Annotated in this window: 55 protein-coding genes, 1 tRNA gene and 1 pseudogene (2 of these 57 only partly in view); 12 read left to right on the forward strand and 45 right to left on the reverse strand. The window is 64.5% G+C overall.

Translation table 11 applies throughout. The annotated features are described in order from the left end of the window. Both VA599_RS06930 and VA599_RS06935 read left to right on the forward strand, forming a co-directional pair. Positions 1 to 1,280, forward strand: the 3' portion of a protein-coding gene (locus tag VA599_RS06930; RefSeq protein ID WP_346788062.1) for an MFS transporter. 142 nt of this gene lie to the left of the window's left edge; the window shows 1,280 of its 1,422 coding nt (coding positions 143-1,422); the start codon falls outside the window, past its left edge; it ends in the stop codon at positions 1,278 to 1,280. After that, a complete protein-coding gene (locus VA599_RS06935) occupies positions 1,277 to 1,681 on the forward strand; it encodes a nuclear transport factor 2 family protein (RefSeq protein WP_199776204.1) in 405 nt (134 codons plus the stop codon). The genes VA599_RS06930 and VA599_RS06935 overlap by 4 nt, the downstream gene beginning before the upstream one ends. A gap of 18 nt (positions 1,682 to 1,699) precedes the next feature. Here VA599_RS06935 and VA599_RS06940 read toward each other — a convergent pair whose 3' ends face one another. Continuing rightward, a complete protein-coding gene (locus VA599_RS06940) occupies positions 1,700 to 2,338 on the reverse strand; it encodes an NAD(P)-dependent oxidoreductase (RefSeq protein ID WP_346788063.1) in 639 nt (212 codons plus the stop codon). 132 nt (positions 2,339 to 2,470) lie between these two features. On the opposite strand from VA599_RS06940, the gene VA599_RS06945 reads away from it, so the two are divergent. After that, complete coding sequence (locus tag VA599_RS06945) at positions 2,471 to 3,379, forward strand: LysR family transcriptional regulator (protein WP_346788064.1); 909 nt, start codon at positions 2,471 to 2,473, stop codon at positions 3,377 to 3,379. On the opposite strand, the gene VA599_RS06950 is transcribed toward VA599_RS06945, so the two are convergent. Next, positions 3,349 to 4,299, reverse strand: coding sequence for a LysR family transcriptional regulator (locus VA599_RS06950; RefSeq protein WP_158677407.1), 951 nt, complete (start codon positions 4,297 to 4,299; stop codon positions 3,349 to 3,351). The genes VA599_RS06945 and VA599_RS06950 overlap by 31 nt on opposite strands. Positions 4,300 to 4,518: 219 nt before the next feature. Beyond that, positions 4,519 to 5,898, reverse strand: a complete 1,380-nt coding sequence (locus VA599_RS06955) for an MFS transporter (RefSeq protein WP_346788065.1) — start codon at positions 5,896 to 5,898, stop codon at positions 4,519 to 4,521. A gap of 121 nt (positions 5,899 to 6,019) precedes the next feature. Here VA599_RS06955 and VA599_RS06960 point away from each other — a divergent pair, with 121 nt between their 5' ends. After that, a complete protein-coding gene (locus tag VA599_RS06960; RefSeq protein WP_104947987.1) occupies positions 6,020 to 6,922 on the forward strand; it encodes a LysR family transcriptional regulator in 903 nt (300 codons plus the stop codon). 14 nt (positions 6,923 to 6,936) lie between these two features. On the opposite strand, the gene VA599_RS06965 is transcribed toward VA599_RS06960, so the two are convergent. From VA599_RS06965 to VA599_RS07015, 11 genes are all read right to left on the reverse strand, one after another. Then, positions 6,937 to 7,245: a RebB family R body protein gene (locus VA599_RS06965; protein WP_021476926.1), complete on the reverse strand. Its 309-nt coding sequence runs from the start codon at positions 7,243 to 7,245 to the stop codon at positions 6,937 to 6,939. 28 nt (positions 7,246 to 7,273) lie between these two features. Then, the gene (locus tag VA599_RS06970; protein ID WP_021476925.1) at positions 7,274 to 7,591 is read right to left on the reverse strand and encodes a RebB family R body protein; all 318 of its coding nucleotides are present in this window, start codon (positions 7,589 to 7,591) and stop codon (positions 7,274 to 7,276) included. A 32-nt stretch (positions 7,592 to 7,623) separates the two neighbouring features. Then, positions 7,624 to 7,941: a RebB family R body protein gene (locus tag VA599_RS06975; protein ID WP_021476924.1), complete on the reverse strand. Its 318-nt coding sequence runs from the start codon at positions 7,939 to 7,941 to the stop codon at positions 7,624 to 7,626. Between the two features lie 92 nt (positions 7,942 to 8,033). Then, the gene (locus tag VA599_RS06980; RefSeq protein ID WP_021476923.1) at positions 8,034 to 8,651 is read right to left on the reverse strand and encodes a hypothetical protein; all 618 of its coding nucleotides are present in this window, start codon (positions 8,649 to 8,651) and stop codon (positions 8,034 to 8,036) included. Between the two features lie 271 nt (positions 8,652 to 8,922). After that, positions 8,923 to 9,450 (reverse strand): hypothetical protein, encoded by a 528-nt coding sequence (locus tag VA599_RS06985; protein ID WP_346788066.1) that lies wholly within the window; start codon positions 9,448 to 9,450, stop codon positions 8,923 to 8,925. A gap of 14 nt (positions 9,451 to 9,464) precedes the next feature. Continuing rightward, the gene (locus tag VA599_RS06990) at positions 9,465 to 10,556 is read right to left on the reverse strand and encodes an extracellular catalytic domain type 2 short-chain-length polyhydroxyalkanoate depolymerase (RefSeq protein ID WP_021476921.1); all 1,092 of its coding nucleotides are present in this window, start codon (positions 10,554 to 10,556) and stop codon (positions 9,465 to 9,467) included. Positions 10,557 to 10,585: 29 nt separating this feature from the next. Further along, positions 10,586 to 10,903, reverse strand: a complete 318-nt coding sequence (locus tag VA599_RS06995; RefSeq protein WP_346788067.1) for a hypothetical protein — start codon at positions 10,901 to 10,903, stop codon at positions 10,586 to 10,588. A gap of 223 nt (positions 10,904 to 11,126) precedes the next feature. Further along, on the reverse strand, positions 11,127 to 11,810 hold the full coding sequence (locus VA599_RS07000) for a hypothetical protein (protein ID WP_346788068.1): 684 nt from the start codon (positions 11,808 to 11,810) through the stop codon (positions 11,127 to 11,129). A 26-nt stretch (positions 11,811 to 11,836) separates the two neighbouring features. Continuing rightward, positions 11,837 to 12,070, reverse strand: a complete 234-nt coding sequence (locus tag VA599_RS07005) for a RebB family R body protein (RefSeq protein WP_021476918.1) — start codon at positions 12,068 to 12,070, stop codon at positions 11,837 to 11,839. A 191-nt stretch (positions 12,071 to 12,261) separates the two neighbouring features. After that, on the reverse strand, positions 12,262 to 12,813 hold the full coding sequence (locus VA599_RS07010) for an RNA polymerase sigma factor (RefSeq protein ID WP_021476917.1): 552 nt from the start codon (positions 12,811 to 12,813) through the stop codon (positions 12,262 to 12,264). A gap of 88 nt (positions 12,814 to 12,901) precedes the next feature. Beyond that, positions 12,902 to 13,639: a Crp/Fnr family transcriptional regulator gene (locus VA599_RS07015; protein ID WP_021476916.1), complete on the reverse strand. Its 738-nt coding sequence runs from the start codon at positions 13,637 to 13,639 to the stop codon at positions 12,902 to 12,904. A 350-nt stretch (positions 13,640 to 13,989) separates the two neighbouring features. Between VA599_RS07015 and VA599_RS07020 the strand changes: the two genes are divergently transcribed. Beyond that, positions 13,990 to 14,075: transfer RNA gene (locus tag VA599_RS07020), tRNA-Tyr, on the forward strand. Between the two features lie 57 nt (positions 14,076 to 14,132). On the opposite strand, the gene fghA is transcribed toward VA599_RS07020, so the two are convergent. Both fghA and VA599_RS07030 read right to left on the reverse strand, forming a co-directional pair. Continuing rightward, on the reverse strand, positions 14,133 to 14,963 hold the full coding sequence (fghA, locus tag VA599_RS07025) for an S-formylglutathione hydrolase (RefSeq protein ID WP_429838573.1): 831 nt from the start codon (positions 14,961 to 14,963) through the stop codon (positions 14,133 to 14,135). A 5-nt stretch (positions 14,964 to 14,968) separates the two neighbouring features. Continuing rightward, positions 14,969 to 16,108 (reverse strand): S-(hydroxymethyl)glutathione dehydrogenase/class III alcohol dehydrogenase, encoded by a 1,140-nt coding sequence (locus VA599_RS07030; protein ID WP_429838556.1) that lies wholly within the window; start codon positions 16,106 to 16,108, stop codon positions 14,969 to 14,971. A 111-nt stretch (positions 16,109 to 16,219) separates the two neighbouring features. On the opposite strand from VA599_RS07030, the gene VA599_RS07035 reads away from it, so the two are divergent. Further along, a complete protein-coding gene (locus VA599_RS07035; RefSeq protein ID WP_021476913.1) occupies positions 16,220 to 17,122 on the forward strand; it encodes a LysR substrate-binding domain-containing protein in 903 nt (300 codons plus the stop codon). A 28-nt stretch (positions 17,123 to 17,150) separates the two neighbouring features. Then, a complete protein-coding gene (locus VA599_RS07040) occupies positions 17,151 to 18,164 on the forward strand; it encodes a nucleoid-associated protein (protein ID WP_021476912.1) in 1,014 nt (337 codons plus the stop codon). 73 nt (positions 18,165 to 18,237) lie between these two features. On the opposite strand, the gene VA599_RS07045 is transcribed toward VA599_RS07040, so the two are convergent. The 16 genes and pseudogenes from VA599_RS07045 to VA599_RS07125 form a co-directional block, all read right to left on the reverse strand. Then, the gene (locus tag VA599_RS07045; protein WP_346788070.1) at positions 18,238 to 18,696 is read right to left on the reverse strand and encodes a hypothetical protein; all 459 of its coding nucleotides are present in this window, start codon (positions 18,694 to 18,696) and stop codon (positions 18,238 to 18,240) included. A gap of 19 nt (positions 18,697 to 18,715) precedes the next feature. Beyond that, entirely contained in the window at positions 18,716 to 19,450 is a 735-nt protein-coding gene (locus VA599_RS07050; RefSeq protein WP_346788071.1) for a hypothetical protein, read from the reverse strand. Between the two features lie 383 nt (positions 19,451 to 19,833). Then, the gene (locus VA599_RS07055; RefSeq protein WP_260454688.1) at positions 19,834 to 20,079 is read right to left on the reverse strand and encodes a DUF6868 family protein; all 246 of its coding nucleotides are present in this window, start codon (positions 20,077 to 20,079) and stop codon (positions 19,834 to 19,836) included. A gap of 84 nt (positions 20,080 to 20,163) precedes the next feature. Next, positions 20,164 to 21,063, reverse strand: coding sequence for a 4-deoxy-4-formamido-L-arabinose-phosphoundecaprenol deformylase (locus VA599_RS07060; RefSeq protein ID WP_104945449.1), 900 nt, complete (start codon positions 21,061 to 21,063; stop codon positions 20,164 to 20,166). Between the two features lie 39 nt (positions 21,064 to 21,102). Next, positions 21,103 to 21,646 (reverse strand): annotated as a pseudogene (locus tag VA599_RS24140) (GrpB family protein). A 377-nt stretch (positions 21,647 to 22,023) separates the two neighbouring features. Then, positions 22,024 to 23,067: a bifunctional UDP-4-keto-pentose/UDP-xylose synthase gene (locus tag VA599_RS07075; protein ID WP_021476904.1), complete on the reverse strand. Its 1,044-nt coding sequence runs from the start codon at positions 23,065 to 23,067 to the stop codon at positions 22,024 to 22,026. A 49-nt stretch (positions 23,068 to 23,116) separates the two neighbouring features. Further along, on the reverse strand, positions 23,117 to 24,034 hold the full coding sequence (locus VA599_RS07080) for a formyltransferase (RefSeq protein ID WP_346788074.1): 918 nt from the start codon (positions 24,032 to 24,034) through the stop codon (positions 23,117 to 23,119). Then, positions 24,031 to 24,981 (reverse strand): glycosyltransferase, encoded by a 951-nt coding sequence (locus VA599_RS07085; protein WP_346788075.1) that lies wholly within the window; start codon positions 24,979 to 24,981, stop codon positions 24,031 to 24,033. Before VA599_RS07085 ends, VA599_RS07080 begins: the two co-directional genes overlap by 4 nt. A gap of 5 nt (positions 24,982 to 24,986) precedes the next feature. Then, positions 24,987 to 26,111 carry a DegT/DnrJ/EryC1/StrS family aminotransferase gene (locus VA599_RS07090; RefSeq protein WP_346788076.1) on the reverse strand — a complete coding sequence of 375 codons (1,125 nt, stop codon included), beginning with the start codon at positions 26,109 to 26,111 and terminating at the stop codon, positions 24,987 to 24,989. Between the two features lie 18 nt (positions 26,112 to 26,129). After that, entirely contained in the window at positions 26,130 to 26,501 is a 372-nt protein-coding gene (locus VA599_RS07095; RefSeq protein ID WP_104945443.1) for an SMR family transporter, read from the reverse strand. Between the two features lie 102 nt (positions 26,502 to 26,603). Beyond that, positions 26,604 to 28,256: a phospholipid carrier-dependent glycosyltransferase gene (locus VA599_RS07100; RefSeq protein WP_346788077.1), complete on the reverse strand. Its 1,653-nt coding sequence runs from the start codon at positions 28,254 to 28,256 to the stop codon at positions 26,604 to 26,606. A 103-nt stretch (positions 28,257 to 28,359) separates the two neighbouring features. Beyond that, positions 28,360 to 29,268 carry an oxygen-dependent coproporphyrinogen oxidase gene (gene hemF / locus VA599_RS07105; protein ID WP_104945441.1) on the reverse strand — a complete coding sequence of 303 codons (909 nt, stop codon included), beginning with the start codon at positions 29,266 to 29,268 and terminating at the stop codon, positions 28,360 to 28,362. 118 nt (positions 29,269 to 29,386) lie between these two features. Then, positions 29,387 to 29,989, reverse strand: coding sequence for an outer membrane beta-barrel protein (locus VA599_RS07110; RefSeq protein WP_346788078.1), 603 nt, complete (start codon positions 29,987 to 29,989; stop codon positions 29,387 to 29,389). A 226-nt stretch (positions 29,990 to 30,215) separates the two neighbouring features. Next, positions 30,216 to 31,037, reverse strand: coding sequence for an alpha/beta hydrolase (locus VA599_RS07115; RefSeq protein WP_031296297.1), 822 nt, complete (start codon positions 31,035 to 31,037; stop codon positions 30,216 to 30,218). Between the two features lie 97 nt (positions 31,038 to 31,134). Then, entirely contained in the window at positions 31,135 to 32,487 is a 1,353-nt protein-coding gene (locus VA599_RS07120; protein ID WP_346788079.1) for an ATP-binding protein, read from the reverse strand. Positions 32,488 to 32,490: 3 nt separating this feature from the next. Then, positions 32,491 to 33,204 (reverse strand): winged helix-turn-helix domain-containing protein, encoded by a 714-nt coding sequence (locus tag VA599_RS07125; protein WP_021476894.1) that lies wholly within the window; start codon positions 33,202 to 33,204, stop codon positions 32,491 to 32,493. A gap of 179 nt (positions 33,205 to 33,383) precedes the next feature. Between VA599_RS07125 and VA599_RS07130 the strand changes: the two genes are divergently transcribed. Next, entirely contained in the window at positions 33,384 to 35,450 is a 2,067-nt protein-coding gene (locus VA599_RS07130; protein WP_346788080.1) for a carbon starvation CstA family protein, read from the forward strand. Further along, positions 35,443 to 35,631: a YbdD/YjiX family protein gene (locus tag VA599_RS07135; RefSeq protein WP_346788081.1), complete on the forward strand. Its 189-nt coding sequence runs from the start codon at positions 35,443 to 35,445 to the stop codon at positions 35,629 to 35,631. Before VA599_RS07130 ends, VA599_RS07135 begins: the two co-directional genes overlap by 8 nt. Positions 35,632 to 35,707: 76 nt before the next feature. On the opposite strand, the gene VA599_RS07140 is transcribed toward VA599_RS07135, so the two are convergent. Then, the gene (locus tag VA599_RS07140) at positions 35,708 to 36,733 is read right to left on the reverse strand and encodes a YeiH family protein (RefSeq protein WP_346788082.1); all 1,026 of its coding nucleotides are present in this window, start codon (positions 36,731 to 36,733) and stop codon (positions 35,708 to 35,710) included. A 104-nt stretch (positions 36,734 to 36,837) separates the two neighbouring features. Between VA599_RS07140 and VA599_RS07145 the strand changes: the two genes are divergently transcribed. Then, entirely contained in the window at positions 36,838 to 37,707 is an 870-nt protein-coding gene (locus tag VA599_RS07145) for a LysR family transcriptional regulator (RefSeq protein WP_021476890.1), read from the forward strand. Positions 37,708 to 37,796: 89 nt separating this feature from the next. On the opposite strand, the gene VA599_RS07150 is transcribed toward VA599_RS07145, so the two are convergent. The 5 genes from VA599_RS07150 to arsC form a co-directional block, all read right to left on the reverse strand. After that, on the reverse strand, positions 37,797 to 39,329 hold the full coding sequence (locus VA599_RS07150; RefSeq protein WP_021476889.1) for a DHA2 family efflux MFS transporter permease subunit: 1,533 nt from the start codon (positions 39,327 to 39,329) through the stop codon (positions 37,797 to 37,799). 12 nt (positions 39,330 to 39,341) lie between these two features. Beyond that, complete coding sequence (locus VA599_RS07155) at positions 39,342 to 40,490, reverse strand: EmrA/EmrK family multidrug efflux transporter periplasmic adaptor subunit (RefSeq protein ID WP_021476888.1); 1,149 nt, start codon at positions 40,488 to 40,490, stop codon at positions 39,342 to 39,344. Between the two features lie 13 nt (positions 40,491 to 40,503). Next, positions 40,504 to 41,919, reverse strand: a complete 1,416-nt coding sequence (locus VA599_RS07160; protein ID WP_346788083.1) for an efflux transporter outer membrane subunit — start codon at positions 41,917 to 41,919, stop codon at positions 40,504 to 40,506. Between the two features lie 94 nt (positions 41,920 to 42,013). Further along, positions 42,014 to 42,514, reverse strand: coding sequence for a MarR family transcriptional regulator (locus tag VA599_RS07165; protein WP_021476886.1), 501 nt, complete (start codon positions 42,512 to 42,514; stop codon positions 42,014 to 42,016). Between the two features lie 196 nt (positions 42,515 to 42,710). Continuing rightward, the gene (gene arsC, locus VA599_RS07170) at positions 42,711 to 43,061 is read right to left on the reverse strand and encodes an arsenate reductase (glutaredoxin) (protein ID WP_021476885.1); all 351 of its coding nucleotides are present in this window, start codon (positions 43,059 to 43,061) and stop codon (positions 42,711 to 42,713) included. A 186-nt stretch (positions 43,062 to 43,247) separates the two neighbouring features. On the opposite strand from arsC, the gene VA599_RS07175 reads away from it, so the two are divergent. Next, positions 43,248 to 44,456, forward strand: a complete 1,209-nt coding sequence (locus VA599_RS07175; protein WP_346788084.1) for a multidrug effflux MFS transporter — start codon at positions 43,248 to 43,250, stop codon at positions 44,454 to 44,456. A 26-nt stretch (positions 44,457 to 44,482) separates the two neighbouring features. Here VA599_RS07175 and VA599_RS07180 read toward each other — a convergent pair whose 3' ends face one another. The 7 genes from VA599_RS07180 to VA599_RS07210 all read right to left on the reverse strand — a co-directional run bounded on the left by VA599_RS07180 (position 44,483) and on the right by VA599_RS07210 (position 53,508). Continuing rightward, on the reverse strand, positions 44,483 to 45,670 hold the full coding sequence (locus VA599_RS07180) for a GumC family protein (RefSeq protein ID WP_346788085.1): 1,188 nt from the start codon (positions 45,668 to 45,670) through the stop codon (positions 44,483 to 44,485). A gap of 29 nt (positions 45,671 to 45,699) precedes the next feature. Then, the gene (locus tag VA599_RS07185) at positions 45,700 to 47,655 is read right to left on the reverse strand and encodes an SLBB domain-containing protein (RefSeq protein WP_346788086.1); all 1,956 of its coding nucleotides are present in this window, start codon (positions 47,653 to 47,655) and stop codon (positions 45,700 to 45,702) included. Between the two features lie 24 nt (positions 47,656 to 47,679). After that, positions 47,680 to 50,535, reverse strand: a complete 2,856-nt coding sequence (locus VA599_RS07190) for a YjbH domain-containing protein (protein ID WP_346788087.1) — start codon at positions 50,533 to 50,535, stop codon at positions 47,680 to 47,682. A gap of 261 nt (positions 50,536 to 50,796) precedes the next feature. Beyond that, the gene (locus tag VA599_RS07195) at positions 50,797 to 51,087 is read right to left on the reverse strand and encodes a hypothetical protein (protein ID WP_346788088.1); all 291 of its coding nucleotides are present in this window, start codon (positions 51,085 to 51,087) and stop codon (positions 50,797 to 50,799) included. A gap of 139 nt (positions 51,088 to 51,226) precedes the next feature. After that, positions 51,227 to 52,168 carry a homoserine kinase gene (locus tag VA599_RS07200; protein WP_104945434.1) on the reverse strand — a complete coding sequence of 314 codons (942 nt, stop codon included), beginning with the start codon at positions 52,166 to 52,168 and terminating at the stop codon, positions 51,227 to 51,229. A 10-nt stretch (positions 52,169 to 52,178) separates the two neighbouring features. Continuing rightward, entirely contained in the window at positions 52,179 to 52,511 is a 333-nt protein-coding gene (locus tag VA599_RS07205) for a DUF2782 domain-containing protein (protein ID WP_104945433.1), read from the reverse strand. Positions 52,512 to 52,779: 268 nt separating this feature from the next. Next, positions 52,780 to 53,508, reverse strand: coding sequence for an LOG family protein (locus VA599_RS07210; RefSeq protein ID WP_346788089.1), 729 nt, complete (start codon positions 53,506 to 53,508; stop codon positions 52,780 to 52,782). 14 nt (positions 53,509 to 53,522) lie between these two features. On the opposite strand from VA599_RS07210, the gene polA reads away from it, so the two are divergent. Further along, positions 53,523 to 55,176, forward strand: the 5' portion of a protein-coding gene (polA, locus tag VA599_RS07215; RefSeq protein WP_346788090.1) for a DNA polymerase I. It continues 1,145 nt past the right edge of the window; only the first 1,654 of its 2,799 coding nucleotides appear in the window; the start codon lies at positions 53,523 to 53,525; the stop codon falls past the right edge of the window.

The raw sequence follows: 55,176 nt of genomic DNA on the forward strand, positions 1-55,176 counted from the left end.
CCGCCTACATCCTGGGGCTGACCGCGGTGATTCCGCTAGGCAACTGGCTGGCGGCGCGCTGGGGAGGCAAGCGGGTGTTCGTCGCCTCGCTGCTGCTGTTCATGGCGGGCTCGGCCGGCGCGGCGCAGGCCGGATCGCTCGGCGCGTTGATCGCCTGGCGCGCGCTGCAGGGCCTGGGCGGCGGCTTGCTGATCCCGCTGGGCCAGACCATGACCTATCGCTTGTACCGGCCGGCGGAGCGGCCGGGCCTGACCGCGCTGATCCTGCTGGTGGGCCAGCTGGCGCCGGCCTTGTCGCCGACGCTGGGCGGTTTGGCGCTGGATGCGCTGGGCTGGCGCTGGATTTTCTGGCTCAACCTGCCGCTGGCCGCCGTGCCGCTGGTGCTGGCGCTGCGCTGGCTGCGGGACGAGCGCGAGCCGGAGCCGTCCGCCGGCCTGGATTGGCTTGGCCTGCTGTTGGGCAGCCTGACATTGCTGCTGGTCTTGCAAGGGCTGGGCGATCTGGCGCAGCCGTCCACTTGGGCGCGCGGCGGCGCGTTGCTGGCGGCGGGCCTGGCGCTGGGCGCGGCTTATGCGCGGCACAGCCGCCGGCATCCGCGGCCCATTCTGCGGCTGGAATTGCTGCGCGATCCGCTGCTGCGGATGTCGATGCTGATGTATCTGCTGGTGCCGGGCGCCTTCATGGGCGTCAGCCTGGTGGCGATGCTGTATCTGCAGCAGGTGCTGGGCGTGCCGGCTTCCATCGCCGGCTTGTTGATGCTGCCGTGGTCGCTGGGCTCATTCGCCGCGATCGCGCTGACCGGGCGCGGCTACCGCCGGCTGGGGCCCAGGCCGCTGCTGATGGCCGGCGCGCTGGCGCAGGGGATCGGCTTTCTGAGCCTGCTGGCGATAGACCGGTCCGGGCAGCTGCCCTGGCTGGCCGGCAGTTACGCGCTGATGGGCCTGGGCGGCACCTTGTGCAGCAGCGCCAGCCAGAGCACGGCTTTCCTGAGAGTGGAGCCGGCGCGGATGGGCGAGGCCAGCGCCTTGTGGAACATCAACCGCCAGGTGAGCTTCTGCGTCGGCATGGCGTTGGCCTGCGTGCTGCTGAACCTGCTGTTGGCCGGGCAAGGCATCGCCGATCCGGCGGCGCCTGCGGCGCGGGAATTGTCGGTGCGGGCTTTCCATCTGTGCTTTCTGGCCGCCGCCTTGGCCATGTTGCCGCCCTTGTGGCTGGGCAGCCGGATAGGCAATGCGGAGGTATTGCGTTTATTGAATCGTCCTCGAATGGGAGAAGCATGATGAAGCATGATGAATTGGCGGTATCGGCGCAGGTTCGCGACACTTTGGCGCAGATCGCGCGCTGGCTGGGCGACGGGCCGCATGGCGAGGAGGCGCTGGCAGCGCTGATGGCGGGTTTCGATGCCGACTTCGCCATGGTGGCGCCAAGCGGCGCGCGGCTGGGTTGGCAGGGACTGCGGGCATTTTTCCAGGACGCGGCAGGCAGCCGGCCGGGGCTGGAAATCAAGTTGGAGCGGATGGCGCTGTTGGCAGGCGGCGAAGACGCCGCGACGGTGGCTTACTACGAAACGCAGACCTTGGGCGACGGCAGCGGCAACGGCCGCCATGCGACGGCCGTGCTGCGCCGGGACGGCGCCAACTGGCGCTGGCGCCATCTGCAGGAAACCGGCGACGGCTGGTGACGCCGCCGGGATGGCCTATCAGTAGCCGACGGTGAAGCGGCTGCGCTGGTGCTCGCCTTTTTCCAGCTCGTCGATCATGGCGACGGCGTAGTCTTCCACCGAGATGTGGCTGTTGCCTTCGGCGTCGACCAGCAGCTGGTCCTTGCCCAGGCGGAACTGGCCGGTGCGCTGGCCCGGCTGCAGCATCGCCGACGGGCTCAGCAGCGTCCAGTTCAGCTCGGTTTCGGCGCGCAGCAGGTTCAGCGCTTCGCGGGCGCCCAGCGCCGAGGCCTTCCATTGCTCCGGGAATTCCGGGGTGTCCACCAGCTGCACGCCGGGGGCCACTTCCAGGCTGCCGGCCCCGCCGACCACCAACAGGCGCGGCGCTTGCGCGGCCTTGGCCGCGGCGATGATGGAGCGCACGCCCTTGACGAAGTAGTCGAACTGCTCGGCCTGGGCGTGGCCGCTGAAGGCGCTGACCACGGCGTCGAAGCCCTTCAGTTGTTCGGCTAGCTGGGCGCTGTCCTGCACGTCAACCTTGGCGGCGGCCAGATTGGCCTGGACTTCGATGCGTTCCGGGCGGGAAACCAGCGCGGTGACGTGGTGGCCGCGGGACAGGGCTTCTTTCAACAGGGCGGAACCGACATAGCCGCTGGCGCCGATCAGTGCGATTTTCATGGTGAGACTCCTTGTTTGATATCGGATGGGGCGCCGCGTCGCAGCGCTGATGGAATGCATGATGCGCTTTTCGATTGATTCGATAAACGGCTGAAACCATAATTGATTGTTATTGAAAAATTGACAGTTGATATGGCGAGAGGCGTTGAGGGCAATCTGGAAGGGTTGCAGATATTCGTGGCGGTGGCGGAAGCCGGCGGTTTCACCGCCGCCGCCGAGCGGCTGGGCATGACCAAGGCCAACGTCAGCCTGCAGGTGGGCCGGCTGGAGGCGCAACTGGGCGCGACGCTGTTCACCCGCACCACGCGGCGGGTGAAGCTGACCGAAGCGGGGCAGGCGCTGTATCTGGACGCCCAGCCGGCGCTGGCAGCCTTGCGCGACGCGTTGCTGCAGGCCGGCCACGGCGCGGCGGCGTTGTCCGGCACGCTGCGGCTGACCGCGCCGGTCAGCCATATGGCGGAGTCAGTCGCGCCGGCGGCCACCCAGTTCATCCGCCAGCACCCCGGTTTGCAGCTGGAGCTGCACGCGATAGACCGCATGGTGGACCTGGTGGCCGAGGGCATGGACCTGGCCATCCGCCTGGGCACGCTGCGCGACTCATCGCTGCGGGCGTTGAAGCTGGGGGAGTTCGCCCAGCAGCTGGTGGCGTCGCCGGCCTATCTGCGCGAGCGGGGCATGCCCGGCCACCCTGGCGAGCTGGCCGGGCATGATTGGGTGGCGCTGACCTTGCTGAAGACGCCGCTGACCTGGCGCTTCGCCGGCGGGGGCGGCGAGGAGGAGACGGTGAGGATGCGCGCGCGGATCAAGGTGGATTCCGCCGCCTCGCTGCGTTCGCTGTTGCTGGCGGGGGCGGGGATGTCGGTGCTGGATTCGTTCAGCGTGCAGGAGGATCTGCGCCAGGGCCGGCTGGTCCATCTGTTGCCGCAATGGACCTTGCCCAAGGGCGGCGTCTACGCGGTGTTCCCGCCGGGCCGCCACGCGCCGGCGGCGGCGCGCGCCTTCGTCGAGTTTTACCGGGTGATGCTGGCGCGTCCGGCCTGATCCATCTGGTTTTCCGGCAACGCGGCGGCGACGCGCGGCAGCACGAAATCGATGAAGGTCTGGTATTTGCGCGTCAGCGGCGCGCGGAACGGGTGGACCAGGTAGATCGGCCAATAGTCGCAATGCCATTCCGGCAGCACCCGCGTCAGTTCGCCGTCGCGCAGATGGCTTTGCACCGCGTAATCGGCCAGCATCGTGATGCCGTGCCCTTTCAGCGCCAGGTGGGTTCGCAGCGGATAGTCGTTCAGGTAGAAAAGCGCGCCGACGGGCTGGGAAAGCAGCTGCTCGCCGCGCGTGAGCTTGAGTCCGTCGCGCTGCTCGGACTCCATCACCAGCAGCCGGTGCGCGGCCAGGTCGGCTGGCTGGCGGATGGCCGGGTGGCGGGCCAGGTAGGCCGGCGACGCGTATAGATTCTCGCTGGCGTAGCCGGCCAGCCGCGCCACCAGCCTGTCGTCGTGAATGGCATGGGAGCGCGCCGAGCGCAGGCAGAAGTCCAGCACGTCGGCCACCGGGTCCTGCAGCCGGTTGTTCACTTCCAGCGACAGCTGCAAGCCGGAGTGCGAGGCGGCGAGCTCGCTCAGCGCCGGGCCCAGCACGTGTTGGGCCAGCGACGAGGTGGTGCTGACCGTCAGCGGGCCCTCGACGTCGCTTTGCGTTTCATCCACCGCCATCCGCGCCTGAGCCACGGTCTCCCGCAGCCTGGCCGCGTGCGGACGCAGCCGTTCGCCGGCCTCGGTCAGCGCCACCTTGCGCGTGGTGCGCAGCACCAGCGCCGCGCCCATTTCCCGTTCCAGCTCCTTGATCCGCGCGCTGACCAGGCTTTTGTGGCAATCCAGCAGATCGGCGGCGGCGGTGAAGCTGCCGGCGCGCGCCAGGGCGTCGAAGGCCAATAGGTTGTCTGGCGACGGCATTGTTTTCATATCAGGACAATCTTTCCGAAATTGCGCGTTTATTCGCAAGGATTCGAAAACTATCCTAACACGCATCCCAACCGTACTCAGAAAGCGAGCCGTGCGATGCGTTACCTCTACCGTTTATACCCGTGGCTGTTTCAACGCGAGATCGCCTTGAGTTGCCGTTTCAGCCGGCGTCGGCATTGGGAGGCGGAGGCGAGGCGCGTGATGTTTTGACGCCGGCGGTCAGCGCGTCGCCGCGAGCGGCGACGCCTCCCGTTCCGCGGCGGGAATCCGGCTGGCCGCCCAGGCCGCGCCCAGCGTCGCCAGCGCGGCCAGGCCGAGGCCAAGCGGCAGCGCCTGGCGCGGATCGGCGCTGTGGCCCACCACTAGCGCCGCGCCGGCGGTGCCGACCAGGGCGCCAGTCTGGCGGATGGCGTTCAGCACGGCGGATGCGGTGCCGGACAGCTGCGGCGGCGCGCTTTCCAGCACGGTGGCGGTCATAGGCGCGATGGCGAGCGCGGTGCCCAGCGCCAGCGGCAGCATGGCCAGCAGCGACCAGGCCAGCGCATGGCCGTCGGCGAGGGCCAGCAGCAGATAGCCGGCGGCGGAGAGCAGCAGGCCGCCGCGCATCTGGCGGCGGGCCCCCAACCTAGGCAACAGGCGTCCGGCGGCGACGTTGCCGGCGATCAGGCAGGCGGCTAGCGGCAGCATGGCCAGGCCGGCATGCAGCGAGTCCAGGCCCAGCCCCTGCTGCAGATAGAGGCTGAGCAGCAGCAGGCTGCCGAAATAGGCGACGCCGATGGCGAAGCCCACCCAGTTGGCGGCGGCGAAGGCGGGATGGCGGAACAGCGCCGGCGGCACCATCGCCTGCGGGTTGGCTTGCTCCAGCCGCCAGAACAGCCGGCCGCTCACGGCTACGGCCAGCAACAGGGCGAGCAGGATGGGCGGCGGCAGGCGCGGCCCCTCGATCAGCGCGTAGCTGGCCAGCGACAGCGTCAGCATGCCGGCGGCCTGGCCCGGCAGGTCCGCGCCGCGGGACGGCGACGCCTCCCGGAAGGGCACCACGAAGGGGATGGCCAGCAAGGCGGCGAGGCCGATGGGCACATTGATCAGGAAAGCGCCGCGCCAGCCCAGCGGCCCCAGCAGCAGGCCGCCCAGCACCGGGCCCGCCGCCGCGGCGCTGGCGGACAGGCCGCCGTACAGGCCGACGGCGCGCGCGCGTTCGGCCGGATGGGGGAAAGCGTGGCGCAGCAGGCCGAGCGAGCTGGGGATGAACAGCGCGGCGGCCATCCCTTGCAGCAGCCGGAAGAGGATCAGCGTTTGCGCGCCGGGCGCGAATCCGCACAGCAGCGAGGCCAGCACGAACAGGGCCAGCCCCCAGGCCAGCATTCGTCTGGGGCCGAAGCGGTCGGCCAGCCAGCCGGCGCTGAGCATCAGGCCGGCGAAGCCGAGCGCGTAGGCGTCCACGATCCAGGTGAGCTGGCTGAGGCTGGCGTTCAGGCTGCGTTGCAGCGCGGGCAGCGCCAGGTTGACGATATTGGTGTCCAGCACTGCCATGAACATGCCGGCGCTGAGCGCCAGCAGGGTGGGCAGGCCGGTCTGGACTGGCTTGGAGTGGGACATGGATGAAGTCTGCGGAAGAAACATGCCGGCCATGCTAGGCGAGAATTTGATGCGTAAAAATAGACAAATATGATGAATGGTGATGCAATTTCGCATCCACTCAATGGCAGGCAGGCGCAACATGAACTGGGACAACGCCCGTTTCTTTCTCACCCTCGCCCGCGCGGGCACGCTGCGCGCCGCCGCCCAGCAACTGGGCGTGGACCAGGCCACGGTGGGCCGGCGGCTGCAGGCTTTCGAGGCCGAGATCGGCGGCCGGCTGTTTTTGCGCACGCCGCAGGGCTACCAGCTGAGCGAGTCCGGCGCGATGCTGCTGGCCGACGCCGAGCGGATGGAAGCCGCCGCCGACGCCTTCAGCCGCAAAGCCGCGCACAGCGACCGCCAGCTGGCCGGGCCGGTGCGCATCGCCGCCACCGACACCGTGGCCGAGGCTTTCGTCATCCCGGCGCTGGCCGAGTTGTCGCGACGGCATCCGGAGCTGGAGTTCACGTTGCTGACCGGCTTGTCGCTCAGCGACGTGGCGGCCGGCGAGGTGGATTTCGCCATCCGCAGCCTGCGACCGGACAAGGGCGAGGTGCTGGTGCGCAAGCTGGCCGCCATCGACATGAGCCTGTACGCGTCGCCGGACTACCTGGCGCGGCGTGGACGGCCGCTGCCCGGCGACGGCTTCGCCGGCCACGAGCTGCTGATGTTTCCGCGCGACACCGTGCCGCGCCACTGGCAGCGGCTGTGCGGCGAAAGCGTGGACCAGGCCCGCATCGCGCTGCAGGCCAATTCGCAGCTGACCCTGCGGCAGGCGGCGCTGGCCGGCATGGGCATCGCCATGCTGTCCTGCTTCATCGCCGATCAGGACGCCGGGCTGGAGCGGGTGTGGCCGGATCGGGTAGATCCGGTGGACATGTGGCTGGTGCTGCATCCGGATCTGCAGCGGGTGGCGCGGGTGAGGGCGGCGATAGAGGCGGTGGCCGGCTGCTTCGCGACGAAAAAAGACGCCCCGTCGCCGGGGCGAGGGACGTCAGCGTGAGGGCGGGACGGGAATCAGCGCATGAAGCTTTGCAGCACGGTCAACAGGCTGGTCAGGTTGTCGGCGATGCCGCCTTGGCCGACTTTTTCGGTGGCGGCGGCGCCGGCCATGGTATTCAGGCTGTAGATCTGCATGATGCCCTGGTTGGCCGCCGCTTGAGCCAGCGTGTTTTGTTGCTGCTGGGCCGCCACGGCGTTCTGGAACAGAATGCCGGTGGAGTGGGCCATGGTCTGGTAGATGGAACCCATCGCCATGGCGGGCGCTTCGCCGAGCACTTTCACGTTGGATTGGGTGACGGCGTCGGTGATTTGGTCTAGTGCCATTTCACTGCTCCTGGTTTATGGGTGAGGGTTAGCGTTGGTAGCTTTGCAGCACGGTCAGCAGGCTGGTCAGGTTGTCGGCGATGCCGCCCTGGCCGACTTTCTCGGTGCCGGCGGCCCCTGCCATGGTGTCCATGCTGTAGACCTGCATCACGCCCATATTGGTGGAGCTTTGGGCCAGCGTGTTTTGCTGTTGCTGCGACGAGATGGCGTTTTCGAACAGGATGCCGGTGGAGTGGGCCATGGTCTGGAAGATGGAGCCCATCGCCATGGCGGGCGATTCGGCGAGCACCTTGACGTTGGTTTGGGTGACGGCGTCGGTGATCTGCGGATTGACGGTGGTTGCCATTTACGTGACTCCTTGTTTCGGGAAGAGGGCGATTAGCGGCGGAAGGACTGCAGCACGGTCAACAGGCTGGTCAGGTTGTCGGCGATGCCGGCCTGCGCCATTTTTTCGGTGCCGGCGGCGCCCGCCATCGTATCCAGGCTGTAGATCTGCATCACGCCCATGTTGGCGGCGCTTTGCGCCAGCGTGTTTTGTTGCTGTTGCGCCGAGGTGGCGTTCTCGAACAGGATGCCGGTGGAGTGGGCCATGGTCTGGAAGATGGAGCCCATCGCCATGGCCGGGGACTCGGCCAGTACCTTGACGTTGGTTTGGGTGACGGCATCGGTGATTTGCTCGTTCACGATAGTGGCCATGTGTTGCCTCCTTCAGGTTGGATTGAGAGCGCGCGAGGATCGGGGCGGGATTATCGACTGGCCGTCGACCGCTCGCGCTGCTGAATGGACGCCTAGTCGATCGGCTTGTGAATCTCTTGCGCGTCAGGCGGCATGCCCGGGAATGGGGCGGGCGGTTCGATGCCGGGGGCGGCTGTGGCGGGCGCGTTGAGGGCGGCGGCGCGCTCTTTCGCCTCCATGCGGGCCACCAGCATCTGCAGTTGCTGATTCAGCGGGCCGAAGTATTGGTCGAAGCATGTTTTCACTTCCGCGCGCGCCAGCTTGGCCAGTTGTTCGCCGATCTGCGCCATGACCAGCTGGGTGCTCGGCCGCAGGCCGGCGCCGCCCTGCTGCAATGCCGCAGGGCGCAATTCGGCCAAGGTCTTGCTGCTCTCCAGCAGCTTCAGAATCGCCTGCTCTTCGGTTTCCTGCACTTGCAGCGCCTTGGCGGAGCCGGTCTGAATCGCCTGAAGGATCTCTTTCACGCTGGATCCGGCCCTGGCCTGGTTTTGGGTGATCGCCAGCTGCGCTTGCTGTTTCGCTTGCTGGGCGGCGCCCAGAGGCGCGGGAGGCTGGCTTTGAATGTTTTGCTGCAGGGCGAGCAGCTGTTCCATTTCCTCCGCTTGCAGCGTCCTGCCCAGATATTGTTCCGAGATCTGGCGCAAGTCGGGGTGGAGCGTGTCGTCAGCCATTGCGGTCTCCTCGGACTTGGACACGCGGCGCGGGGGCGCCGTTGCAACGGCGGCGCGAAGCGGCGCTGGCGAGTCTGGTCTTGCCCTGGCAGCGGGCAGGCGGGGATTTCGGATGGCGAGGGGCGTCATGCATGGCGTTTCTCCGGACAGAATGGATGGGAAATCGGCGCGCGAGGCGTTGCCGGCGAGCTGACAGCAGGACGAGCGGGAAGGCCGCTTGTGAAGCGGATGGCGGAAACCGGCCGCGGGGGAGGGCGGCCGGCGGTGCGGATCAGTTTGTCGGCGACTCGGACTTGGGCGCCAGGAATTGCCGCAGGGAATCGAGCAAGGCGGGGGAGAAGCCGGTCAGCAGCTGTTGCAGATCCTCCTGGTGCACGCCCATGTTTTGCCGGGCGCGCTGGTGCAGCGCGTTGACGGCCAGCAGGTCGTCGGCGCCGCCGCGGGAGTCCAGCAGATTGCGCAGCAGTTCGTAGCTTTGCTCCCGCCACAAGGTGATCAGCTTCAACTGCCAGTTCAGCAACTGGTGGCCGAATTGCTGGCTGATGTCCTGGCATTGCTGGCAATAGTCGAGCCAGCCGTCAGCGTCTAGATGCTGACGCCATGCTTGCCGCCATTGGCTGCTTTCGCTTTGCTGCCATTCATCCAGCCGCTGGCGCTGTTCCAGTCCGGTTTGCAGCCTGCCTTTCCAGTCGCCGTGGGCGGGAATGCCGGCGAAAAAGAATTGGCGGAACATAGGGTGCCAGGCTTGCCAGCCGGCTTCGCCGTTTTGCAGCCAGGCGTTCAGCGGATGCGCTTCCATATCGAGTTTCCTTTTCATTGGAGAGGGCTTTCCAGACGCTCCACCATCGCGCGGATGGCGGACATCTGCGGCGCGGTTCGGGCGTAGAAGTCGGGCCGGACCGGATCCTTGCTGCTATAGCCCCAGAAGTCCCAGCAGCCTTGCGGGTTGCGCTTGGGGTCGGTGCGGATCTGCGGGTACAGCACGATGATGCGGTTGCGGTCGGCCATCTGGTTGTAGCCGGTGCTGGTGTAGTAGCGGTTGCCGATGCGGCTGTCTTCCTGAGTGCAACCGTGGAATACCACGTGCACGCGGCAGCTCTGCTTGCGGCAAGCCGCCGGGACGTAGACATGGCCGATGTCGGACAAACCGGTGTAGCGGCTCTGGGAGAATTCGGTCTGGTCGAAGTCCAGCAGTTCGCCGGACAATTTGGTCGCCGGCGGCTTCAGGTCGTTGCCGTACAGTTGGCGCAGGATGTCTTGCGATTGCATGAAGCCGCAGTTGTTGAGATTGGTCTTGGTGCTGCCGGCGGCAGGGGACACGTTGACGGGGCAGGCTTCATCCCCCGGGTTGGACGTGAGCAGCGCGTGGCCGGCATTGACGTTGTCCACGTAGCGTATCTGCGATTCCGGCACGCCCGCGTTCAGGTAGAAGGCGCGCGTCTGGGCCACCACCTTGGGATAGACCACGCTGTCGGACGCGCCGGTGAAGATATACAGCCGCTGGCGCTTGATGTTGTCCACCGGGTCGATGGCGCCGTCCCGGGCGAACTGCTGCGCCTCCTTCCAGGCGGCCGCGCCGGAGGGGGCCGCGCCTTGCGGCCGCATGCATTGAGTGCTGGCGGTCATCATGAAGCGGTCTGCGCCGCCCAGCTTGTTCAGCCCGGCGCAATAGAACGGGCCGCCGGCGACGATGCCGGCGCCGGCTACGCTGGCTGAGTAGGTGACGCTGTATTGGGCCGCCATGAAGGCGCCGGATGAGAGGCCGGACACCGTGTTTTGCTTGGGGTCGGCGCCCAGCGCGGGCAGGGGCGGCGCGCTTGCCGCCAGCGCCTGGCCTGAGGCCAGCGCCGCCAGCAACACCGCGGCGCGCGACAGGCGGCTGAACGCATTGCGTGTCGGATGCATGGTTTGACTCTCCAGGGGAACGATGAGGTTCACTGCTCAAACTTCTGCAATTCGTTGATGCCTGACCAGCCGATGAAGATCAGCCCTAGTGCGGTGGAACCAAATGAGTATGGCAGACCGGCCAGGACGCCCATGGCTAGCCCTTTGGCCAGGGCCACGCCCAGTCCATCCCTGTCCACCCAGCGTTGGGTCAGGGTGGCGCTGAGGGTGATTAGGCCCAGCAGCAGGCCGGCGCACAGAAAGAACCGTTCCTTTTCCTGCGGAGGCAGAAGTCTGGCCATGTCCGGCAGCATCGTGTCCCACAGCTTGTCCGTAGCCAGCGCGACGAGGGCGGACAGCAGATGCACTGGACTTTTGCTCAGTCCAGGAAGAGGGCCGCGGGGGGCGTCCGTTGGGTCTGGCAGGCTCATGGCGGTTTGGCGGAAGAAGGCATTCATGGCGGGACGCGCAAACCGCCGGTTTGTGAGGCGGGGCAGGACGGATGCGCGCCGCGGAGCGGCGGGGGGACGCTCCGGATGCGGAGGCCGTGGGCTGGCCGCGCCGGCGTTGAAGCCGGCCGGAGGGGCGCCCTCAACCGCCGCGTTTGTCCAGCAAGTCCTGATATTTGCTCAAACTCTCGTCTATCCTGTCCAGGGCGAAGTGCGCCGCTTCGGCTTCTATCGCGCCGGCGGCGGCCGCTGCCGCGGCGGCGGTGCCGACCAGGAGGTCGGTGATCAGTATGCCCAGCGCGTCTTCCGCGGCGCCCTTCAAGTCCTCCGCGGCGAACTTTTCAGTCATGTTTTTCAACAGCACGCTTTTGCTGGCGAGAGCCAGCTTGCTGGCGCCGTCGAAGTAGTTGGCGCCGGCTTGCGCCACCAGGCCGCTGGCCTGGGTGATCATCATATTGGGCGCGACCGCGATCTGGTTGCTGGCATAAGCGGCGGTTTCGCTGTTGGTCAGCTGCACCGCCTGCACGATTTGGCTATTCAACGCCGAGGTGTCTCCGCTTCCGGCCGGAGAGGTGCCGAGCTTGGCGGTGAATTCGCGCAAGGGGTTGGCGGAGGGCGGGGCGGAAGCCTGCCCGCCGGAGGGGGAAGCGCCTGCCGGCTCTTGCCGTGGGCTTGGCGCCGCGCCGCTGTCCGACGCGGATTTCGCGCCGGCATCCGTCTGGGGCGGCGGGCCGCCGCTGCCTTGCGGGCTCGGTTGCGCCGCGTCGGCAGCCGGCGTTGCGGGTGTCGCCGGTTTTTTCAAACCGAATATTCCTTTCCAGTCCATGGTTCAGTTCTCCTTGACGCGGGGCGTCAGACCTTCTCTCCGACGGAGAGGATCATGGACACCGCCTTGGAAATCACCGCGCTGTTGATCTGGTTCAGCGCCTGCTGGCTGTGCACCGAGTTTTGCAGCGCCAAACCGGCCGAGTGGCTGGCGACTTGGTACAGCGCGGCCATGGCCTGGGCAGGAGCTTCGGCCACGACTTTGACGTTGGTCTGGGTGACGGCGTCGGTGATTTGTCCATTGACTGTGGTGTCTGCCATGATTGCTCCTGAATCGCGGTTGATGGGGAAGAGGCGCCATGCGCTTGCCATACGGACGCGCCGCCATGGGCCCTGTGAAAATTTCCCTGCGTTACAAATCCGGGTTGTCGCCGGAATGGCGCCGCGCCTGTCCCGCGAACGCGCGGGATGGAGAATCAGGATCGCCTTGCGGGCAAGGCGCGGCGCGAGAATTACCGCTCCATCCGCTTGCGCAGCGATTTGCGCAGCAGCTCCACCCGTTTGCGCGCCAGCGCTTCGTTGATTCCCAGCAGCGAGGCGATCTGCGAATAGGACAGGTCTTCCTCGAACTTCAGCTTGAACAATAACTGCTGTTGCGGCTTTAGCCCAGCCAGCGCCGTGTCCATCCAGGCGAGCTGCTGTTTCAAAGACAGCTGCTGTTCCGGGGTGGGGGCGCCGCCGGCGTGGGCATGGACAGGGGCGCTATCCAGGTCGGAATCCGGATCGATCACCCGTCCCTCCCGGCGTTGGCTGCGGACAAAATCCAGAAACGCGTGATTCAGGGCCAGGAACAGGAATCCGGCCAGGTTTTGCACGCGCTCCGGAGAGTGCTGCAGGTAAAGGTGGACCTTGAGGGCGGTGTCCGACAGCAACTCGTCGGCGCGATGGATATCTCCTTTGCACAGGTGGCGGGCGCGGCGCTGCAGCTTGGCGTGGATTTCTCGCCAGACCGGCTCGAAACAGTGGCCAAGATTGGAGGAGGAAACAACGTTTTGGTTAAGCATGTCGCCATCCGTTCATGACAATGGGGATTGCAGGATGGCGAAGCTGGGAAATCCGCTCAGTTACCGATGTGACATTTAAATATTTTTATCATTTAAAATATTTAATTTGCCTATCTGGGTATTGGGCGATCTGTCTGAGTCGGACCGGGTCGCAGACTTGCAGCATGTGGCGGGACAGCTGGATCAACCCATTGCGCTGCCATTGCTTAAGCTGCGCGTTAAGCCGAGGGCGGCTGGCGTTGAGCATGGAAGCGAGTATGGCCTGGTTCATGTTCAGCGGCAGGATGGGGCCATTGGGGCCGGGATGGCCGCGAAGATCGATCTCCATCAACAGATGCCTCGCCAACCGGGCCTCCAGCCGATAAAGACAAACGGTTTCGACGAAGTTGCTGATGTGTTGCAGCCGTCGGCACAGTTGCTGCTGGATGCGGGACATCAGTTGAGGCGCGTCTTGCAAGGCACGGAAATGCTTCTGATCCAGCAGCAGCAGACGGCAGTCGCGGCTCAGTTGCGCGGTGCAGTTTCGGCGGCTCAAGTGCAGCAGCGCGCTTTCCCCGACTATTTCTCCGGGGCCGGAACGGTCGATGATGACCTCGTGGCCGTCCGGTTCCTGAAGGGTATGGTAGACGTTGCCCTGCAGCACCAGCGCGATGAACTCTTCCGTGTCGCCTCGCAAGAACAGCAGCTTGCTCTGCCTGCCGCTGACCTGCGTGGCATGGCGTTCGATATGCCGCATCAAATCCTGGGGCAGGTTCTCGAACAGCGGAAAGCTGTCGAGCCTGGCGGGCTGAGGGGCGGGACGTGAAACGGGCTTGGGAATATGCATCGTTTTTCCGCGGTCTGGCATCCGATTTGAAGCCGGCGGCGGAGGGGAATCAGCCGATGGCGACGAAGCGATGCATCAATGTTGCTGACATTGGCCTTGAATAGGGTGTTCCATGGAGAAAACGGCGCGGGCAAGCGTCTGTGAAGGGCGGGAACGGGCATCGCGCCCGAATCGCGTTTGCCGCAAATCTCATCGCAATGGCATGCCGATGCGGATTGCGGTTTCGATGGTGGACCGGGAAAGGAGGCATCGATCGGGAAGCCGCGATGGCCTGAGATCCGGCGCGAAGCGCTTCCACGCGCCGCGAGGTGTTGACAGTTATATTGCGAGCCGATAAGATGCGCCGCTCTGGAGGGGTTACCCCAGCGGTCAACGGGTCCGGACTGTAAATCCGGCGGCTAAGCCTTCGAAGGTTCGAATCCTTCTCCCTCCACCAAACACAAACAAAAAAGCCAGGCTCTCGAGCCTGGCTTTTTTGCGTCCTGAGTCAGCCTCAGGCCAGCAGGTGGCGGGCGTGGAATCGCAGGTGCTCGTCGATGAAGCTGGCGACGAAGTAGTAGCTGTGGTCGTAGCCGGCGTGGCGGTGCAGCTCCAGCCGCGCGTCGCCGCGGCGCGCCGCCTGCTGCAGCGCGTCCGGACGCAGCTGCTCGGCCAGGAAGGCGTCGGCCAGGCCGATGTCCACCCTGAGCGGCAGCGGGCAGCCGCGCTCGGCCAGCAGTAGGCTGGCGTCCCACTCGGCCCAGGCCGCCTCGTCGTCGCCCAGATAGGCGGCGAAGGCCTTGCGGCCCCACGGCGCCTGGGTCGGCTGGCAGATCGGGCTGAACGCCGATGCCGACACGTAGTCCTGCGGCCGCCGGATCGCGCAGACCAGCGCGCCGTGGCCGCCCATTGAATGGCCGGCGATGGCGCAGCGGCCGTTCAGCGGGAAATGGCGGCGCAGCAGCGCCGGCAGCTCCTGGCTGACGTAGTCGTACATTCGATAGTGGCGGAGCCACGGCTCGAGCTCGGCGTTGAGATAGAAGCCGGCGCCCTGGCCCAGGTCGTAGGCCGGATCGTCGGCCACGCCCTCGCCGCGCGGGCTGGTGTCCGGCATCACCAGCGCGATGCCGAGCTCGGCCGCCAGGCGCTGAGCGCCGGCCTTGTGGCTGAAGTTCTCGTCGCTGCAGGTGAGGCCGGACAGCCACAGCAGCCACGGCAGCTTGCCGTGTTCGGCCGCCGGCGGCAGGAACACGCTGAAGCGCATCCGGCAGCCCAGCGTGGCCGAATCATGCAGCCATTGCTGCTGGCGGCCGCCGAAGGCCAGGTTGTCGGCTATTTTCTCCAGCCCGCTCATGCCGTCTCCGGCGCGTAATGGATGACGGAGCGAATGCTCTTGCCCTCGTGCATCAGATCGAAGGCCTCGTTGACCCGCTCCAGCGGCATGGTGTGGGTGATGAAGTCGTCCAGGCGGAATTCGCCTTTCAGGTAACGCTCCACGTATTCCGGCAGCTCGGTGCGGCCGCGCACGCCGCCGAAGGCGCTGCCGCGCCAGACGCGGCCGGTGACCAGCTGGAACGGGCGGGTGGAGATTTCCTGGCCGGCGCCGGCCACGCCGATGATCACCGATTCACCCCAGCCCTTGTGGCAGCATTCCAGCGCCGCGCGCATCACCTTGACGTTGCCGATGCACTCGAAGGAGAAATCGACGCCGCCGTCGGTCATTTCCACGATCACGTCCTGGATAGGCTTGTCGAAATGGCTGGGATTGACGCAGTCGGTGGCACCCAGCTTCTTCGCCAGTTCGAATTTGCCTTCGTTGATGTCGATGCCGATGATGCGGCCGGCGCCGGCCATGCGCGCGCCGATGATGGCGGACAGGCCGATGCCGCCCAGGCCGAAGACGGCCACGCTGTCGCCGGCCTTGACCTTGGCGGTGTTGACCACCGCGCCCATGCCGGTGGTGACGCCGCAGCCCAGCAGGCACACCTCCTCCAGCGGCGCGGCCTTGTTCACCTTGGCCAGCGAGATTTCCGGCAGCACCGTGTATTCGCTGAAGGTGGAGGTGCCCATGTAGTGGTAGATGGGCTGGCCGTCCTTGGAGAAGCGGCTGGTGCCGTCCGGCATCAGGCCCTTGCCCTGGGTGGCGCGGATCTTCTGGCACAGATTGGTCTTGCCGGACAGACAGAACTTGCACTCGCGGCATTCCGGCGTGTACAGCGGGATCACGTGGTCGCCCACCGCCACGCTGGTGACGCCGGGGCCGATCGATTCGACGATGCCGCCGCCTTCATGGCCGAGAATGCTGGGGAACACGCCTTCCGGATCCGCGCCGGACAGGGTGAAGGCGTCGGTGTGGCAGACGCCGGTGGCCACCATCTTCACGCGCACCTCGCCGGCTTTGGGCGGATGCACTTCGATTTCTTCGATGCTCAACGGCTGGCCGGCGGCCCAGGCCACGGCGGCCTTGCAGCGAATGATGTCCTGGCTCATCAGCGATTCCTTTTCCACGTTGACGGGTTTCTGGGTAATCGGCCATTGTATTTTTTTGCTGGTTGTCGATAATCGGCCAGATTGGTAAATGATTTTTTCCGTGGAGAAAAAATGGCCAGCTGGGAAGGAATGCAGGAATTCGCCGCCGTGGCCGATAGCGGCAGCTTCACCCGGGCGGCCCGGCGGCTGGGCATCTCCATCGCCCAGGTCAGCCGCCAGGTCGGCCAGCTGGAAGAGAGGCTGGGCGCGCGGCTGCTGTACCGCACCACCCGCCAGCTCAGCCTGACCGAGGCTGGCGAGTTGTATTTGACGCACTGCCGCCAGTTGCTGGAATCGCTGGCGGATGCCGAGCAGGCGGTGTCGCAGCTGCAGGCAGAGCCGCAAGGCCAGCTGAAGCTGACCGCGCCGCTGGCCTATGGCCACAGCCACATCGCGCCGCTGGTGCTGGAGTTCATGCAGCGCTATCCACTGCTGGAGGTGAGCCTGGATCTGTCCAACCAGGTGCAAGATCTGGTGCACGACGGCTACGATCTGGCGATACGGATAGGCCGCCTGACCGATTCCTCGCTGATGGCGCGTAAATTGGGGCAGCGGCGCCACCATGTCTGCGCGTCGCCGGACTATCTGGCGCGCCACGGCGCGCCGCGGCGGCCGCAGGAGCTGCTGCAGCACCAGTGCCTGCAGATCGGCAATGACGGCTGGCATCTGCAGGTGAACGGCCGCCGGCAGACCTTCCGCGTGCAGGGGCGGATGCGCTGCAGCACCGCCGCGCCGCTGGCCGAGGCCGCGATGCGCGGCATGGGCCTGGCGCAGCTGCCCGATTACTACGTGGCCGCGCATCTGGCTAGCGGCGCGCTGGTGGAGGTGCTGGCCGACTATGCGGAGCCGGAAGAGGGCATCTGGGCGCTGTATCCGCATAACCGCCAGCTCAGCCCCAAGGTGAGGCTGCTGGTGGATTTTCTCGCCGACAGTCTGGCCGGCGGCGCTTGCCAAGCCGGCGGGGCGCGACAATAATCGCGCATTCTTTTGCGGGAGCGCGGCGATGGTGATAGCGGAATCTAGAGTGGAATGCATGGTGGTGCACCGGGTGGGCAACCCGACGCGCGGCGAGCCGCTGCAGCTGTCCGAGCGCACCACGATGGTGGACGAGGCGGTTTCCGGCCTGTTGCTGGACGGCTATCTGAAGGGCATTGTGTCCGACCGCAAGAAGCACCAATTCGTCCACGAGACCGACCTCAACCTGAACGAGGTCTACCATTACACCCGCCAGTTTTTCCGCGGCGAGGTGGATTTCCTCGAGGTGTCGCAGCGCATCGCCAAGCATTTGTACGGCCGCTCGCAGCATCCCAACATCAGCGCCGGCGACCTGCTGGTGATCCAGTTCGCCGGGCTGTCCGACGGCGACCGCGAGATGCGGGCGCTGGGCGTGTTCAAGTCCGAGATCCGCGACGACTTCCTCACCATCATCGACGGCGCCGGCGTGTTCGACATCAGCCACGCCTCCGGCATCAATCCGCGCTTGATCGACAAGGGCGCGTTGATCCTGGAGCACGGCCCGACGGTGTACGCGGTGGATCGGCTGAGCCGCGAGGCCAAGTTCTGGCTGGACGATTTCCTGAAGGCGCTGCGCGTGCCGGACAAGGCGTCCAGCAGCAAGATGCTGGCCAGCGTGGTGGAGCAGCTGTCGGGCGAGATTGAAGACCCGATGCAGCAGGCGCGCTTCAAGGATGAGCTGCTGCAGCTGGTGGAAAGCCAGCCGGAAGAGGTGCAGGCCAAGGCGCTGACCGCCGCCGCCGAGCGCTTCGTGCCGCGCGAGCAAGTGGAAGTGGCGCTGGGCAGCGCGGCGGAGTCGTACGGCTTCGAGCTGGACGACGAAGCCAGGCTGCCGGCCAAGGGGGTGGCCAAGCAGCTGGAGAAGACGCTGTCGCGCTACGGCGTCGGCCACGGCATCAGCGTGCTGCTGCCGTCGGGCATCACTTTGAAGAACATCCAGTCGCAGAACGACGGCGAGGGCGGGCTCAGCCTGACGCTGTTCCTGAACAAGCGCGAGCTGTAAGCCGGTTCCGGCGACAGCAAAAACGGCGTCGGTCGCGAGACCGTCGCCGTTTGCGTTGGTTCGGCTACGCGCTTCAACGCATGGTGAACTCGACCGACCACTCCAGCGTGGCCATGTTGTAGTAGGTGATTTCGGCATTGCAGAACGCGCCGCCGCTGCCGGAGGCGGTCTTGTTCCACTGCGGCACTTTGGGAATCACGCCGTTGTTCAACAGGCCGCCCGGCTTGGGCACATTGACGAAGGTGGTGCGGAATTCGCACTGGCGCGCGCCGTCGGTGTAGCGAACGAAGGCGTAGTTGACGTCGGGGCTGAGCGGGCTGGCGATATAGTAAGTGTCGCTGCGGCCCGCCGGCACGACGGAGACGGGTTTCGGCGAGGCGTTCGCCTGGGTTTCGATTTCATTTTTGCCGATCACCTGGTATCGGACATCGGTTTTGCCCTGGTTTTTGAAGGTGACGGTAACGGTGGGGCCGGCAAGGGCGATGCTGGAGCTTAATCCAAGCAGTGCGGCGGCAAGCGTGATCTTGTGCATATCGTCTTTTGTCAGTGGGTTAGGTGGGGGTCTTGTCGCCGGCGGCTAGGGGAAATTTTTGGTACCAGTCGAAACTGTCGTTTTCGATGGCCGGCTCTCTCTGGATATGGGCCTGTAATTTCTGGCTGTAGCTTGCCGGATAGAGGGATTGTTCCAGCGGGGGCAAGGCCTGGTAATGATTCAATATTTCTTCGTAGAAATGACGCCGGGACCCCGTGGCCTCGCGCTCAGCCTGGCCCGCGGCCATGACTTGCCGGCGCCAGGCCTGTTCCATGTCATAGGCCTCCAAATAAGCGGCGCGTCGTTCATTCACGGTGTAGCGGCCGCTGTCGTCCGATGCCACCGCATCCAGCTCATCGCGGTTGAGCCCGGCAAACGGGTTCAGCGCGTGTTGGCTGTTTTTTCCATCCGCCTCGAGAAATGCGTTGGCGTCGGCTGCCAGCTTTTGCCTGGCCGGATCGGGATCGGATGGTTTTTGCTGGTAGTGGACCGACTTGAGCGCGTCGTAGCCTGGGCCGCAAATCGCATTCAGCGCGGAGTCGGCGATGCTGGCCATTTCGCCGCGGCTCAGCGTGCTTTCACGCTGTTTCATCAGGGACATGCTCTCGCCGAGCAAGCGGGCGAGCGGAGAGATCTGCGTCTCCACGCTGCTTGGGCTTGAGGCGTTCGCCGGATTGGCGGCGGCGGGCTTGGCCGCTTCGCTGCGCGAGCTTGTCGTTATCGGGGAAGACGATGGGCTGATCGCATTAAGCATGTGCATGCTCCATCAAGAGTGGCAAGCTAAAAGAATATTTTATTTTTAATAATTAACCCATGTAAATATTTGGATGGCCCGGAGCCGCGATGGGTATGACATGGAAGTCCATGAATGTGGGAGCTGGCCAGCCTGGCTGGGGGGGGGCGAACGGGTTGGCGGGACATGGCCCGGTATCGGCAGCAGGAGTGCCAAGAAAGCGGCGAGGCCTGGAGCCGCTAGTCAAACCCGGAATTGGCGCAGCATCGCCATGGCGTGCTGAAGCTACAGCCTGTGTCGGCGCGTATTGATCCTGATGTCTGTGAAATGACGTATTTCCGACTCCGCCATCGAGCGGCAGGCAAGCGTCGGGGATGATGGAGTTTATTGGATGGAGGCGGGCTTCAGCGCGCCGTCAGCCACAGCGCCAGCAGCGGCGCCAGGTTGAACACGAACACCAGGATCTTGTACAGGCCGATGCCGCCGTAGTTGAGCAGGTCGAACGCCGGCTCGGATAGCCTGAACCAGCGGCTGTGCAGCCGGTACAGCCAGCCGCGGCAGAAGAAAAACAGACAGAACCAGAGAATCAGTACGGCGTAGTGGAAGGCCAGGCTGGCCAGCAGCAGCCGTTCGGCGTAGGAGATGTCCATGGCGGCGTTTCCGACAGGAAGAGACTTTCAGCATAGCCCTTCCATGCAAAACGCCCCGCGCGGGCGGGGCGTTCGGGAGGCGGATCAGGCCTGCAGCGCCAGCGTGCCGCTGCGGCCGGGAATCTCTCCCATCACCACCCGGCCGGACGGCAGATTGGCGAGATCCTGGCTGTCGAACAGATCGACGCAGCTGACCAGCTGGTAGCCTTGCCGCTTCCAGCCGTCGAGCAGGCGGTCGAACACTTCCATCAGCCGCATGCCTTCCAGCTCCGCGTGCAGCGTGTAGACGTGGCCGGTGGCGGTCTCGGCCTCGGTCAGTTTCAGCAGATGCTCGTGGACGTTGTCGTTGCTCAGGCCGTCCAGGCCGATCAGTTCGTCCAGCGTCGGCAGCGTGGTGGGCAACTGCGGCACGCCCAGCGGCCGGCCAGCGGCGTCCAGCGGCTGGAACGGGTGGCTGCCGCGGCCGTCGGACGCGTAGCGCATGCCCAGCTCCTGCTGGTAGGCCAGCGCCGCGTCGTTGATTTGCCAGCCGGCGGCGCCGTGGGTGCGGGCCTCTTCGCCGAAGATTTCGCGGAAGCGCCTGGCCGCCTTGTGCATCTCGGCGCGGGTCCAGGCCGCGTCCTTGCCGGCGACGTAATCCTGCCACTTGATGTGGTCCCAGCAATGGATGCCCACCTCGAAGCCGGCGTCGCGCACGCCGCGGAGCAGGGCCGCTTCGCGGCGGCCGATGTCCGGGCCCGGCAGCACGGTGCCGTACAGCAGGGTGCGGATGCCGTAGTGTTCGACGACGGAGGTGCGCGACACCTTGGACAGGAAGCCGGGACGGAACACGCGCTTGATCGCGCGGCCGGTGTGGTCCGGGCCCAGGCTGAACAGGAAGGTGGCGCCGGCGTCATGCCGCTTCAGCGCCTCAATCAGCCGCGGCACGCCTTCGCGGGTGCCGCGCCAAGTGTCGACGTCTATCTTCAGGGCGAGTTTTTTCATTGTTATGGCAGGTTCAAGTATTCGGAATCGCTGGCGAGTTTACCGCGCGACGGGCTTGCCGTGCGGTTTTCCGGCCGCCATCGCCAACACGGAGGCGATAAAAGCGCTCTTCGCGCGGGCATAGCCGGCGCGGTCGCCGCCGTGGCACTGCGCCAGTCGCCGCTTCAGATCCGCATATTGCCCAGCCAGGCGCGCATCGGCGCGCAGCGCGTCGCGGAAGGCCAGTTTGTCGCGCCAGAAGGCGCTGCCCAGCGCCACCGCGTGCAGATGGACTTCGCGGATGGGCGGCCGGTTTGGCGAAGTCATGCCGATCCGGCATGGCGGCGGCCATCTGCGGTTGAAGATGGAAACCTGCCGATTTCAGCGCCGGGATATACGGCTCTATGTCGTTGAGAGCGGGCAGTCCCAGCATGATGTCGATGATGGATTTGGCGGCGAGGCCTGGCACGGCGGTGCTGCCGATGTGTTCGATCGCGCTGGCGTCGGCTAGCGGGCCAAGCGCCGCCAGTATTTGCAGGCGCTCGGTTTGGAAACACTGTGGCCAAGTCGGGTTGTAGGCACGGATGTCTATATGGGTAGTCATGGCGGACTATCGATGTTTTTCGTCAGGATTATCTGCAGAGGCTCGAGTGTAGCGAATGGTTTGTCGAGCGCCGCCATGATCCCCTTCTGCCCGTGCCGGTAAAACAGCCTGAGGCCAGGGGGGGTTAAGCCGCCGTTTTTTCGATCGGCGGCGCCTGGACTCTGGCTGTTTTGCCGGGGTTTCTCGGGCAGAGGGGTCGCCTAGGGGTGTCGGGGAGCTGGCGAGACAGCTCCCCGACCTGCTTGGCGGGCAGCCCCGCCATGCAAATATCTGTCCGCGTAGCGGACACAATCAGGTTGGCCGGGCATTTAAAATGCCGCCCACCCTTTCGGGAATGAGCGGCATTTCGACGGGCCGAAACTCAGCCTGCGCCGATATTACTCCGACAGATCGCGGCTGGCCGCCACCTGGTCGCGGTAGTAGTCGTAGATGCCCTTGAGGGCGTCGGCCATGGAGACGGTCGGCTTCCAGTCCAGATCGGCCATGGTGTTGGCGATCTTCGGCACGCGGTTCTGCACGTCCTGGTAGCCGTTGCCGTAGTACTGGCCGGAGGTGGTTTCCACCACTTGCACCTTGTCGGCGTTCAGCTGGTATTCCGGGTAGACGCGGGCGAGGTCCAGCATCATCTGCGCCAGTTCGCGGATCGAGTAGTTGTTGACCGGGTTGCCAATGTTGTAGATCTGGCCGGAAGCCTTGCCGTCCTTGTTCTCGATGATCTTCATCAGCGCGCTGATGCCGTCGTCGACATAGGTGAACGCGCGCTTCTGGTGGCCGCCGTCGACCAGCTTGATGGTCTCGCCGCGGACGATGTGGCCCAAGAACTGGGTGATCACGCGGCTGGAGCCTTCCTTCGGCGTGTTGATGTTGTCCAGGCCGCCGCCGATCCAGTTGAACGGACGGAACAGCGTGTAGTTCAGACCCTCTTCCATCGCGTAGGCGTGGATCACGCGGTCCATCAGCTGCTTGGAGCAGGCGTAGATCCAGCGCGGCTTGTTGATCGGGCCGTAGATCAGCTGGGAGTTTTCCGGGTCGAATTCGGCGTCCTGGCTCATGCCGTACACTTCCGAGGTGGACGGGAACACCAGGTGCTTCTTGTACTGCACGCACTGGCGGACGATGGGCAGGTTGGCCTCGAAGTCCAGCTCGAACACGCGCAGCGGGTTGTTGACGTAGGTGGACGGGGTGGCGATGGCCACCAGCGGCAGCACCACGTCGCACTTCTTGACGTGGTACTCGATCCACTCCTTGTTGATGGTGATGTCGCCCTCGAAGAAGTGGAAGCGCGGGTGGTCCTTCCACTCGGCCACGCGGTCATCGTGCATGTCCATGCCGTAGATGTGCCAGTCGGTGGTCTCGATGATGCGTTTGGTCAGGTGGTGGCCGATGAAGCCGTTCACGCCCAGGATCAGTACTTTTTTCATTGGATGTCCTCAACCGCCCGCGGGCGGAAAATCGAATTCGGTAATCGGTTCACAGCGCCAGCGCGTCGGCGGCGACGCGGGCGGCGAAGTTGTCGGCGGTCAGCGGCTGGCCGGCCAGCTCGGCCTCCAGCACCGCCAGGCGGCCGCCGTCGGCGCAATGCAGCCACAAGCGGCCGTCGGCGCAGCGCAGTTCGGCGCGTTCAGTCGGCGCCGCGCGGCCCGCCCGCAGCGTTTTCCACAATAGCAGGCGGCCGGCGGCGGTGTCGGCGAAAGCTCCGGGGAACGGCCGGGTCAGCGCGCGGGCGAAATCATGCAGCCGCTCGGCCGAGGTCCGCGCGTCGATGCGGCCATCCTCCGGCTTGCGGCCGCCGAAGTAGTCGCCCAGGCTCAGGTCCTGCTGAACGTGCGGCGCGTCGCCGGCGATCAGGCCGGGCAGGCTGCGCCACAGCACCATTTCGGCGGCGACGGTCACCTTGGCGAACACCTCGTCGGCGGAGTCGTCCGGCAGGATGGGCACCGCCATCTGGTCGACGATGGGGCCGTTGTCCGGCTTGACGTTCATCTGGTGCAGCGTGGCGCCGGTTTCGGCCTCGCCGTGGATGACAGCCCAGTTGATCGGCACCCGGCCGCGGTACTTGGGCAGCAGCGAGCCGTGCATATTGTACGCGCCGCGCTGCGCGGTCTCCAAGAGCGGCGCCTTCAGCATGTGGCGGTAGTAGAAGGAGAACAGGAAATCGGCCTGGCAGGCCTGGACCTGCTCCACCACTTCCGGCGCGTTGGGATCGTCCGGCGTGATGACCGGGATGCCGTAGTCGCGGGCGACTTGGGACACGCTGGCGAACCAGATGTTTTCGTTCGGGTTGTCCTGGTGGGTGACCACCAGCGCGACCTCGACGCCGCGGCCGATCAGCGCCTTCAGGCAGCGCACGCCGACGTTGTGGTAGGCGAAGACGACGGCGCGGCTCATGCCTGGCCTCCCTTTTGCTCCAGCACCGCCTGGATCACGTAGCGCGGACGCGAGCGCACTTCCTGGTAGATGCGGCCGATGTACTCGCCCAACAGGCCGATGCCGAACAGCGCGAGGCCGATCAGGAAGAAGGCGAGGGCGAACAGCGTGAACACGCCGCCCACTTCCGGCCCCAGGATCAGCCGGCGCAGCAGCAGGTAGACCACCAACAGGCCGGAGCCGGCCGACACCGCCATGCCCATCAGCGAGAACCATTGCAGCGGAACGATGGAGAAGCCGGTCATCAGGTCGAAGTTCAGCCGGATCAGGCTGTACAGCGAGTACTTGGATTCGCCGGCAAAGCGCTCCTCATGGCCGACGACGATCTCGGTCGGATGCTGGGAGAACTGGTAAGCCAGCGCCGGAATGAAGGTGTGCAACTCGTTGCACTGGTTGATGGTGTCGATGATGCGGCGGCTGTAGGCGCGCATCATGCAGCCCTGGTCGGTCATCTTGATCCGGGTCAGCTTCTCGCGCAGGCGGTTCATCGCCCGGCTGGCCAGGTGGCGCCACATGCTGTCGTTGCGCTGGCGGCGGATGGAGCCGACGTAGTCGTGGCCCTTGTCCATCTCGGCCAGCAGCAGCTGGATGTCTTCCGGCGGATTCTGCAGATCGGCGTCCAGCGTCACCACGCGCTCGCCGCGGCTATGTTCGAAGCCGGCCAGGATGGCGCGGTGCTGGCCGAAGTTGCCGTTGAACAGCACCACGCGGGTGACGTCGGGCCGCAGGCCGAACTGGTCGGCCAGCATAGCCGCGCTCTTGTCGCGGCTGCCGTCGTTGATGAACACGATCTCGTAGCGCAGGTTCAGCGCGTCCAGCGCCGGGTACAGGCGGTCGAACAGCGCCTGCAGCACGTCCTGCTCGTTATAGACCGGGATGACGACGGAAAGGTTGATGTCGGTATTCATGTATCTCAGTGTAAAACGGCGCGCAGCGCGGCGCTGAAGGTTTGGCAGACGCGGAGCACGTCTTCGTCGCGCATCGCGGGGAACAGCGGCAGCGTGACGGTGCGGGCGCCGATGTCTTCGGCTACCGGATATTGCCCTTCGGCGTAGCCTTTGTCTCGGAACAGCGCGAACAGGTGCATCGCCGGATAGTGGACGCCGACGCCGATGTTCTCCGCCTTCATCCGGGCGATGAACTCGCCGCGGGACACGCTCATCCGCGCCAGCGGCAACAGCGGCTGGAACATGTGCCAGTTGCTGTTCGCAAAGTCTTCCGGCGGCAGCTCGCAGCCCAGCGAGCGGTCGAAATGCTGGAAATACAGCCGGGCCAGCTCGCGGCGGCGGGCGTTGAAGCCGTCCAGCTTTTTCAGCTGGCCCAGGCCGATCGCCGCGGCGATGTCGGTCATATTGGCCTTGCCGCCCAGCACGTCCACGTCCATGGTGCCGTCCGACAGCCGGGTGACGCCCTGCAGCCGCAGCTTCTCGAACAGCCGCGCTTCTTCGGCGTTGTTCAGCACCAGGCAGCCGCCTTCGCCGCTGGTCATGTTCTTGTTGGCATGGAAGCTGAACGACACCAGGTCGCCGCCGCGGCCGATGGCCTCGCCGTTCCAGCCGGCGCCCATGGATTGGGCGGCGTCTTCCACCACGCGCAGTTTGTGGCGGAGGGCGATGTCGTACAGCCGGTCGCGGTCCACCGGCAGGCCGGCCAGGTCCACCGGGATGATGGCGCGGGTGCGCGGCGTGACCGCGGCTTCGATTTTGGCCAGGTCGATGTTGCGGGTGGCCGGGTCGGCGTCGACGAACACCGGCGTCGCGCCCACCTTCATGATCACGTTGGCGGTGGCGATCCAGCTCAGCGGGCAGGTGATGACCTCATCGCCGGGGCCGATGCCGGCGATCTGCAGCGCCATTTCCAGCGCGGCGGTGGCCGACGCGGCCAGCCGCACCGGACGGCCGCCGCAGAAGGCGGACAGCTCGGCCTCCAGCTGCTGGCAGCGCGGGCCGGTGGTGATCCAGCCGGAGCGAAGCACTTCGCCGACGGCGGCGATGGTGTCCTCGTCTATCGCGGGACGGGTAAAGGGCAGGAATTCCATATCGGACCTTTGCGAAAATCAGCTGCGGGCGACCAGCACCACGCCGACGATGATGACGGCGATGCCGATGAGCTTCTGCGCGGCCAGCGCTTCGCCGAACATCCAGTAGGCGAGCAGGGCGTTGACCACGTAGCCGATGGACAGCATCGGGTAGGCGACGCTGACCTCCACCCGCGACAGCGCCATGATCCACACCACCACGCTGATCGCGTAGCAGGACAGGCCGCCGATGATGGGCAGGTTGGTGGCCAGCGACCAGGCCGTCGGCCAGGCGTTGGCCAGCGAGAAGTCGAAGTGGCCGATCTGGCGCACGCCGGCTTTCAAACACAGCTGCGCGGCGGCATTGAGCAGCACGCCGAACAGTATCAATCCGAATTCAATCAGTTTCATGTTGTCATCTTAATTAGCCACGCAATCCACGAAACAACACGAAGCAAATTCGATGGCCGCAACGTATATTTCGTGTCTTTTGTGGGTTTCGTGGCGAAAGTCTTAAGGCTTCGCCACCACCATCCGCCGCGGGTCCTGGTAGATCACCTTCATCGGCAGGCCCTGCTTTTGCAATTCCCGATAAGTGTCGTCGCCCAGCATCGCCACCGCCTCGGGCGCGGCGCGCCAGCGCTCGGCGAATTGCTCGAGGCGCGGCAGCCAGCGTTGCGGCTCCTGCCCCTCGCCGAATTCGAACTCGTCGACGAAGTCCACCAGCGTCACCGGCCGGCCGACATAGTAGGGGAAGGTCTGATCGTAGTAGCGGACCGAGTAGATTTCGCTGTCCGGCGTCAGGTAAGGCTGGATCCGCGCGACGATGTCCTTGCTGCCCTTCAGGCGGCCGTAGCTGTCGTGACCGCAGGCGGCCAGCGTCACCGCGATCAGGCTGCCGAAGGACAGCGCGGCGACGGCGGCCAGCATCCGTTCCTTCCCCAGCGCGCGCCAGGAGAACACGGCCGCGATCAGGAAGGCTGCGGCCCCGGCGGCGATGAAATGCGCGAAGGGCTGTATCACCTCAAGCGGCGAATCTTGATTGGCGAAGCGGCCGGCGAACGGCCAGGCGGCCAGCAGCGCAAGCCAGAGCAGCGCGGGCAGGACGATATGTTTTTTCAGCTCGCCCGGCGCCATCTGCGACAGGTTGTGCGCCAACATCAGCGCCAGCGCCGGGAACATCGGCAGGATGTAGGACGGCAGCTTGGAGCTGGACTTGCTGAAGAAGGCGAAGATGAACACGCACCAGATCAGCAGCAGGCGGCCGATGCGCAGGCCGGCGGCTCGGTCGGCCCAGGCGTCCTTGACGATGCGGGGCAGCAGCGTGGTCCACGGCAGCAGGCCGAGAATCAGATAGGGCACGAAGTACCACGGCGCGCCGGTGCGCTTGTGCTCGGTGGTGAGGAAGCGCTCGAAGTGTTCGCGGATGAAGAAGAAGTGGGCGAAGTCCGGATTGCGCTCCGAAACCAGCACGAACCACGGCGCGGTGAGCGCGAAGAACAGCGCCAGGCCGCTGAGCCAGTGCATCCGTTTCCAGAACGCCCATTGCCAGTTGACCAGACTGTACAGCACCAGGGTGGCGCCGGGGATCAACAGGCCGATCAGGCCCTTGCTCAGCGTGGCGCCGGCCATCGCCGCCCAGGTCAGCCACATCGCCCAGCGGGTTTCCTCGCGGCCGGCCTCTTCGCGTTGCGCCAGCAGGAAGCCGCACAGGGCCACGGTCAGGAAAAAGCTGACGCCCATGTCCAGCGACAGGAAATGGCTGTTGGCGACGATCCAGGCCATGCCGCCGGCGGCCAGCGCCGCGTGGCGCCCGGCGTCGATGCCCCACAGCCGCCGCGCGGTCAGCGACACCGCCGCCACGCTGAGGAAGCCGGTGAGTCCCGGCCAGAAGCGGGCGGCGAATTCATTGACGCCGAAGGCGGCGAAGCTCAGCGCGCCCATCCAGTATTGCAGGATGGGCTTCTCGAAATAGAGCAGGCCGTTGAGGCGGGGCGTGATCCAGTCGCCGCTGTGCAGCATGAACAGCGAGATCGTCGCGTAGCGGCCCTCGTCGGCATGGATCAGGCCGCGGTAGCCCAGGCTGCCGAACCAGATCAGCGCGAACAGCAGCCACAGCGCGATTTCCTGCGCGCGCGGCACGACGGTGGCCTTGGTGGTGTGCATCGGTATTCCGGAATCGTCGATCGAAATCGGTCAAAAAAGCGAACTGGCTAGGATAACCGATCCGCCAGCCCCTGTGCGTTGCCCGTTTGTAACCGGCAGCGGCTCACACCCAGTCGCGCGGCGGCAGGAAGTCGGTGTACAGCCTGGCTTCCGGGCTGCCCGGCTCCGGCTGGTAGCCGTATTCCCAGCGCACCAGCGGCGGCATCGACATCAGGATGGATTCGGTGCGGCCGCCCGACTGCAAGCCGAATAGCGTGCCGCGGTCCCAGACCAGGTTGAACTCGACGTAGCGTCCGCGGCGGTATAGCTGGAACTGGCGTTCACGGTCGCCCCAGGCCTGTTCCTTGCGCCGGGCGACGATGGGCAGATAGGCGTCCAGATAGCCGTCGCCGACGGCGCGGGTGAAGGCGAAGCTCTTGTCGAAGCCCCATTCGTTGAGGTCGTCGAAGAACAGGCCGCCGATGCCGCGCGCCTCGTTGCGGTGCTTCAGGTGGAAGTATTCGTCGCACCATTTCTTGTAGCGCGGGTAGACCTCGCCGCCGAACGGCGCGCACAGGTCGCGCGCCACCGTATGCCAGTGCACGGCGTCTTCTTCTTGCGGGTAATACGGGGTCAGGTCGAAGCCGCCGCCGAACCACCACACCGGCGCCTCGCCGTCCTTTTCCGCGATGAAGAAGCGCACGTTGGCGTGGCTGGTGGGCACGTGCGGATTGGACGGATGAATCACCAGCGACACGCCCATCGCCTCGAAGCGGCGGCCGGCGAGCTCCGGCCGGTGCGCGGTGGCGGAGGCGGGCAACGCATCGCCGTGGACGTGGGAAAAATTGACGCCAGCCTGCTCGAACACCTCGCCATCCTTCAGCACCCGGCTGCGCCCGCCGCCGCCGGCTTCGCGGCTCCAGGCGTCCTCGGCGAACTGGGCTTTGCCGTCGGCCTGTTCCAGCGCCGCGCAGATGCGGTCTTGCAGGTCCAGCAGGAAGGATTTGACGGCGTCGCTATGCGGGTGGCTCATGGTGGGATCTGTCTCGCAAGGAAGTTGGAGCAGATTGTAGCAGAGGCGACATCGCGAAGATGAGGCGGAGGGGCAATGAAAATTGCCCGCCGGGAGGCGGGCAATCGGCACGGCTTAATTAGAACTGGTAGCTCAGGCCGGCTTTGAACAGATTGATGCCATTGGTTTTCAGGCCTGCATCGTCCCCTGCCTGGTAACGGGCGGCGATGTATTCGTATTCGCCGCGCACGGACAAGTTCTTGTTGACGGCGTAGCTGGCGCCGAAGCCGATGCCGGCCTTGACGTTGCTTTTCTTTTCGGAGCCTGACCCTTCGGAGTTCTGGAACTTGGCGTTGGCATGAACATTGTTCAGGCTGAGTTTGCCAAACACTTCCAGATTGTCCGCCACCGGCAGAATGCCGAGGACAGCCACGCGCTCGGCGCGCAGAGCAATCGACGCAGTGGTTTTGTCGCTGTTGTTGGAGATATCACCTTGCATCTTGCCGAAATCGGCGTAGGACAGTTCAGTCGCCAGGTAGGGGCTGATGCGGTAGCCGGCGCCGATTTCCCAGCTGGCGCCGCCCGCTTTGTTGTTTTGCAGTTGCACGCCTCCGGTATCGCCGAACATTTTCATTTTGCTGGAGTTGTATCCCAGATTGCCGAACACGTAGGCGCCGTTGTCGGCGGCGTGGGCGGTTAGGGCGGACAGGCTCAACACGGATGCGATAATGATGTGTTTCATTTTAATCATTAGGTTTTATTAATAGAGCAAACATTCTCTAGGAAGAGCGCGGCTGATTTGTCTGGCTTGTGATGGGGGTGAGAGTAGGTTCTGTAACTAAATGTAAAACAGGACTTACATGAACAATCTGTCATGGCCAGGTTGGCCGGGACTTGTTTCTAGGATCCGGGCGCAAACAAAACCGCCCGCGGACGGCGGGCGGTTTGATTGATGGGTAGGAGAGGCCTCAGGCCGCCGCGAATGCGGTCCAGCCGCAGGCCTGTTCGACCGGTTGCGTCGGCTTGGGCTGGCTGTTGAAGAACTTCAGGCTGCGCTGCAGCACTTCGGCGCGCTCGTTGTCCACCATCACCATGTGATAGCTGTTGGACAGCGGCATGAAGTCCACCGGGCCGCCCAGGTATTGCATCAGGTGGTGGGCGGAGCGCGGGCTGGTGATGTCGTCCTCGTCGGCGTGGACGATCAGCGTGGGACAGGTGATCTCGGCCAGGCGCGGCAACAGCTGGCGGCGCAGGCGGTCCACTTCGCGGATGCACATCAGCGGGATGTAGGCGTAGTGGAAGCGGTCGCCGCGCTCGAAGCGCTGCTGGATCGCCTTGCGGATGCGGGCGTTCTTGATGCCGAACGGCGATACCTCGGGCACGCGCATTTTCTTGGCCAGACGGGGGATGTGATACACCGCGTGGCGCAGCCAGGTCAGCTTGGGCAGGCTCCAGCCGTCCAGGAACACCGGCGGCGCGTAGAGGGCCAGCTTGTCCTGGTGCTTCTCGCGGCGCGCCACCTCCAGCGCCACCAGGCCGCCCAGGCAGACGCCGGCCAGGTGCACCACTTTGTGCTTGGCCTTCAGCGCGCGGTATTCGGCGCGAATGCTTTCCACCCAATCCTCCCAGCCTACGCCGAGCAGGTCTTCCGGCGAGCCGCCGTGACCGGGCAGCACCGGGGAGTGGGTAACGATGTCGGCGTCTTCCAGGGTGCGGCCCAGCGCGCCCAGATCATAGGCCGTGCCGCCGAGTCCATGCACCAGCAACGCCGCCGGTCGTGAGGAAACCATTCTGCATATTCCTATCATTTCTAATGATGGGGATTATCGGCAAATGGCGGCAAGCGGTCTGTGGGCTTCCTGTCGATGCTTTGTGACAATGAGTGACTTATTGCCCGCAAGGGGCCGGCTGCGCAATGATCATGCGAAAACGCGCGCCGCCCAGCTCGCTGGAGCCGGCGCTGGCGTGGCCGTGGTGGTGCTCGGCGATCAAGCGCACGAAGGACAGGCCCAGGCCGTGGCCGCCGGTGGCGCGGTCGCGGCTGCGGTCCAGCCGCAGAAAGGGCTCGAACACTTTGTCGCGGTCTTCCTCCGGAATGCCGCAACCGTCGTCGTCCACTTCCATGATCAATTGAGAGCCTTGGTGATAGACCCGCATCCGCACTTGCGAGTGGGCGTACTTGAACGCGTTCAGCAGCAGGTTGCGGGTGGCGATGTACATCAGCTTGCGGTCGAAGGCGCCGTCTTCGCGCGGACATTCCAGCGACAGCGACAAGTGCGGCGGCTTCAGCGGCGTGACCAGGTCGATCAGGTCGTCGAACCAGTCGAACAGGTCGACGGTTTCCAAATGCAGCGGCACTTCGCTGCGTCGCAGTTTGGCGAACTCCATGCTGGTGCTGATCAGCTCTTCCAGCTCCAGCATGTCGCGCTCCATGCCGTCGCGGTAGCGCTTCCACTCTGTCGGGTCTTCTTCCTCTTCCAGCATGGTCAGGCCGAAGCGCAGCCGGGCGATGGGCGTGCGGATCTCATGGGCGATGGCGTGCGACAGCGCCTGGCGGGTTTCCAGCTGGCGCTCCAGCCGCGAGGCCATGCTGTTGAAGGCCAGCGGCAGCGGCGCGAACAGCCGGCTCTTGGCCGAGCGGGCGCGGGCGCTGAAATCGCCCTCGGCGAACACTTCGGCGGTGCGCCGCACTTCCAGCAGGTCGGTCCACAGCGGGCGCAGGATGAAGTACAGCAGGGTGCCCAGCGTGGCGCCGGACAGCAGCATCCAGATCAGCAGCACCTCGATGTCTTCGCTGATCCAGGTGTTGTCGCTGGACTGCATGTCCAGCGGGCCCAGCGCCAGCAGCCCGGGGCGGGACGGCGTCGACGCGTACAGGATTTGATTGTCCGCGTCGAGATAGGGCTGGCCGTGGCCCAGCACCGCCAGCGCCTTGTCGTCCAGCTCTGCGGGCGGCTGGTCCAGCAGCCGGATCGGGTAGCTGAAGCGGCTGGCGATGGAGGCCAGCTCCGCGCTCCAGCGCTGCGGCGGCTGCTCCCGCAGCCTGTCCTGGATCAGCGCCACGGTGCCGCGCATGAACAGGGTCTTGCCGGCCTGGTCGCTTTTCTCGTACAGCTTGGTCACCAGGAAGCCGAAGCCGATGATGATCAACAGCTGTATCAGCATGGTGATCAGGAAGTAGCGGGCGAACAGCGTACCTAGCGATGGGCGCAGCCAGCCGCGCAGGTTCTTGGACGGCATGGCTTATTCCCAGTCGCTGCGCGAGAACAAGTAGCCCTTGCCGCGCACGGTCTTGATCCGCGCCGGCGCGTCCGGATTGTCGCCCAGCTTGCGGCGCAGCCGCGAGATGCGGGCGTCGATCGAGCGGTCCAGGCCGTCGAAGCCTATGCCCCGCAACTCGCTCATGATGTCGTCGCGAGACAGCACTTGGCCGGCGTGGGTGGCCAGCAGCCACAACAGGTCGAACTCGGCGGTGGTCAGCTCGATCTGCTCGTCGCCCAGCAGCGCTTCGCGGGTGGCCTGGCTGATGCTGAACTGGCCGAAGGTGATGCCGTCGTTTTCGATGGCGACGCCGCCGCTCTCCTGGCGGGCGCCGCCGCTGCGGCGCAGCAGCGCGCGGATGCGGGCCAGCAGCCGGCGCGGCTCCACCGGTTTGGCCAGATAGTCGTCGGCCCCCAGCTCCAGGCCCAGAATCTCGTCCACGTCTTCGTCGCGCGCGGTCATCATCAGGATGCGGCCGCCGTAGTGGGGGCGGACATCGCGGCAGACGTCGAAGCCTTCCTTGCCCGGCAGCATCACGTCCAGCACCACCAGGTCCGGACGGGTTTCCAGGATGAAGGCGGGCGCGGTGTCGCCGCGTCCGTGCAGGCTGACCTGGTAACCGTGCTTGGTCAGGTAGGCGGCGATCAGTTCGGCCAGTCTGGCGTCGTCTTCGACAATCAGAATGTGTTGTGGCATTGCGAGGTATCCCGATTTCCCAGCAAAAATAGTAACACGGGCCGTTCGGGCTGGCAGGCTTGTGTTTCGGCTGCTATGCCGACAGAATCAAAGCAGCAGTACCCAAGCCGGATCGCGGCGGACAGATGGGCTGCCGCCGCAAGCGCCGGGAGAAATAGAGAGAGAACAGGGACTTCCTTATGCAACAGGTCAAACAGTGCGTGGTCTGGCTGCTGGTGGCGCTGGCGGGGGCGACGGCCTTCGCCATGGTGGCGCTCAACCGCGGCGAGACGATCAACGCGGTGTGGCTGGTGGTGGCCGCCTTGTCGGTCTACGCGATCGCCTACCGCTTCTATGGCCGCTTCATCGCCGACAAGGTGCTGGAGCTCGACGCGCGCCGGCTGACGCCGGCCGAGAAATTCAACGACGGGCTCGATTACGTGCCCACCAACAAGTGGGTGGTGTTCGGCCACCACTTCGCCGCCATCGCCGGCGCCGGCCCGCTGGTGGGCCCGGTGCTGGCCGCGCAGATGGGCTACCTGCCGGGCACCTTGTGGATTCTGGTCGGGGTGATGCTGGCGGGCGCGGTGCAGGACTTTCTCACCCTGTTCCTGTCGATGCGCCGCGACGGCAAATCGCTGGGCGAAATGATACGCCAGGAGATGGGCGACATCGCCGGCGTGATCGCCTCCATCGGCGTGCTGATGATCATGGTGATCCTGCTGGCGGTGCTGGCGCTGGTGGTGGTCAAGGCGCTGGCGGACAGCCCGTGGGGCACCTTCACCATCGCCTGCACCATTCCGATCGCGCTGTTCATGGGCGTGTACACCCGCTTCATCCGTCCGGGCAAGATCGGCGAGGTGTCGGTGATGGGCTTCATCCTGTTGATGCTGGCCATCGTCTACGGCGGCGACGTCGCCAAGAGCGCGACGCTGGCGCCGCTGTTCACGCTGAAGGGCACCACGCTAGCCTGGACGCTGATCGGCTACGGCTTCATCGCCTCGGTGCTGCCGGTGTGGCTGCTGCTGGCGCCGCGCGACTACCTGTCCACCTTCCTCAAGATCGGCACCATCGTCGGTCTGGCCATCGGCATCCTGGTGGTGGCGCCGCCGCTGCACATGCCGTCGGTCACTAAGTTCATCGACGGCAGCGGCCCGGTGTTCGCCGGCAACCTGTTCCCCTTCCTGTTCATCACCATCGCCTGCGGCGCGGTGTCCGGTTTCCATTCGCTGGTGGCTTCCGGCACCACGCCCAAGCTGATCGAGAACGAATCCCACGCCCGCATGATCGGCTATGGCGCGATGCTGGTGGAAAGCTTCGTCGCCATCATGGCGCTGATCGCCGCCTGCGTGCTGGACCCGGGCGTCTATTTCGCGATGAACAGCCCGGCGGCCCTGATCGGCAAGACCGCGGCGGAGGCCGCCCAGGTGATCTCCGGCTGGGGCTTCGTCATCACGCCGGACGCGCTGACCCAGCTGGCGGCCGACGTCGGCGAGCATACCGTGCTGTCGCGCGCCGGCGGCGCGCCGACGCTGGCGGTGGGCATGGCCCACATCCTGTCCGGCGTGATCGGCGGCAAGACCATGATGGCGTTCTGGTACCACTTCGCCATCCTGTTCGAAGCGCTGTTCATCCTCACCACCGTCGACGCCGGCACCCGCGTGCTGCGCTTCATGATCCAGGACCTGCTGGGCGTGTTCATCAAGCCGATGGCCAACACCGAGTCTTGGGCGGCCAACTTTGTCGCCACCGGCCTCGCCGTCGCCGCCTGGGGCTACTTCCTGTACCAGGGCGTGGTGGACCCGCTGGGCGGCATCAACACCTTGTGGCCGCTGTTCGGCATCGCCAACCAGATGCTGGCCGGCATCGCGCTGACGCTGGCCACCGTGGTGCTGGTGAAAATGCAGAAGACGCGCTACGTGTGGGTGACCGCGCTGCCCACCGTCTGGCTGTTGCTGGCCACGCTGACCGCCGGCTGGCAAAAATTGTTCGACGCCAGCCCCAAGATCAGCTTCCTGGCCCACGCCGACAAGTTCTCCGCCGCGTCCGCCAAGGGCGAGGTGTTGGCGCCGGCCAAGAATATGGCGCAAATGCAGCAGATCATCTTCAATGATTATGTGGACGCCACGCTGACCGCGCTGTTCATGGCGGTGGTGCTGGCGATGCTGGTGTTCGGCATCCAGGTGATCCGCAAGTCTCTGGCGGTGAAGTGGGTGACGGCCAAGGAAGTGCCGGCGGTATACCGGGAGGGAGGAGCCAATGGTTGAACTGTGGCGGGCGGTGGTGCATACCGCCCGGTTGATGGTGGGGCAGCGGGACTACGACGTCTATGTCAGCAGCCGTCGCCGTTTCGACCCCGAGGCCCAGGTGATGAGCCGCGAAGCGTTCTTCCGCTACTGCCAGGAGCAGCGCTATGGAGGCAAGAGCGTGAAGAAGTGTCCGTGCTGAGCCATCGCGGCTCGGCATAGAAAACGCCCGGCTTGGCCGGGCGTTTTTCATTCATCCAGTCGCTCTCGGCGCGGGGTCAGTGCAGCAGCGCCGCGACGCCGGCGTTGATCAGGCCGCCGCCGACGATAAGCCAGCCGAACAGCGCGCTGGCCAATAGCAGCGGCTTGGCGCCGGCCTGGCGGATGGCCGAGATGTGGGTGGTCAGGCCCAGCGCGCCCATCGCGGCGGCCAGCAGCAGGTTGTCCAGCGAGATGATTTGTTGCAGCAGCGCGCGCGGCAGCAGGTCGAAGGAGTTGAAGCCGGCCACGACGAGAAAGGCGACGGCGAACCAGGGGATGGAGATCGGCTGCTTCTGCGTTTTGCTTCCGCTGTGCTTGGCCGCAAGCCAGGCGGACAGGGCGATCAGGAACGGCGCCAGCATCATCACGCGGATCATCTTGGTGATCACCGCGGTGTTCATCGCCGCGTCGCTGACCGATTTGCCGGCGGCGACGGCCTGCGCCACTTCGTGGATGGTGGAGCCGGCGAACAGGCCGTAGCTGAATTCCGAGATGCCGAGGTGGCGCACCGCGTCGTACATCAGCGGCCACAGGAACATCGCGGCGGTGCCGAACACCACCACGGTGGCCACCGCGACGGCCACTTTCTCCGCGTGGGCCTTGATCACCGGCTCGGTGGCCAGCACCGCGGCCGCGCCGCAGATCGAGCTGCCGGCTCCGATCAGGATCACGCTCTGCTCATCCAGGCCCAGTTTTTTGCGGCCCAGCCAGAAAGCCAGCAGGAAGGTGGAGGTCAGCACCAACGCGTCGATCAGCACGCCGGAGAAACCGACTGCGGCGATGTCCTGGAACGTCAGCTTGAAGCCGAACAGGATGATGCCGGCGCGCAGCAGCTTCTGCTTGGAGAAGGTCACGCCGTGGTGGCTGGGCTCGGCGATGAAACGGTAGACGGTGTTGCCGACGATCATGCCGCCGACGATGGCGAGAGTGAGGGCCGACAGGCCCAGGCTTTTCATCGCCGGCAGCTCCGCGGCCCAGATGGCCGCGCCGGCCAGGCCCAGCGACAACGCCAGGCCGGGAATCAGGTTGCGATAATTGGCCATATGCTAATGCCTCTTTAGTATATGTCCAAGATACGCTACTGTTTATAAGTAAAAAAACGGATAAAATTAATAGATATCATTAATAAAACTGCTTAGGAGCCGGCATGAGCCTGCGTATCAGCCTGAGGGAGCTGGAGGTGTTCGTCGCGGTGGCTGAACTGGACACGGTGACGCGCGCGGCGGAGCGGGTGGCGCTGACGCAGTCTGCCGCCAGCCAGGCGCTGGACAAACTGGAGCAGGGGCTGGGCGCCAAGCTGTTCGACCGCGTCGGGCGGCGGCTGCTGATCAATGAGCATGGCCGCCTGCTGTTGCCGCGCGCCCGCGCGCTGCTGGACGCCGCCGGGGACGTCCAGGGACTGTTCGACGGCGGCGGGCTGGCCTTGCGCATCGGCGCCAGCACCACCATCGCCAACTACCTGCTGCCGCCGCTGCTGGCCGCTTTCCGCCGGGATTGGCCGCAGGCACGGCTGGAGCTGGAGGTGGCCAATACCCGCGACATCGTCGAGGCGGTGGCGGCGTTCCGCGTCGATTTCGGCCTGATCGAGGGGCCATGCCACCATCCGGAACTGTTGGCCAGCCCCTGGCGGCAGGATGAGTTGCTGGTGTTCGCCGCCGTGTCGCATCCGCTGGCCGGACGCAAGGTGGCGGCGGCGGAGCTGGCCGAGGCGGAGTGGATATTGCGCGAGGCCGGTTCCGGCACCCGGGAGGAAGTGGAGCGGGTGCTGCTGCCGCACCTGATGCGGCTATCGATCAGCATGGAGCTGGGCCATTCCGAGGCGATCAAGCACGCAGTGGCGGCGGGGCTGGGCGTCAGCTGCCTGTCGCGGCATGTGGTGGCTGATCTGCTGGCGGCCGGCAGCGTGGTGGAGGTGGACGCCGATCTGCCGCGGCTGACCCGAACGCTGTACCGCGTTCAGCACCGGGACAAGGCGATCGGCCGCGGGATGGCGGCTTTCGACCGCCATCTGAAATGAAAACGGGCAAGACCGCTAGGTCTTGCCCATTTTTCAGCCGGAACCGGATAGGCTAAGAAAGCCCCGAGGCAAGGCGGCGTCGGCCTGTCCTAGTGCGCGCCGCTGTCGCCGCCGGCCGCCGTGAACGGCGGCTTGGCGAACCAGACCAGCGCGATCAGCAGCACGAACAGGATGCCGGAGACCCAGAAGATCTCGTTGGCGGCCATGATGTAGCCCTGCTTGGTGATCTGCAGCTGGGTCAGCGCGTGCTGTTGGCTGGGGCCCAGGCCTAGTTTGCCCATGGTGTCGAACCACGACACCGAGGCCGGATCGTACTGCGTCACATGCTCGGTCAGCTTGGAGTGGTGCTGCGCTTCGCGGCGGTCCCACATCGTCGTCGTGATCGAGGTGCCGATGCTGCCCGCCAGTATGCGCAGGAAGTTCGACAGGCTGGACGCGCTGGCGATCCGCGACGGATGCAGGCCGGACAGCGTGATCGTCGTCAGCGGCATGAAGAAGCAGGCCACGCCTATGCCCTGCACCACCTGCGGCCACACCACGTAGGAAAAGTCCATGTCGGTGTTGAAGTTGCTGCGCCAGAAGAAGCAGATGGCGTAGACGCTGAAGCTGACCGTCACCACCCAGCGCATGTCCCAGCGGTGCGCGTTCTTGCCGATGATCGGCGACAGTACCACCGGGATCAGGCCGATAGGCGCGGCGGCGAGGCCGGCCCAGGTGGCGGTGTAGCCTAGCTGGGTTTGCAGCATCAAGGGCAGCAGCACCACGGCGCCGAAGTACAGCATGAAGCCCAGGCTGATGGCGACGGTGCCGACGGTGAAGTTGCGCTGGCTGAATAGCGACAGGTCGACGATGGGGTGCTCCTCGCCCAGTTCCCAGATCACCAGGTAGGTCAGCGCCAGGAAGGCGATCACGGCCAGGGTGACGATCTCGGCGGAGTTGAACCAGTCCAGCTCCTTGCCGCGGTCCAGCACCATCTGCAGCGAGCCGACGCCGATCACCAGCAAGGCCAGGCCGAGCTTGTCGATGGGCAGCTCGAAGGTGTCGGTCTCGCGGCTCTTCAGGATGCGCCAGGAGATGAAGGCGGCCGCGAGGCCCACCGGCACGTTGATGAAGAAGATCCAGCCCCAGTGCCAGTTGTCGCTGATCACGCCGCCCAGAATCGGGCCGAACACCGGCGCGACGATCACCGTCATCGCCCATAGCGCCAGCGCCATGCTCTTTTTGGCCGGCGGGTAGCACGACAGCAGCAGGCTTTGCGACAGCGGAATCATCGGACCGGCCACCGCGCCTTGCAGCACGCGGAAGAAGATCAGCATTTCCAGGCTGCCCGACATGCCGCATAGCCAGGAGGTCAGCACGAACAGCAGCGTGGAGGCGGTGAACAGCTTCACCTCGCCGAAGCGCTTGGCCAGCCAGCCGGTCAGCGGCACGGCGATGGCGTTGGCGACGCCGAACGAGGTGATCACCCAGGTGCCCTGGCTGGTGGCGGCGCCGAGGTTGCCCGAAATGGTGGGCAGCGCCACGTTGGCGATGGTGGTGTCCAGCACTTGCATGAACACCGACATCGACAGCGCCAGCGTGATCCAGACCAGTTTCGAGCCGCTCAGTGGCGGATGGTTCATGGGTGGGCGTCCTTACTTGCCGGCGTTGGCGGCCAGGATTTCGGCGACCAGCTTGTCGGCCTGCTTCAAGTCCGGCAGGGTGCCGTTGTGTTCGCTGACCACGGTCGCCGGGGCGGCTTCGGCCAGCGATTTGCCGTCCTGGTTGCTGGTGTCCACCACCGCGTCGATCGACAGGCCGACGCGCAGCGGGTGCTCCTGCAGATCCTTGGGGTCGAGCGCGATGCGAACCGGCACGCGCTGCACCACCTTGATCCAGTTGCCGGTGGCGTTCTGCGCCGGCAGCAGCGAGAAGGCGCTGCCGGTGCCGGCCGACAGGCCCTGCACTTTGCCGTGGTAGACCACCTTGCCGCCGTACAGATCGGACTTCAGCTCCACCGGCTGGCCGATGCGGATCTTGGCCAGCTGGCCTTCCTTGAAGTTGGCGTCCACCCACAGGTGCTCCAGCGGCACCACGGCCATCAGCGGCGTGCCGGCGGCGACGCGCTGGCCCACCTGCACGTTGCGGCGGGCGACGGTGCCGTTCACCGGCGACTTGATTTCGGTGCGCTGCAGCGCGAGCCAGGCCTCCTTCAGGCGGCTGGCGGCGGCTTTGACCGCCGGCTGGTGCGCAAGCTCGTCCTTGCCCACCAGCGCCAGGCCGGCCTTGGCCTGTTCCTGCGCGGCGGCCAGCGCGGCCTGGGCGGCGGCGGCGGCGTCGCTTGCGTGCCCCAGTTCTTCGGCGGACATCGCTTCGCTGCCCGCCAACTGCTTGCGGCGCTTCAGGTCGGATTCGGCGCGGGACAGCTCGGCTTGGCGCAGCGCCACCTGGGCGTCCAGCTGCTGGCTGTTGGCCATCAGCTGGCGGGTCTGGCGCACGGTCTGGGCGAACTCGTTGCGGGCGCGCTCGAAAGCCAGCTGGGCGTCGCTGTTGTCGTAGCTGACCAGCACCTGGCCGGCCTTCACCGCCACGGTGTCGTCGACCAGGATCTTGGCGACGGTGCCGCCCACTTCCGGGGTGACCTGCACCAGGTGGCCGCCGACATAGGCGTCGTCGGTGTCTTCCTGGTGGCTCAGCACCAGCGACCAGTAGGCGCCGTAGCCGATGGCGATGGCGGCGAACAGGGTGGTGGCCACCAACAGGTTGCGTTTGCGGCTCTTCGCGGTTTCCAGTTTCTGATCCATTTGATGTATGTCCTTAGCGGGGGGCGGTCTGGTTGTCGAAACCGCCGCCCAATGCGGTGTTCAGGGTGGCCCAGGCCAGGCGGCTGGCGGCCTTGGCGTCGATGTTGGAGGACTGCTGGCTCAGCAGCGCGTCCTGGGAGTCCAGCAGCGACAGTTTGTTGATCAGGCCGGCGCGCAGGCGGGCGGCCATCGAGTCATTGGCTTTGCGGCTGCTTTGCAGCGCGCGTTCGGTCTGCCGCAGCTGGCGCTGGCTGTTCTGCCAGCCGGACACCGCGTCGGAGGCGTCGCGCAGCGCGTCGAACACCGCCTGGTTGTATTGCTGCACCGCCATGTCGTAGCCGGCCTGTTGTTTGGACAGGTTGGACTGCAGTTGGCCGGAGTGGAAGATCGGCAGGCTGATGGCCGGCATGAAGCCCCACAGCGACGATTCGCTCTTCCACAGCTGGTCCATTTGCAGCGAGCTCTGGCCGGCGAACACGGTCAGTTTGACGTTGGGGTAGAACTCGGCGTGCGCTTCCTTGACCGAGGCGGACATCGATTCGACGCGGGCGCGTTGGGCGGCGATGTCGGGACGGCGGCCCAGCAGGTTGGCGTCCAGCTTGTCCAGCGCCGGCTCCGGCGCGGCGTCCAGCTGGCCCGGGTTCAGGCCGCCCCGCTGCTGCGGCGCCTGGCCGGTCAGCGCGGCCAGCGCGTGGCGGCTGCGGGCGATGTCGTTGTCCAGCGCGCTTTGCTGTTGTTGCAGCCGCTCGATCGACACCTCGTTGCCGCGCTGGTTGTCGCCCGGCAGCAGGCCGGCGTTGATGCGGGCCTGGGTCAGCTTCTGGCGGCTCTGGGCGATGGCCAGGCGCTGGGACAGCAGCTTGGACTGGGCCAGGCCGCGCTGCAGCTGGGTGTATTGGGCGACTACGGCCTGGGTCAGCAGCAAGCGGGTCTGCTGGCCTTCGTAGGCGATGGCCTGCTGCTGGCCGAGCGCGGCGCTGACGGCCGCGTGGTTTTTGCCCCAGAAGTCGAATTCCCAGCTGCCCATCAGCGCCGCGGTGTAGGCGTTGATGTAGTCCTTGTCGTTGTGCGGGATGGCTTTGAGCGGATCGGCGTGGATCTGCACGGCGTTGGCGAGCGCGTCCAGCTGCGGGCCGTCCTTGCTTTCCACGATGCCGACGGCTGCGCGCGCCTGGCGCAGGCGCGCGTCGGCCAGTTTCAGCGACGGCGAGTCTTTCAGCGTCGCTTCCACCAGACGGTCGAGCTCGGGGTCGTTCAATTGGCGCCACCAGTCGGCGCGGACATTCTGTTGGCTGGCGACGGCCAGCTTGAGCTGGTCGGCGCCCACCATCTGGTCGGGGGCGGCGTCTGGGCCGAAGCTGGCGCAGCCGCTCAGCACGGCGCTGATCAGCAACACCCCGGCGGCTTGTGGCCAGGATTTCTTGTTCACCTTGTCGGTCTCCATCAATGATGCATGTCGGTCCGGGGCTGATTAATCCAGTAGATAATCACCCAAGTTATTATGTGAGCGAAAAAGCGCGGGCTCAGCCGCCGAGCTTGCTCAGCAGCTTGCGCATCAGCCGTTCCAGTTCGGCTTTCTCATCGGCCTCGAAGTCCGTCCACAGCGAGCGATGGATTTCGCGCGAGTAGGGCAGCAGGCCTTCCACCAGCGCCACGCCGGCGGGTGTCAGCTCCAGCACGATCTTGCGCCTGTCCTCGGCGCTGGCCGAGCGGGCGGCCCAGCCGTTCTTCACCAATTCATCCGCGATGCGGGTGGCGTTGGTGCGCGAGGAATCCAGCGTTTCGCTGATATCCGACGGATTCAGCATCTGGTTCGGACAGGCGTACAAGGCGAGCAGCGCCATCCACACCGTCTCGTTCAGGCCGTGCTGCTTCAGGCACTCGCACAGATGGGCGGTCAGCCGCGGCACGATGTGGAAGAACAGGCGGGTCAGGATCACTTCCTGGCGGGGCACGCCGGGAAAGCGGGCTTCGACGCGGCTGATCGCCTGCTCCAACTGGGAAAAGGACTTGTTTGGACTCATGCCGCCATTTTAGTAACGTACGGTATTATTTTTCAAGTAATAGTAATCTTGCTAATGAAATGGGCAGGGAAAGTGTGGCGAAATGACAATGGTTTATCTGGCGGGCGAGCAGGGGAATCCGGGCGGGAGAGGCTAGAAAGAGAGAGGCGGGAAGGAAAAGGCTCGGCGGCGGCGGGAGGGCCGCCGCGGCATGGGTTTATTCGCCCAGCAGCTTGAGCACCTGCTCGGGCGGGCGGCCGATCACGGCGCGGCCGCCGGCGATGGCGATGGGGCGTTCGATCAGGCTGGGGTTGTCCACCATCGCGGCGATCAGGTGCTTGCGTTCCAGCGTGATGTCGTCCAGATAGAGGTCGGCGTATTCCTCCTCTTTCTGGCGCATCAGCTCGCGAGGCTCCAGGCCCAGCATGCCCAGCAACTGGTCCAACTCTTCATAGCTGGGGGGATGCTTCAGGTATTCGATGACTTCGACCTCGGCGCCGGCTTCTTCCAGCAGGCTGAGGGCGGCGCGGGATTTCGAGCACTTGGGATTGTGGTAGAGACGGATCATGAGGCTTCTCCCTTGTGGTTGATCCGGGCCGCTGCGGCATGATTGGCAGCATAACCCGCTGTTTGTGGGTTGGGAAGGGGGCGCGCATCGTGGCATGAAAGCGCCGGCATGCCAAGTTTCCCGACCGGGTTTGGCAAGCGCGGCATCAACCGTTAACATTCGAACATTATCCGAGATTCTTACGTCATGTCCCGCACTTCCCGCACACACTTCGGCTTGGCCGCGCTGCTGGCCGGCTTGTCCACCCTGGGCCCGTTTTCTATCGACACCTTCCTGCCGGCGATGCGGGCCATCGGCTCCACGCTGTCCGCGTCGCCGCTGGAAATGCAGCAGGCGCTGACGGTCTATCTGTTCTGCTACGCGTTGATGATGCTGTGGCATGGCTCGATTTCCGACGCGGTGGGCCGCCGGCCGGTGATACTGGCGACCACGCTGCTGTTCGGCCTGGCTTCAGTGGGGTGCGCGTTGTCCGATACCCTGGGCCAGTTATTGTTGTTCCGCGCGCTGCAGGGCTTGTGCGGCGGCGCCGGCCTGGTGGTCGGCCGGGCCATCATCCGCGACCGGCTGGAAGGCGCGGCGGCGCAGCGTCTGATGTCGCAGGTGACCATGTTGTTTTCGCTGTCGCCTGCGATCGCGCCGGTGGTGGGCGGCTGGCTGTTTGGCGCTTTCGGCTGGCATTCCATCTTCGCGTTCATGGCGCTGATCGGCTTCGCGCTGTTCGCGCTGTGCTGGTTCGGCTTGCCGGAAACCCATCCGAAGGAGGCGCGGCAGCCCTTGCATCCGCGCCCGCTGCTGGCCAGTTACTGGAGAGTGGGGCGCACAGTCAATTTCCAGCTATTGACCGCGGCGGTGTCGTTCAATTTCGCCGGCTTCTTCCTGTATGTGCCGTCGGCGCCGGTCTTTTTGATGCAGCACCTGCATCTGGGGCCGACCGAGTTCCTGTGGCTGTTCGGACCGGCGGTGTCGGGGATCATGTTCGGCGCTTACCTGTCGGGGCGCATGGCCGGGCATTTCTCATCGCGGGAGATGGTGACGCGCGCCTACTGGCTGATGTTCGCCGCGGCGTTGGCCAATCTGGCGTACAACCTGCTGGCTCCCGAGCAGACGCTGCCGTGGGCGGTGCTGCCGCTGGCGCTGTACACCACCGGCATGTCGCTGGCGGCGCCGTCGATCACGCTGAACCTGATGGATCAGTTTCCGGAGTTGCGCGGTACCGCGTCGTCGCTGCAGGGCTTCTGCCAGACCATGGTGTCCAGCCTGGTGGCCGGCGTGGTCGCGCCCCTGGCCTGGGCCAGCCCCTTGAGGCTGGCCCTGGTGATGAATCTGCTGCTGGTATTGGGATTCATCTGCCGGATGGGGTATCGGCGGCGGATTCAGGCGGCGGAGCGGGCGTGAGCCGACTGGAAGGTCGGCCGGGTTTTTCAATGCTCGTTGCGCAGCGCTAGAGCGGGAGCCGGCTCGGGCCGTTTGACGGTTTGCCTGTCCCCGACGAACTTGGCGTGCAGCAAGGAGCCCACGGCGCCAAACAGAAAGCCCAGCAGCAATCCGGTGGCCAGGATCAGGCTGCGGCTGGGCTTGCTTTTCAGTTCCGGGGGCACCGCGCTGTCCAGCACCTGGATCAACGACGAATCCTTGGCTTCGTCTATCTTGGCCAGTTCGTATTGCTTGGCCAATAGCTCGAAAATGGTTTCCTGATATTTGACTTCTCTCAGGCGGCGCAGGTATTCCAGGCCGCTTTGCGCCACTTTCCCGGTGGGGACCATCAGGTCGCCGCGCCCCTCTTTTCCCGTTTCCAGTTTTGTCAGTTGTTCGCGCAACCCGCTCAACTCCTGCTCCGTGCGGATGTATAGCGGATTCTGCTGTGTGGCGTAGCTGCGCATCGCCTCCAGTTGAACCTCCTTGGCGGCGATGCTGGCGCGCAACTGAGTCACTGAGCCGACAATGGCGGGCAGCTGGCCTTCCGGTTGGATCAGGCCGGTTTTTTCCTGGGTTTGGCGCAGGGCGGTTTCCGCGCTGGTCAGTTGCTCTTTGGCTTGTTTCAGCTGTTGCTCGAAGAATAGGCGCCGTTTGGCGGCATCCGTCATGGCCAGAATCTGATTCAACTGTTTCAGTTCGTCGATGTAGGCGTTGGCGAGCTGGGCCGCGAATCGCGGATCGGGGTCGTCGACATTGATGTTGATCAGTCCATCTTTGCCATTGATGATGACTGTTCGGCTTTTCAGGGCTTGGCGGGCGCCGTCCAGCGTCTTTTGCTGATAACGCTCCTTCAACTGCAGGCGCTTGATCAGGCGGTCGGCGATGGTGCGGCTTTGCAGCATGCCGATATAGAGATCATTGGGATTTTTCAAGCCGCTGATCCCTCCCGCCATGCCGGCCAGCCCCCCCAGTTGTCCCAGCAGCGCGCCCATGCCGCTGCTCTGCTGCTGGGGAGGCATGATGGAGCTGCTGGCGGTGAAGATGGGCTTGGCCAGCAGGCCGTAAGCTAATGCGGCGCTGCCGAACAGCACGGTGCTGATGGCGATCCAGCGCTTGTACTTCTGCAACGTTGACAGCAGTGCCAGCAAGTCGATTTCATCACTGGTCTGGGAGGTATTTGTCGGGCTCGTCATTTTCATTCCCTCATGCTGGAGATTGGAACTTATTTCAATACCTTCAGGCCGGCAGCGCCGAGGCCGAACTGGTACAGAATGCTGGTCCATTCCTTCAGGGACTGGGTCCAACTGCCGCTATTGAGCTCTTCCGGAACCACGATGGTGTCGCCCGGATTGACCCGCTTGCCGCTGACACCGGAGAACCAGCCGCCGCTGTCGCTGCTGGCGACGGTGCCATCGGCGCGCAATACATAGATGGACGATTTGTCGCCAGAATTCGTTACGCCTCCTGCGAGCGAAAGGTAATCGCCAACCGAACGTTGTGGACGGTAGATGAAGGCATTGTTTTGGTAGACGGCGCCCAGTACGTAGACGGTGCCCGGGCGGCGGGGAATTTCGACTTGGTCGCCATCCTGCAGTTCCAGATCGGGCAGGTCCTTTGCTTGTGCGTCCGCGTCTTTCAACTCCAGCACCACACGACCTTCCGACTTGATCGCGCGCATTTTTTTCGCGATCTGACGCTGGCCTTCGACTTCTGCATTGACGGCGGCGATGGTGTCTTTGTCGGTGAGTTTAGCTAGTTTCAAGGATGCGTTTTGCTCCAATTCTTTTTCAAATCGGGTGGCGACTTCATCCAGTTTTTGCTGCTGCATCTGGCGTATGCTTTCTCGCTTCATGGTGGTTGCGAAGATATAGCCGTTTTCATCCACGCCGCCCAAGCGCATGATCAACTGGCGCAGTGTTTCTCCGCGGCGGATCTGGAAGGTACCGGTCTGCTTGACCTCGCCGCCTACGGTGACGAACTCATCCCCCCGCAGCACTCCGACTGCCTGCGCGCCCGGGACATGCAGGCGGAAGATGTCACCCGCGTTCAGCGCGACGGCGCTCAGACCTTGGGTGGAGTTCTGGTTGCGAACGAGGTTGACGAAGCGGTTGTCCACGTTTTTTTCCAGCAGCAGTTCCTTGCCTTCGGCGGCTGACTCCAGGCCGCCGGCCCAGTGCAGCAGGTCGCTGGCGGTTTCGCCGGGGCGGAATTCGTAAATGGCCGGCGTCTTGACGTCGCCCAGCAGGGCGACGCGCGGGCCGGCTGCGGGAATCTGGACCACGTCGCCGTCGCGCAAGCTCTGATCGGCGGATTTATCGCCGTTCACCAGAATGCTGTACAGGTCGACCTTGGAAACGGCGCGGCCATCCCGCATCAGGGTCACGTTGCGCAGGCTGCCGCTGTCGTCCGGTCCCCCTGCCTTCAGCACGGCATTGAACAGGGTGCTCATCGCATTCAGCGTATAGCTGCCGGGCTGGCGCGCATGGCCGACGACATAGATCTGGACCGCCCGGCTTTGCAGCAGGCTGACGCTGAGGTCGAAATTGTTGAAGACGCGGCTGACGCTCTTCTTAAGCGTCGCCTGAAGATCCCGGTAGCGAACGCCCGCCACGGCGATGCTGCCTACCCGCGGAAGGTAAATCGCGCCGTTGCGATCGACCGTCAATGTCAGGTCGATATCCACCATGCCCCAGCCCTTGACCTGCAATTGGTCGCCGCTGCCGATCACATAGTCTGGATTGACCTGCACGCCGTCCGCTGCCTCGAAGGCGTTGCCGGGGTTGCGGAACAAGCGGCTGCCGAATAGCGGCAGCGTCTGTTCCGTGGCTTTTCGCACGTAGTCGGTGAAGGGGGGGAGCTTGGGTTTGCCGTCAAGCGAATTGGTCGCATAACCGTTGTCATCCAACAGGTAGCCTGGTTGTTGCGGATATCCGGTCAAGGGATAGCCCGACATGTATGGCGACCGATTGTCGCCGGTTTTTTTGTCCTGCGTTTGGACGGACGAGGGCATGCTGTTTATCGATGGCAGGCCGTTGAGGTTGTCGGTCTCGTAGCTGGGCATGCTGGGGTTCGGATAATTGACGGTTCCAGATCCCGCCGCATGCAGATGGATGCTACTGCTCAGCAGGCAGAGCGCCAGAAGGGATTTTCCACTCGATTTCAGGATACGCGCAGTCATGGTCGGGGTTCCTATTGTTCAGACTTATCGGAGAGGGACTTCTATTTGCATGCCCAGCTGTTTGGGCGTGGCGATCAGGCTGCTGCGGTATCGGCTGTCGTTGCGTTGGGCTTGCCACAGCCAATTACCCATCGCGTAGCCAAGCAGGCCGCCTGCCGTGACATCGGACAGCCAGTGGTCGCGGCTGGCCGCGCGCCCCGCAGCGCCCAGCGCGGCCACGCCATACAGCCAGGGTTGATCGTATTCCTTGGCGAACGGCGTGACGGAGGCGAACAGCACGGCGGAGTGGTTGGAGGTGAAGCTGCTTTGCAGCCGCGATTCTCCCGGCTCCTGGGTGCGCCATGTGCTGTCGCCGCCGCTGCCAGGACGAGCGCGATTGACGGCTAGTTTCAGAACCGAGCTGCCGGCGACGGCGGCGACGCTCGACTCCAGCGCGATCAGCCCGGTATTGCTCAGCCTGTCGTCGCCCAGAGCGAACGCGGCGCCGGACAGCGCGACCGCGGCGATGGGAAGATCCTTGCCCAGCTTGCCCCAGTTCCGGATCAGGCGGTTGTCCTGACGTTTGCTGAAAAACCGATCTACTGGACGATCCAGGCCTGCTGCGGCGAACGTGGCGACGGCAGCGGCGGCCAGCGCTGCGCTCTTGTCATCCAACTCCAGCCAGCGATTACCGCTGTCCTCCAGGCGCAGGCGGATCATGGGCCAGGGATGGTAGCTGGGTTGAGGCGGCGTGACTTGCGGCAGGTTTTGCTCGTCCGGCCTCTCGGCGAAATTGCCAAGACCATCGTAGCTATCGATGTCGCGTTTGGGATCGCTCAGCATTTCATAGAGATCGCCCGGCGACATCACCATTTGCCCTACGTCGCGGGTCCATGGCGATAGCGAAAAATCTCCTACGGTTCGGGCATCGAAGGTCAGCAAGCTATTGAGAGGGATTGATAGAAATATGCCTTTGTCGTTGTATGGGTTGCTTGGGGAACCGGGGTTGGTGATGTCATTGCCGTTGGTTTTTGTGTACCAGAATCCGGCCTCAATGCCAGAGCGGAAACGGCGTTTGAGTTCCAAGCGCACGCCGTCGTCCTTGGCGAGGAAGCGACCGGCGCGCATGGTGGCTGTAACGCCCATCGGCAATTTGTAATGCAGCGATGCTAGCGCCGTAACGGTTTGGTAGTCGCGCTTGCCGAACCAGCCGTTCACATCGCGTTGTTGTAGTCCATCAACCGATAGATCCATTGCCCAATTTTTGTTAAAGCCCGGGTAGTAAAGGAGCTGACCGCCGGCACCGCGGAACATCTCCTCGTACAAGCCGGTCGACAGCCGCGCATAGGTGCTAGGCGAAAGCGTTATGTATTGGTTCAGCAGCAGACGGTTGAGCTTGGGAGTTTTGATGCGCTTGTAATCGGCAATGTCGGACCGGACGTGGGGCAGCAGACTGTTGGAAGGCTGCTTCACCGCGGTAATGGTGTTATAAAGATCGGCGCTCAGAGCGCTGTCCAGATACAAACCCTTGGCTAGGCGGCGCTTGTAGGTGGCCTCTGCCATGATGTCGTAATGGAATGCGCCGCTGGGGTCGTTGAAATAGACCCCCATCTTGGGTGCGAGATGGAAGCGATTGTCTTCCGTGTCGTCGCTGGTGACCTGTATCAGATCGCCTTCCTGATTGGTCAGCAGGTTGACGTCTATGCCCTCACGCAGCGTCAGCGCCAGCGTCCTGCTATCCAGTGGCCTAAGCTCCTCGTCTCGTCCGGATTTGATGCTGACCGTTTGCAGGAAGCGATCTCGCCCTACCTTGCCCAACAGGTAGTCGTTCAGCGTCGGCAGGTCGTAGAAGCTGTAGGTGGCGATCGGCTGCTCGAGCTCGGTGTAGACTACCCTGATTTCCCGCGTTTCCAGCGGAGCGAAATACAGCGCGGTGCGTACCGCGCGGCCGACCGCCCTGCCGACGTTGGAGATGCGGCTGTTCCCAAGCTCCATGACCAGACTATCGCGCTGCATCGCGATGCGGATGTTCTTGAAATCCTGTTTGCCGAGCGCGGTGGACAGCGTCTTGGCTCGGTCGGGATCGCTTTGCCATTCAGCGAGGGGTGGTCGGGACGGTAGGTCTGGGGCACCGGTGTAATAGGCCGATTCTTGTATCTTGGGAACGAATTCTTTCAGATTGAGCGGAATATCGATCCTGGCATTGATGCTGGAATGTGTTTTCTGGCGCGCGACCTGCAAGCCCAGCCAGCCCCATTGATATTCCAATCCGACGGCGGGCCCTTTGTTCCGTTTTTCTGCGAATGTGTGGTAGGAGAAGGGGTCAGAACGGTAGTCGTTGGCATCGTATTCCGCGACCAGCGACCAATTTGGCAGGAAACTGGGCGTTAAGCGCATACCACCGAAAAAGCCATTAATGCGTTGCTGGCCGTAGCCCAGCGAAACTTCAAGGTTGGGCCACAGATACTTGCTGGCGACCAAATACTTGGCTTTCCAGAGCCGGTTGCCCTGGATGTCCGTGGCACCGAAGGCTATTGCTGGCATCCATGCGGACTCATCCCATAGTTTGAGCTTCAAATCTATGGCTTTGTCCTTGTAACGGCCATAGCTGCCTCCGTATTGCTGATCGTTAAAGCCGGGCACGCCGGAGATCGATGTGTAGCGTCCAGATACCTCAAGCCATGGCAGTACGGTAGTCGAGGTCCAGAGAATGCCGTATGGCTTGTCGTAGCCATAGCCTAGGCTGAAGGTGCCGTCTTCGCCGACGCGAGCCGACGGCATGTTGATATAACCGATTTGCCCTGTCAGAGATGGCTGGGCAAACGCGTTGCAGGCGAGGAAAAACGGCAGTCCCCCCCATAAAGCCCCGGTGACCAGATAAGACCTGGATTTATTATGCATGTACCGCGGTCCAAGCTTGGATGTAGCTGGTGCTACTTAATATGCGCGCCCAAAGGCGGCCCCTAATGTCAAGTGAAGCTAGATACAAGGTTTTTGCTGTTTTATGGGTACGGATAGTTTTATTGAATTAAATGACAAAGTCATTAATTTTTTGCAAGACAAGCCGTGATGGAAAGGGGCTTTAACGCGAAAGCCAAACTAAGCCAAGCGATCCAACTTTTTAAAGTCGGGCCGCTTGGCTTGCCGATACCGCTTGGCTGCTTAGTGGTGGGTAGCCGCCGAGTGGCTCGACGAAGAGTTGCTGTTGCTGGAGACGGCAACAGCGGCGGCGACGGCTGCGCCGATGGCGGCGATGGTGCCGATGCTCAGGCCGGCGATGCCGGCGGTGGTGCCTGCAGCTCCTGCGGCGGCGGCGCTGGTCGTGCCTGCGGCTGACGAGCCGGCAGCGGAAGTGGCTGCCGCTTCTTCAGCTGCGAAGGCCGAGGTGGCCAGCATGGAGGCGAGGGCGAGGATGACGATTTTTTTCAGCAGCATGGTGAACCCTTTGCTCAAAAGTTGACCCACAGAAATTCAGTTATCAGGCTACTACTCGCTTTTGATGATATGTGAATCTTCACATTTTTCAAGGCAGATCTGATGACGTTATCGTGAATCCCATGCCGGCTTCGCGCAATACTGCGTTTGGACAGTGTCACGCCAGCCAGAAATCCTGCCTCTGGCGGTGAGCCAGCAGCAAGCGTTGGAATACGGCCGGATCCTTGGTGTAGGTGAGTTCCCCGCTTGCCGGCTGGTACTGGTCTTGCAGCCGCGATACCCAGAAGCGAAGCGCGGCGGCCCTTAGCATTACAGGCCAGCAGTCGCGTTCGGCGGCTTCCAGCGTCCGTTCGGACTGATAACCTTCCAGGAAGGCTAGCGCCAACTCGTCGTCCAGTTCGCCATCGTCGCGCCTGGCCCAGTCATTGACGGCGATGGCCACGTCGTACAGCAGGATGTCGTTGCAGGCGTAATAAAAGTCGATGAAGCCGCTGATGTGGTTTCCATCCAACAAAACGTTGTCGCGGAACAGGTCGGCGTGGATCACGCCGCTGGGCAGGTGGTCGAAGCGATGGCCATCCTGGAACTGGATTTCCTCGCTCAGCAGCGCGGCTTGGTCGGCTGGCATCTGGGGATATAGCTGCCGGGCGGTCCGGCTCCACCAGCGCGGGCCGCGCGGATTCGCCATCTGCAGCGGGAAGGTGGCGCCAGCTTTGTGCATCTGGGCCAGCATCTCGCCGACCGCGCGGCATTGGTCGGGGTTGGGATGGCTGACGTCTTTGCCTGACAGGCAGCTGACCAGGCAGGCAGGCTTGCCGGCCAGCATCGAGGCGAAACTGTCGGTGTGGTCGGCGATAGGCGCCGGACAGGCGACGCCGTGCCTGGCCAGATGGCTCATCAGCGTCAGGTAGTAGGGCAGTTCGTCGAGCCGCAGCGTTTCGAACAGCGTCAGCACGTAGCGGCCATGCGAGGTGGTGACGAAGTAATTGGTGTTGGTGATGCCCGCCGCGATGCCTTGCAGCTCCTGCAATTGTCCCAGCGCGTAGCCTTGAAGCCAGTGTTGCAGCGATTCCTGGCCGACCGTGGTGTAAACCGACATGCCGCCTCCGTTAGAATCGCACCAGGACCCAGCGCGGGATCACGATGCGGGTGGCGGGGTCGATCTGCCTCATGTTGCCGGAGCCATTGTCGTCTATCAGGTAGTAAGGCACCCCGTGGGCCGGCGTGACCTTGACCATGTACAGCTGGCCGTTCAGGCGGTATTCCTCGATCTTCTCGTCGCCCTTCTGGATCAGGCGCACTTCCGGTTCCGCCTCGGCGGCGTTGGAGGGGCTGATCGCAGGCGGTGGGGGCACCACGGCCTTGGGCGGGATGGCGGGCGCTTCGGCGGCCACTGCGGGGAGCAATGGCAAGAGAAGAAGCAGGGCGGTGAGGCGGCGCATGGTTTGTCCTTTTTCGTATGTGGTTTTCAGTGTCTGTTTACGATGCTTTCGCAAGCGGCGCGGCCGCCTCCAGGTTGGATGGAGACGGAGCGCCCCGGGCAGGGAGACACCAGGGTCTCGTCCGACCGCCTGATGGCTGGGCGGGCCTTCAGCGGCGATTTTCCGCCGGCGCATGGCTTGGTCGGACGCCCATGATACTGCGGGGAGGCGTTCTCTAGCCCTGCGCCTGGCGGAAAACGGCCGCCGCCGGATAAAGACCGCAAGCAGACTACAGGTTGAGCAACTGTTCGCGTTCTTCGGGCAGCGCGTCGAAGCCGCGGGTTTCGTAGTGTTTGAAAATGGTGTCGACGATCTGCTGCGGGTCGTCGATCAGCTGGATCAGGTTGAGGTCGTCCGGGTTGATCATGCCTTCGCTGACCAGGCGGTCTTTCACCCAGTCCAGCAAGCCGGCCCAGAACTCATGGCAGCACAGGATGATGGGTATCTTGCGGCTCTTGCCGGTCTGAATCAGCGTCAGCGCCTCGAACATCTCGTCCAGCGTGCCGAAGCCGCCGGGCATCACCACATAGGCGATGGCGTGCTTGACGAACATCACCTTGCGGCTGAAGAAATGGTTGAACTTGACCGACAGATCCTGGTAATCGTTGGGTTTTTGTTCGTGCGGCAGCACGATGTTGAGCGCCACCGATGGACTTCTGCCGTAAAATGCCCCCTTGTTGGCGGCTTCCATGATGCCGGGGCCGCCGCCGGATATCACCGAGAAACCGGAGTCGGACAGGCGACGGGCCACATCCTCGGTCAATTTGTAGTATTTGTGATCGCGCGGCGTGCGCGCGCTGCCGAATATGCTCACCGCCGGGGTAATGCCTTGCAGTTCCTCGGCCGACTCGACAAACTCCGACAATATCTTCATCACGTGCCAGGCCTCGCGGGAACGGAAGCGCTGCATCATGGCGTGACGGTCACTGGTCTGCGGCAACTTATCGGACAAGCTCATACTTCTGCCTCTTTATGAAAACATTGTTATTGATCGACGGCTCTTCTTACTTGTACCGCGCCTTTCACGCGATGCCCGATTTGCGTTCCCCGGATGGCCGCCCGGTGGGGGCTGTCTATGGCATGGTGAACATGCTCAGGCGGCTGGAGAAAGAAGTTGAATTCGATTATAGCGCCTGCGTCTTCGACGCGAAGGGCAAGACCTTCCGCGACGACCTGTACCCCGAATACAAGGCCAATCGCCCGTCGATGCCCGAGGAGCTTGCTTCCCAGATTACGGCGGTCCACGACGTGGTGCAAGCATCCGGCTGGCCGATGCTGGTGGTGCCGGGAGTGGAGGCCGACGACGTGATCGGCACGCTGGCGCGGCTGGGGGCGGCGGCCGGCATGAAGGTGATCGTTTCCACCGGCGACAAGGACATGGCGCAGCTGGTGACGCCGGACGTCACCTTGGTCAACACCATGACCAACGAGCTGCTGGACGAGGCCGGGGTGAAGGAGAAGTTCGGCGTGCCGCCGAACCGGATCATCGACTACCTGACCCTGATCGGCGACAAGGTGGACAACGTGCCCGGCGTCGACAAATGCGGGCCGAAGACCGCGGTCAAATGGCTGGAGGAGTACGGCAGCCTGGACGCCATCGTCGCCCAGGCCGATAGCGTCGGCGGCAAGGTGGGCGAGAATCTGCGCGCCGCGTTGGACTGGCTGCCGATGGGCAAGCGGCTGATCACCATCGATTGCGAGGTGAACCTGGAGACCGATCTGCCGCATGGCCTGCCGGGCCTGCAGCATGGCCGGAAGGACAAGCCGCGCCTGGCCGAGCTGTTCCAGGACCTGGGCTTCCGCACCTTCTACCGCGAGGTGACCGAGGGGTCGGAGATGCCGGCTGTCGCCCAGCGCGGCGAGGACGCGCCCGCCGCGCCGCGCGGCGATCAGGCCCAGGGCGACATGTTCGCCGAACCAGCGGCCGCGCCGTCGGACAAGGCAGCCCCGGCTGAAGGCGCGCTGGCGCGCCATTACGAAACCATTCTCACCGCCGCGCAGCTGGATGCCTGGCTGGCCAAGCTGGCGGCAGCCCAGGTAGTGTCGTTCGACACCGAAACCACCAGCCTGGATCCGATGCAGGCGCGCATCGTCGGCGTCAGTTTCTCGGTGGAGGCCGGCCATGCCGCCTATCTGCCGCTGGACCATCACTACGCCGGCGCGCCGGAGCAGTTGCCGCTGGACGCGACCCTGGCCAAGCTCAAGCCGTGGCTGGAGGACGCAAGCCAGAAGAAGTGCGGACAGAACCTGAAGTACGACTGCCACGTGCTGGCCAACCACGGCATCGCCTTGCGCGGCATCGCCGATGATTCGATGCTGGCTTCCTACGTGCTGGAAAGCCATCAACGCCACAATATGGACGACCTGGCGCGCCGACACCTGGGCGAGAACACCGTCAGCTACGAGGACATCTGCGGCAAGGGCGCCAAGCAGATCGGTTTCGGCGAGGTGGACGTCGACATCGCCGCCAATTACTCGGCCGAGGACGCCGACATCACGCTGCGGCTGAACCAGCATTTCGCCGGCGAACTGTCCGGCGATCTGGAAAAGGTCTACCGCGACATCGAGCTGCCGGTGGCCGAAGTGCTGTTCAAGATGGAGCGCCACGGCGTGCTGATCGACCGCG

It is taken from the genome of Chromobacterium indicum, from assembly GCF_039708975.1.
Taxonomy (GTDB): domain Bacteria; phylum Pseudomonadota; class Gammaproteobacteria; order Burkholderiales; family Chromobacteriaceae; genus Chromobacterium; species Chromobacterium piscinae.

Bases quoted from the DNA above. Each gene is read 5' to 3' on its own strand.
- VA599_RS06935 (WP_199776204.1), top strand. From the start codon at position 1,277: ATGATGAAGCATGATGAATTGGCGGTATCGGCGCAGGTTCGCGACACT.
- VA599_RS06940 (WP_346788063.1), bottom strand. From the start codon at position 2,338: ATGAAAATCGCACTGATCGGCGCCAGCGGCTATGTCGGTTCCGCCCTG.
- VA599_RS06945 (WP_346788064.1), top strand. From the start codon at position 2,471: ATGGCGAGAGGCGTTGAGGGCAATCTGGAAGGGTTGCAGATATTCGTG.
- VA599_RS06950 (WP_158677407.1), bottom strand. From the start codon at position 4,299: ATGAAAACAATGCCGTCGCCAGACAACCTATTGGCCTTCGACGCCCTG.
- VA599_RS06955 (WP_346788065.1), bottom strand. From the start codon at position 5,898: ATGTCCCACTCCAAGCCAGTCCAGACCGGCCTGCCCACCCTGCTGGCG.
- VA599_RS06960 (WP_104947987.1), top strand. From the start codon at position 6,020: ATGAACTGGGACAACGCCCGTTTCTTTCTCACCCTCGCCCGCGCGGGC.
- VA599_RS06965 (WP_021476926.1), bottom strand. From the start codon at position 7,245: ATGGCACTAGACCAAATCACCGACGCCGTCACCCAATCCAACGTGAAA.
- VA599_RS06970 (WP_021476925.1), bottom strand. From the start codon at position 7,591: ATGGCAACCACCGTCAATCCGCAGATCACCGACGCCGTCACCCAAACC.
- VA599_RS06975 (WP_021476924.1), bottom strand. From the start codon at position 7,941: ATGGCCACTATCGTGAACGAGCAAATCACCGATGCCGTCACCCAAACC.
- VA599_RS06980 (WP_021476923.1), bottom strand. From the start codon at position 8,651: ATGGCTGACGACACGCTCCACCCCGACTTGCGCCAGATCTCGGAACAA.
- VA599_RS06985 (WP_346788066.1), bottom strand. From the start codon at position 9,450: ATGGAAGCGCATCCGCTGAACGCCTGGCTGCAAAACGGCGAAGCCGGC.
- VA599_RS06990 (WP_021476921.1), bottom strand. From the start codon at position 10,556: ATGCATCCGACACGCAATGCGTTCAGCCGCCTGTCGCGCGCCGCGGTG.
- VA599_RS07000 (WP_346788068.1), bottom strand. From the start codon at position 11,810: ATGGACTGGAAAGGAATATTCGGTTTGAAAAAACCGGCGACACCCGCA.
- VA599_RS07005 (WP_021476918.1), bottom strand. From the start codon at position 12,070: ATGGCAGACACCACAGTCAATGGACAAATCACCGACGCCGTCACCCAG.
- VA599_RS07010 (WP_021476917.1), bottom strand. From the start codon at position 12,813: ATGCTTAACCAAAACGTTGTTTCCTCCTCCAATCTTGGCCACTGTTTC.
- VA599_RS07015 (WP_021476916.1), bottom strand. From the start codon at position 13,639: ATGCATATTCCCAAGCCCGTTTCACGTCCCGCCCCTCAGCCCGCCAGG.
- VA599_RS07030 (WP_429838556.1), bottom strand. From the start codon at position 16,108: ATGAGCCAGGACATCATTCGCTGCAAGGCCGCCGTGGCCTGGGCCGCC.
- VA599_RS07035 (WP_021476913.1), top strand. From the start codon at position 16,220: ATGGCCAGCTGGGAAGGAATGCAGGAATTCGCCGCCGTGGCCGATAGC.
- VA599_RS07040 (WP_021476912.1), top strand. From the start codon at position 17,151: ATGGTGATAGCGGAATCTAGAGTGGAATGCATGGTGGTGCACCGGGTG.
- VA599_RS07045 (WP_346788070.1), bottom strand. From the start codon at position 18,696: ATGCACAAGATCACGCTTGCCGCCGCACTGCTTGGATTAAGCTCCAGC.
- VA599_RS07050 (WP_346788071.1), bottom strand. From the start codon at position 19,450: ATGCTTAATGCGATCAGCCCATCGTCTTCCCCGATAACGACAAGCTCG.
- VA599_RS07055 (WP_260454688.1), bottom strand. From the start codon at position 20,079: ATGGACATCTCCTACGCCGAACGGCTGCTGCTGGCCAGCCTGGCCTTC.
- VA599_RS07060 (WP_104945449.1), bottom strand. From the start codon at position 21,063: ATGAAAAAACTCGCCCTGAAGATAGACGTCGACACTTGGCGCGGCACC.
- VA599_RS07075 (WP_021476904.1), bottom strand. From the start codon at position 23,067: ATGAAAAAAGTACTGATCCTGGGCGTGAACGGCTTCATCGGCCACCAC.
- VA599_RS07080 (WP_346788074.1), bottom strand. From the start codon at position 24,034: ATGAGCCGCGCCGTCGTCTTCGCCTACCACAACGTCGGCGTGCGCTGC.
- VA599_RS07085 (WP_346788075.1), bottom strand. From the start codon at position 24,981: ATGAATACCGACATCAACCTTTCCGTCGTCATCCCGGTCTATAACGAG.
- VA599_RS07090 (WP_346788076.1), bottom strand. From the start codon at position 26,111: ATGGAATTCCTGCCCTTTACCCGTCCCGCGATAGACGAGGACACCATC.
- VA599_RS07095 (WP_104945443.1), bottom strand. From the start codon at position 26,501: ATGAAACTGATTGAATTCGGATTGATACTGTTCGGCGTGCTGCTCAAT.
- VA599_RS07100 (WP_346788077.1), bottom strand. From the start codon at position 28,256: ATGCACACCACCAAGGCCACCGTCGTGCCGCGCGCGCAGGAAATCGCG.
- hemF (WP_104945441.1), bottom strand. From the start codon at position 29,268: ATGAGCCACCCGCATAGCGACGCCGTCAAATCCTTCCTGCTGGACCTG.
- VA599_RS07110 (WP_346788078.1), bottom strand. From the start codon at position 29,989: ATGAAACACATCATTATCGCATCCGTGTTGAGCCTGTCCGCCCTAACC.
- VA599_RS07115 (WP_031296297.1), bottom strand. From the start codon at position 31,037: ATGGTTTCCTCACGACCGGCGGCGTTGCTGGTGCATGGACTCGGCGGC.
- VA599_RS07120 (WP_346788079.1), bottom strand. From the start codon at position 32,487: ATGCCGTCCAAGAACCTGCGCGGCTGGCTGCGCCCATCGCTAGGTACG.
- VA599_RS07125 (WP_021476894.1), bottom strand. From the start codon at position 33,204: ATGCCACAACACATTCTGATTGTCGAAGACGACGCCAGACTGGCCGAA.
- VA599_RS07130 (WP_346788080.1), top strand. From the start codon at position 33,384: ATGCAACAGGTCAAACAGTGCGTGGTCTGGCTGCTGGTGGCGCTGGCG.
- VA599_RS07135 (WP_346788081.1), top strand. From the start codon at position 35,443: ATGGTTGAACTGTGGCGGGCGGTGGTGCATACCGCCCGGTTGATGGTG.
- VA599_RS07140 (WP_346788082.1), bottom strand. From the start codon at position 36,733: ATGGCCAATTATCGCAACCTGATTCCCGGCCTGGCGTTGTCGCTGGGC.
- VA599_RS07145 (WP_021476890.1), top strand. From the start codon at position 36,838: ATGAGCCTGCGTATCAGCCTGAGGGAGCTGGAGGTGTTCGTCGCGGTG.
- VA599_RS07150 (WP_021476889.1), bottom strand. From the start codon at position 39,329: ATGAACCATCCGCCACTGAGCGGCTCGAAACTGGTCTGGATCACGCTG.
- VA599_RS07155 (WP_021476888.1), bottom strand. From the start codon at position 40,490: ATGGATCAGAAACTGGAAACCGCGAAGAGCCGCAAACGCAACCTGTTG.
- VA599_RS07165 (WP_021476886.1), bottom strand. From the start codon at position 42,514: ATGAGTCCAAACAAGTCCTTTTCCCAGTTGGAGCAGGCGATCAGCCGC.
- arsC (WP_021476885.1), bottom strand. From the start codon at position 43,061: ATGATCCGTCTCTACCACAATCCCAAGTGCTCGAAATCCCGCGCCGCC.
- VA599_RS07175 (WP_346788084.1), top strand. From the start codon at position 43,248: ATGTCCCGCACTTCCCGCACACACTTCGGCTTGGCCGCGCTGCTGGCC.
- VA599_RS07180 (WP_346788085.1), bottom strand. From the start codon at position 45,670: ATGACGAGCCCGACAAATACCTCCCAGACCAGTGATGAAATCGACTTG.
- VA599_RS07185 (WP_346788086.1), bottom strand. From the start codon at position 47,655: ATGACTGCGCGTATCCTGAAATCGAGTGGAAAATCCCTTCTGGCGCTC.
- VA599_RS07190 (WP_346788087.1), bottom strand. From the start codon at position 50,535: ATGCATAATAAATCCAGGTCTTATCTGGTCACCGGGGCTTTATGGGGG.
- VA599_RS07200 (WP_104945434.1), bottom strand. From the start codon at position 52,168: ATGTCGGTTTACACCACGGTCGGCCAGGAATCGCTGCAACACTGGCTT.
- VA599_RS07205 (WP_104945433.1), bottom strand. From the start codon at position 52,511: ATGCGCCGCCTCACCGCCCTGCTTCTTCTCTTGCCATTGCTCCCCGCA.
- VA599_RS07210 (WP_346788089.1), bottom strand. From the start codon at position 53,508: ATGAGCTTGTCCGATAAGTTGCCGCAGACCAGTGACCGTCACGCCATG.